The 56451-nt window shown below is 62.5% G+C and carries 54 protein-coding genes and 4 pseudogenes (2 of these 58 running past the window's edge); 18 read left to right on the top strand and 40 right to left on the bottom strand.

Annotated features, from left to right (window positions below):
- From GR138_RS30355 to GR138_RS25855, 6 genes and pseudogenes are all read right to left on the bottom strand, one after another.
- Positions 1-35 carry the 5' end (the start) of a hypothetical protein gene (locus GR138_RS30355; RefSeq protein WP_202402868.1) on the bottom strand. The gene continues 115 nt to the left of window position 1, outside the view, so only the first 35 of its 150 coding nucleotides appear in the window; the start codon lies at positions 33-35; its stop codon lies off the left edge, out of view.
- 344 nt (positions 36-379) lie between these two features.
- The gene (locus tag GR138_RS25875) at positions 380-703 is read right to left on the bottom strand and encodes a DUF736 domain-containing protein (RefSeq protein ID WP_160862152.1); all 324 of its coding nucleotides are present in this window, start codon (positions 701-703) and stop codon (positions 380-382) included.
- A gap of 543 nt (positions 704-1246) precedes the next feature.
- A complete protein-coding gene (locus GR138_RS25870; RefSeq protein ID WP_160862151.1) occupies positions 1247-1756 on the bottom strand; it encodes a GNAT family N-acetyltransferase in 510 nt (169 codons plus the stop codon).
- A complete protein-coding gene (locus GR138_RS25865; RefSeq protein ID WP_160862150.1) occupies positions 1757-2041 on the bottom strand; it encodes a type II toxin-antitoxin system TacA family antitoxin in 285 nt (94 codons plus the stop codon).
- A 375-nt stretch (positions 2042-2416) separates the two neighbouring features.
- Positions 2417-2751, bottom strand: a pseudogene (locus tag GR138_RS30675) (hypothetical protein).
- Positions 2752-2813: 62 nt separating this feature from the next.
- Positions 2814-3074, bottom strand: a complete 261-nt coding sequence (locus tag GR138_RS25855) for a type II toxin-antitoxin system prevent-host-death family antitoxin (protein ID WP_160862149.1) — start codon at positions 3072-3074, stop codon at positions 2814-2816.
- A 156-nt stretch (positions 3075-3230) separates the two neighbouring features.
- Here GR138_RS25855 and GR138_RS25850 point away from each other — a divergent pair.
- Positions 3231-3305: pseudogene (locus GR138_RS25850) on the top strand (VOC family protein); the annotation flags it as partial.
- A gap of 37 nt (positions 3306-3342) precedes the next feature.
- On the opposite strand, the gene GR138_RS25845 reads toward GR138_RS25850, so the two are convergent.
- From GR138_RS25845 to GR138_RS25805, 9 genes are all read right to left on the bottom strand, one after another.
- Positions 3343-3738: a PIN domain-containing protein gene (locus tag GR138_RS25845; RefSeq protein ID WP_160862148.1), complete on the bottom strand. Its 396-nt coding sequence runs from the start codon at positions 3736-3738 to the stop codon at positions 3343-3345.
- A complete protein-coding gene (locus GR138_RS25840) occupies positions 3735-4001 on the bottom strand; it encodes a type II toxin-antitoxin system Phd/YefM family antitoxin (protein WP_160862147.1) in 267 nt (88 codons plus the stop codon). The genes GR138_RS25845 and GR138_RS25840 overlap by 4 nt, the downstream gene beginning before the upstream one ends.
- 84 nt (positions 4002-4085) lie before the next feature.
- Entirely contained in the window at positions 4086-5024 is a 939-nt protein-coding gene (locus GR138_RS25835; protein WP_160862146.1) for a DUF2493 domain-containing protein, read from the bottom strand.
- A 327-nt stretch (positions 5025-5351) separates the two neighbouring features.
- Positions 5352-6401: a DUF7146 domain-containing protein gene (locus GR138_RS25830; protein WP_160862145.1), complete on the bottom strand. Its 1050-nt coding sequence runs from the start codon at positions 6399-6401 to the stop codon at positions 5352-5354.
- A gap of 12 nt (positions 6402-6413) precedes the next feature.
- A complete protein-coding gene (locus GR138_RS25825) occupies positions 6414-10850 on the bottom strand; it encodes a bifunctional class I SAM-dependent methyltransferase/DEAD/DEAH box helicase (protein WP_160862144.1) in 4437 nt (1478 codons plus the stop codon).
- 117 nt (positions 10851-10967) lie between these two features.
- Positions 10968-11279 (bottom strand): hypothetical protein, encoded by a 312-nt coding sequence (locus GR138_RS25820; RefSeq protein WP_160862143.1) that lies wholly within the window; start codon positions 11277-11279, stop codon positions 10968-10970.
- A 97-nt stretch (positions 11280-11376) separates the two neighbouring features.
- Entirely contained in the window at positions 11377-11628 is a 252-nt protein-coding gene (locus tag GR138_RS25815) for a hypothetical protein (RefSeq protein WP_160862142.1), read from the bottom strand.
- 148 nt (positions 11629-11776) lie between these two features.
- The gene (locus GR138_RS25810) at positions 11777-12079 is read right to left on the bottom strand and encodes a DUF6117 family protein (RefSeq protein ID WP_160862141.1); all 303 of its coding nucleotides are present in this window, start codon (positions 12077-12079) and stop codon (positions 11777-11779) included.
- Between the two features lie 65 nt (positions 12080-12144).
- Positions 12145-12345 (bottom strand): hypothetical protein, encoded by a 201-nt coding sequence (locus GR138_RS25805; protein WP_160862140.1) that lies wholly within the window; start codon positions 12343-12345, stop codon positions 12145-12147.
- A 289-nt stretch (positions 12346-12634) separates the two neighbouring features.
- Here GR138_RS25805 and GR138_RS25800 point away from each other — a divergent pair, with 289 nt between their 5' ends.
- Entirely contained in the window at positions 12635-13825 is a 1191-nt protein-coding gene (locus tag GR138_RS25800; RefSeq protein WP_160862139.1) for a DUF1173 family protein, read from the top strand.
- An 89-nt stretch (positions 13826-13914) separates the two neighbouring features.
- A complete protein-coding gene (locus tag GR138_RS25795) occupies positions 13915-14124 on the top strand; it encodes a hypothetical protein (RefSeq protein WP_160862138.1) in 210 nt (69 codons plus the stop codon).
- 6 nt (positions 14125-14130) lie between these two features.
- Here the strand turns inward: GR138_RS25795 and GR138_RS25790 are convergent, their stop codons facing one another.
- The 6 genes from GR138_RS25790 to GR138_RS25765 all read right to left on the bottom strand — a co-directional run bounded on the left by GR138_RS25790 (position 14131) and on the right by GR138_RS25765 (position 20950).
- Positions 14131-15108, bottom strand: a complete 978-nt coding sequence (locus GR138_RS25790; protein ID WP_160862137.1) for a hypothetical protein — start codon at positions 15106-15108, stop codon at positions 14131-14133.
- 73 nt (positions 15109-15181) lie between these two features.
- A complete protein-coding gene (locus GR138_RS25785; protein ID WP_160862136.1) occupies positions 15182-16372 on the bottom strand; it encodes a DUF932 domain-containing protein in 1191 nt (396 codons plus the stop codon).
- A 100-nt stretch (positions 16373-16472) separates the two neighbouring features.
- A complete protein-coding gene (locus GR138_RS25780) occupies positions 16473-16895 on the bottom strand; it encodes an antirestriction protein (RefSeq protein ID WP_160862135.1) in 423 nt (140 codons plus the stop codon).
- A gap of 80 nt (positions 16896-16975) precedes the next feature.
- Positions 16976-19123: a ParB N-terminal domain-containing protein gene (locus GR138_RS25775; protein ID WP_160862134.1), complete on the bottom strand. Its 2148-nt coding sequence runs from the start codon at positions 19121-19123 to the stop codon at positions 16976-16978.
- Positions 19124-19223: 100 nt separating this feature from the next.
- Positions 19224-19802, bottom strand: a complete 579-nt coding sequence (locus tag GR138_RS25770) for a hypothetical protein (protein ID WP_160862133.1) — start codon at positions 19800-19802, stop codon at positions 19224-19226.
- Entirely contained in the window at positions 19799-20950 is a 1152-nt protein-coding gene (locus GR138_RS25765) for a phosphoadenosine phosphosulfate reductase domain-containing protein (protein WP_160862132.1), read from the bottom strand. The genes GR138_RS25770 and GR138_RS25765 overlap by 4 nt, the downstream gene beginning before the upstream one ends.
- A 310-nt stretch (positions 20951-21260) precedes the next feature.
- On the opposite strand from GR138_RS25765, the gene GR138_RS25760 reads away from it, so the two are divergent.
- Both GR138_RS25760 and GR138_RS25755 read left to right on the top strand, forming a co-directional pair.
- Positions 21261-21500 carry a type II toxin-antitoxin system VapB family antitoxin gene (locus GR138_RS25760; protein ID WP_160862131.1) on the top strand — a complete coding sequence of 80 codons (240 nt, stop codon included), beginning with the start codon at positions 21261-21263 and terminating at the stop codon, positions 21498-21500.
- On the top strand, positions 21500-21943 hold the full coding sequence (locus tag GR138_RS25755) for a type II toxin-antitoxin system VapC family toxin (protein WP_160862130.1): 444 nt from the start codon (positions 21500-21502) through the stop codon (positions 21941-21943). The genes GR138_RS25760 and GR138_RS25755 overlap by 1 nt, the downstream gene beginning before the upstream one ends.
- Before the next feature lie 55 nt (positions 21944-21998).
- Here the strand turns inward: GR138_RS25755 and GR138_RS25750 are convergent, their stop codons facing one another.
- From GR138_RS25750 to GR138_RS25740, 3 genes are read right to left on the bottom strand one after another with little or no spacing between them, the layout of a single operon-like run.
- A complete protein-coding gene (locus GR138_RS25750) occupies positions 21999-25259 on the bottom strand; it encodes an error-prone DNA polymerase (protein WP_160862129.1) in 3261 nt (1086 codons plus the stop codon).
- Positions 25256-26770, bottom strand: coding sequence for a Y-family DNA polymerase (locus GR138_RS25745; RefSeq protein ID WP_202402853.1), 1515 nt, complete (start codon positions 26768-26770; stop codon positions 25256-25258). Before GR138_RS25745 ends, GR138_RS25750 begins: the two co-directional genes overlap by 4 nt.
- Positions 26688-27446: an ImuA family protein gene (locus GR138_RS25740; protein ID WP_160862128.1), complete on the bottom strand. Its 759-nt coding sequence runs from the start codon at positions 27444-27446 to the stop codon at positions 26688-26690. The genes GR138_RS25745 and GR138_RS25740 overlap by 83 nt, the downstream gene beginning before the upstream one ends.
- A gap of 206 nt (positions 27447-27652) precedes the next feature.
- Between GR138_RS25740 and GR138_RS25735 the strand changes: the two genes are divergently transcribed.
- From GR138_RS25735 to GR138_RS25720, 5 genes and pseudogenes are all read left to right on the top strand, one after another.
- Positions 27653-29722: an ATP-dependent helicase gene (locus tag GR138_RS25735; RefSeq protein WP_160862127.1), complete on the top strand. Its 2070-nt coding sequence runs from the start codon at positions 27653-27655 to the stop codon at positions 29720-29722.
- Positions 29723-29725: 3 nt separating this feature from the next.
- On the top strand, positions 29726-30850 hold the full coding sequence (gene dinB / locus GR138_RS25730; RefSeq protein ID WP_246200713.1) for a DNA polymerase IV: 1125 nt from the start codon (positions 29726-29728) through the stop codon (positions 30848-30850).
- 90 nt (positions 30851-30940) lie between these two features.
- Positions 30941-31243, top strand: a pseudogene (locus tag GR138_RS30670) (SOS response-associated peptidase family protein); the annotation flags it as partial.
- On the top strand, positions 31244-32380 hold the full coding sequence (locus tag GR138_RS25725; protein ID WP_246200730.1) for a tyrosine-type recombinase/integrase: 1137 nt from the start codon (positions 31244-31246) through the stop codon (positions 32378-32380).
- Positions 32364-34307 (top strand): tyrosine-type recombinase/integrase, encoded by a 1944-nt coding sequence (locus GR138_RS25720; RefSeq protein ID WP_160862125.1) that lies wholly within the window; start codon positions 32364-32366, stop codon positions 34305-34307. Before GR138_RS25725 ends, GR138_RS25720 begins: the two co-directional genes overlap by 17 nt.
- A gap of 119 nt (positions 34308-34426) precedes the next feature.
- Here GR138_RS25720 and GR138_RS25715 read toward each other — a convergent pair whose 3' ends face one another.
- The 9 genes from GR138_RS25715 to cuyA are packed head-to-tail and all read right to left on the bottom strand — an operon-like array spanning position 34427 to position 43363.
- Positions 34427-35464 carry a YeiH family protein gene (locus tag GR138_RS25715; protein WP_160862124.1) on the bottom strand — a complete coding sequence of 346 codons (1038 nt, stop codon included), beginning with the start codon at positions 35462-35464 and terminating at the stop codon, positions 34427-34429.
- A 16-nt stretch (positions 35465-35480) separates the two neighbouring features.
- On the bottom strand, positions 35481-36281 hold the full coding sequence (locus GR138_RS25710; RefSeq protein ID WP_160862123.1) for an alpha/beta fold hydrolase: 801 nt from the start codon (positions 36279-36281) through the stop codon (positions 35481-35483).
- A gap of 35 nt (positions 36282-36316) precedes the next feature.
- On the bottom strand, positions 36317-37627 hold the full coding sequence (gene hisD / locus GR138_RS25705; protein ID WP_160862122.1) for a histidinol dehydrogenase: 1311 nt from the start codon (positions 37625-37627) through the stop codon (positions 36317-36319).
- A 14-nt stretch (positions 37628-37641) separates the two neighbouring features.
- Positions 37642-38469 carry an ABC transporter permease subunit gene (locus GR138_RS25700; RefSeq protein ID WP_202402863.1) on the bottom strand — a complete coding sequence of 276 codons (828 nt, stop codon included), beginning with the start codon at positions 38467-38469 and terminating at the stop codon, positions 37642-37644.
- Positions 38470-38507: 38 nt separating this feature from the next.
- Positions 38508-39299, bottom strand: a complete 792-nt coding sequence (locus GR138_RS25695) for a taurine ABC transporter ATP-binding protein (protein ID WP_160862120.1) — start codon at positions 39297-39299, stop codon at positions 38508-38510.
- A 60-nt stretch (positions 39300-39359) separates the two neighbouring features.
- Positions 39360-40352 carry a taurine ABC transporter substrate-binding protein gene (tauA, locus tag GR138_RS25690; protein WP_160862119.1) on the bottom strand — a complete coding sequence of 331 codons (993 nt, stop codon included), beginning with the start codon at positions 40350-40352 and terminating at the stop codon, positions 39360-39362.
- Between the two features lie 55 nt (positions 40353-40407).
- On the bottom strand, positions 40408-41133 hold the full coding sequence (gene cuyB, locus GR138_RS25685; protein WP_160862118.1) for a cysteate racemase: 726 nt from the start codon (positions 41131-41133) through the stop codon (positions 40408-40410).
- Positions 41130-42338, bottom strand: coding sequence for a DegT/DnrJ/EryC1/StrS family aminotransferase (locus GR138_RS25680; RefSeq protein ID WP_160862117.1), 1209 nt, complete (start codon positions 42336-42338; stop codon positions 41130-41132). The genes cuyB and GR138_RS25680 overlap by 4 nt, the downstream gene beginning before the upstream one ends.
- Positions 42339-42343: 5 nt before the next feature.
- A complete protein-coding gene (cuyA, locus tag GR138_RS25675; RefSeq protein ID WP_160862116.1) occupies positions 42344-43363 on the bottom strand; it encodes a D-cysteate sulfo-lyase in 1020 nt (339 codons plus the stop codon).
- 109 nt (positions 43364-43472) lie between these two features.
- Here cuyA and GR138_RS25670 point away from each other — a divergent pair, with 109 nt between their 5' ends.
- On the top strand, positions 43473-44375 hold the full coding sequence (locus GR138_RS25670; RefSeq protein WP_160862115.1) for a LysR family transcriptional regulator: 903 nt from the start codon (positions 43473-43475) through the stop codon (positions 44373-44375).
- Positions 44376-44533: 158 nt separating this feature from the next.
- Positions 44534-44860: pseudogene (locus GR138_RS25665) on the top strand (SOS response-associated peptidase family protein); the annotation flags it as partial.
- A 206-nt stretch (positions 44861-45066) separates the two neighbouring features.
- On the opposite strand, the gene GR138_RS25660 reads toward GR138_RS25665, so the two are convergent.
- The 3 genes from GR138_RS25660 to GR138_RS30350 form a co-directional block, all read right to left on the bottom strand.
- Entirely contained in the window at positions 45067-45399 is a 333-nt protein-coding gene (locus GR138_RS25660; protein WP_160862114.1) for a hypothetical protein, read from the bottom strand.
- 343 nt (positions 45400-45742) lie between these two features.
- On the bottom strand, positions 45743-46411 hold the full coding sequence (locus GR138_RS25655) for a transcriptional regulator (RefSeq protein WP_160862113.1): 669 nt from the start codon (positions 46409-46411) through the stop codon (positions 45743-45745).
- A gap of 423 nt (positions 46412-46834) precedes the next feature.
- Positions 46835-47086 (bottom strand): hypothetical protein, encoded by a 252-nt coding sequence (locus GR138_RS30350; protein WP_202402851.1) that lies wholly within the window; start codon positions 47084-47086, stop codon positions 46835-46837.
- A gap of 148 nt (positions 47087-47234) precedes the next feature.
- Here GR138_RS30350 and GR138_RS25650 point away from each other — a divergent pair, with 148 nt between their 5' ends.
- Positions 47235-47672, top strand: coding sequence for a DUF1810 domain-containing protein (locus GR138_RS25650; protein ID WP_202402850.1), 438 nt, complete (start codon positions 47235-47237; stop codon positions 47670-47672).
- Between the two features lie 18 nt (positions 47673-47690).
- A complete protein-coding gene (gene xth, locus GR138_RS25645) occupies positions 47691-48473 on the top strand; it encodes an exodeoxyribonuclease III (RefSeq protein ID WP_160862112.1) in 783 nt (260 codons plus the stop codon).
- A gap of 2 nt (positions 48474-48475) precedes the next feature.
- Here the strand turns inward: xth and GR138_RS25640 are convergent, their stop codons facing one another.
- Positions 48476-49357, bottom strand: coding sequence for a hypothetical protein (locus GR138_RS25640; protein ID WP_160862111.1), 882 nt, complete (start codon positions 49355-49357; stop codon positions 48476-48478).
- 199 nt (positions 49358-49556) lie between these two features.
- Here GR138_RS25640 and ku (GR138_RS25635) point away from each other — a divergent pair, with 199 nt between their 5' ends.
- The 3 genes from ku (GR138_RS25635) to ligD (GR138_RS25625) are packed head-to-tail and all read left to right on the top strand — an operon-like array spanning position 49557 to position 52394.
- On the top strand, positions 49557-50462 hold the full coding sequence (gene ku, locus GR138_RS25635; RefSeq protein ID WP_160862110.1) for a non-homologous end joining protein Ku: 906 nt from the start codon (positions 49557-49559) through the stop codon (positions 50460-50462).
- Positions 50463-50473: 11 nt separating this feature from the next.
- On the top strand, positions 50474-51283 hold the full coding sequence (gene ku / locus GR138_RS25630; RefSeq protein ID WP_160862109.1) for a non-homologous end joining protein Ku: 810 nt from the start codon (positions 50474-50476) through the stop codon (positions 51281-51283).
- Positions 51284-51338: 55 nt separating this feature from the next.
- Positions 51339-52394, top strand: a complete 1056-nt coding sequence (gene ligD / locus GR138_RS25625) for a non-homologous end-joining DNA ligase (protein WP_160862108.1) — start codon at positions 51339-51341, stop codon at positions 52392-52394.
- Here the strand turns inward: ligD (GR138_RS25625) and GR138_RS25620 are convergent, their stop codons facing one another.
- From GR138_RS25620 to GR138_RS25610, 3 genes are read right to left on the bottom strand one after another with little or no spacing between them, the layout of a single operon-like run.
- On the bottom strand, positions 52395-52778 hold the full coding sequence (locus GR138_RS25620; protein WP_160862107.1) for a DUF4112 domain-containing protein: 384 nt from the start codon (positions 52776-52778) through the stop codon (positions 52395-52397).
- Positions 52779-52815: 37 nt separating this feature from the next.
- Positions 52816-55452, bottom strand: coding sequence for a DNA ligase D (gene ligD / locus GR138_RS25615; protein ID WP_160862106.1), 2637 nt, complete (start codon positions 55450-55452; stop codon positions 52816-52818).
- Between the two features lie 7 nt (positions 55453-55459).
- Positions 55460-55828: a hypothetical protein gene (locus GR138_RS25610; RefSeq protein WP_160862105.1), complete on the bottom strand. Its 369-nt coding sequence runs from the start codon at positions 55826-55828 to the stop codon at positions 55460-55462.
- Between the two features lie 310 nt (positions 55829-56138).
- Here GR138_RS25610 and GR138_RS25605 point away from each other — a divergent pair, with 310 nt between their 5' ends.
- Positions 56139-56451 carry the 5' portion of a hypothetical protein gene (locus GR138_RS25605; RefSeq protein ID WP_160862104.1) on the top strand. The gene runs 14 nt beyond the window's last position, so only the first 313 of its 327 coding nucleotides appear in the window; it begins with the start codon at positions 56139-56141; its stop codon lies beyond the right edge, outside the window.

Below are 56451 nucleotides of genomic sequence, written 5' to 3'. Positions count from 1 at the left end.
GCACGCAGTTGTTCGATGTGGTTTTCGAGGGTCATCGTCGTCATCTCCTTGATGATGTGAAAGATGACGCCCGGGGTCGTGAGGGTCGGGCCGGGTCAAGGATCGCCGCAGGCGACCGGCGGAGCCGGCGAGCGGAGGAACCGATTTTCTGACGGCGCCCTTCAGGGCGGCGGCTGAAAATTGGAGGTGCCGCGAAGTGCTTGAGGCGGCGCGGGCGTTACGGCATGATTGGGTGTCTGAGCAGACAGACCTTCCTCTCGTGGGGCACCCGTCAGGTGGGATGCGGGTGCGACGCCCGTTTTCGTGTCTTTATCGCTAAAGCCGCTGTACCTGGCTCGACGATGCCGGCCCCGATTGCTCGGGGCCGCTCGCTCATCGTTCAGTTCGGGTTGTTCCAGAGGATGACCTTCTTCGTCGGGTCACCGCCCGGAGCCTGGGCAAGGTTTCCGAAGATCACGCCGATCTCGGGGGCTTCCAGTTTGACGGAGAGATATTCCTCGCCAGTCTGGCGGGCAGTGCGGGCCCACGCGGCGCCGATCTCGAAACCGGTCTTGCGGTGGATGACGCGGAAGTCGGGGGCTTCTTCGCTCGACTTCTGGGCATTCGGGACGATGGCGATCGGGGCATTGACCCGGATGGTGGCGAAGACGCCTTCGAGGATGCCGTCGTTCTTCTGGGTCAGGGTTGCGATCGTGGTGGCCATGGTGCTGTCTCCTTCGGTTGTTCGGGACCATTCCCGATGGCGCACGAAGAGACGGCCGACCTGCTGCGGTCAGCTCGGTAGAAAATTTTGCAAAATTCGATTTTCCGCCAGGAGGGAAGACCGAAATCGAATTTTGAAAAAATTTCCGCCGAGTCTTACCCCTTCAGGGGTTGGCCGCAAAAGCAGGCGGCCGTCTATACGAGCGACATAGAACGGGAATGGTTCAGCACAACCGAAGGGCGTCAAACCACCCTGGCCGCCCGGTTTCCAACACTGCGGAATGTCACCGCTCCTCGTCGTCACCTATATCGCCCGGCGGGACAATACCGACTGGCAGCGTCCGGGCCGCAGCGAGTGACAAGCCGGCATTCGCAAGCTATGCGTAGCAGAAGCTTCAGTCGGCAGCGTCCGCTCCGCCCAGCTAGCCGGCGTCCGAATTGTTCGCACACTGCATCCCGCCATCAGGCACGCAGCCCTTCGTACCGACAGCCTTGCGGTCGGCGCACCCAGCTGCAACGATAACGACGGAAACCTGACGGGGGCCTAGTGCGCGGTGTCTGCCAACCAGAGACGCACATCCTGCATGGAGCGCATGAGTACAGACGGATTATCCCTCGAGGCCAGGAAGCCCCAACCCTGCCAGTACCGTTCTGCTTCCGCGTCAATCGCGCGGACGACGACGGCACGGCCGCCGACGATTTCAGCGCCGGCGATGCAGCGGTGGAGTGCATCCTTGACCAACCCGCTGCCGATCCCCTGCCCGGCATATCGGTGGTCGACGGCGAGCTGTCCTATGAGAAGGCACGGAATAGGATCTGGCGGTCGCCCGGTGCGAATGGCACGTGGTGCGCTGTTCGGCTGGATGACGGTCGGTGCCAGGCCATAATAGCCGACCACGCTCCCCTCGTCGTGCACGACGAGAACACGGGTGAAGCCGCGCGCCTGATTGGCCGCGGCAAAACCCGTCAGCCAGGCATTGAGCGCCGGCTTGCCGCAATCGAATGCGTCAACGCGGTGCGTGTCATTGAGGAGTTCGATGCCAGAAAGCGCCAATCAGCGCTCCCAGGGCGCGGACCGGCGCAGGCGTTCGGCCGCCTTCGGCGGCGGAAGGGCGGTCGGAGCGGAGATGGCCTGCATGAAGGCGTCGTAGGCATCGGGGGAGATGCGGATGACGGTCTCATTCAGAATCGCAGCCTGCGCCTCGTGAAGCGCTGCACGGCGCATGAACTCCGTGCGCGACAGGCCAACAAGCTCCGCTCCGCGGTCGATGATGCTCAGATCATCGTCGCGGAACCGCATTGAGACGGGCGTCTCCCGCTTGGGGGTGATTGTGGCCATGGCGCGCTCCTGTGCTGCGTTCTTATATACAGATTTGTAACGCAGACCGCAATACGCCTCGCATGCCCGATAAAGACGCTTATCGCCCGTTGTCGTATTCCACATTGCAGACCTTGCGCGGACTGCTGCAATTGACGTGCGCAATGTGCAACGCTGGCCTGCGCACAACGGTACTTCTACAAGGCGGAAGCGATTGGCATATTGAGCCCATGAGGTTCGCACCTCCTCCCGCGAACCTCACAGCGCCGGCGATCCACTCCTCCTCCCAGTCGCCGGTCACAGTTTGAAAAGCCTGCCGCACCTCCTCCCGCGGCAGGCTTTTCTGATTCCGGCTTTCTGTCGAAGCTGGCAGGCGCCGCCATCGGGACGTTGAAATCAGTCCAGCCTGCAAACGCGGCGACCGGACTGACGCGCACCTGCAAAGGCCGTCGCGATCCTCATCCTGAAGGTCTTGCTGAACAGGCCGATCGTGTTGCCGTCGGGCTCAATGTACCAGGATCGCTCTGCGATATTGCAATTGTACTCTTCGACGACAATCCAGCATCGCTTGAGACCGGCACGCCGGCACTCGATTGCGGAAACCTCCAGGCAATCCGATCGGCCTGCGGCGGCTGTGTCGTAATGGCGAGAAGCGCCAGATGGGGCAGGCCGTCAGTGGCACCACGCACGGCGACAACGACGCAAGTCGGGCGGGTCTTTCGGCCTTCGATTTCATCGCGCTCGTTCGGCCAAGCCCAGAGCTATCGTTAGGTGATGCCCTGATCGGGGATAGTCACGGTTCATCATCATAGCCTTCGCCGCGCGCCACCCGGTCGATTGCCGAGCCGAGCAATACTTCGTGCTCGTCGGGCATCTGCGATGCACGATTTGCTTGGCGCAGATCGGCGCCGGTGCGCATGCGCTCGTAATGTTCGTAGCTCATGAGAACGAAGCGTGGATTTCTATGCTTCGTCAGCACCACGGGTTCGCGGGCGGCGGCGTCCGTGACGTCACCGACCTGTTTGTTGAGATCGCCTGTCGTAAAGTGCCGCATGATCTCGCTCCCTCATCAATCTCCATAACATCCAGATTTTCCAGATTTGCAAGAAAACGGCGTTTACGCGCCGTCTCCTTTCAGTTCCCAGACGATGGTGAGACCGAAGTGGCGGGCCTTGTCGCGCAGGTTTTCGGTGATGCCGGAGCCCGGGAAGATGAGGACGTCTATCGGCTCTGCTATATCCGCGGATCTGGAGGGCTTCTCATCGGGCTCGCCCAAGAGCTAGGATGGTCGCTGAGATCCCCCGCGGCAGCCAAGGAACTGGTCAAGTCGCAGGGTCCGAGCAGGTGAAGAATGGAACACCGTAGAGGGGCACGTTCTGATCTTCAGAAACGAAATGCGCATCCTCGGAGAGCGCCTGCGCCATGAGGAGGTGATCGAACGGATCGCGATGGTGAACCGGCAGTCCGGCCAGCGCGACCAAATGGGCATCGGTGATGTCGACCCGTTGAAACCCTTGATCCGGGAGGATGGCAAGAATCTCCTCGATGTCCGCGTCGAGCTTGCCGATGCGCAGCTTCACGGTGATTTCCCATAGGGATAGCGCGCTGACAAGAACGTCGTTCGCGGGATCGCCGATCAAGCCGCGTGCACGGCTCCCCAGCTTGTCGTCGTCATTCAACCACCACAGCAATGCATGGGTATCGAGGAGAAGCCTCACGCTCCGTCTTCCATCGCCTTCAGGACGTCAGCAGGCAGACCGTCAAAATCATCGGCAAGCTTGATTTTGCCGCGCAAGGCGCCCGGCTTGCGGATTGCAACATCGGAGGACGGCGGTCCGATCTCCGCGACGACTTTGTGATGGGACGTGAGAACAAAGCGCTGCCCTTCCTCGACCTGCCGCAGAAAGGATGTCAGGTTGCCGCGAAACTCCCGCACGCCGACACGGCGGGGGGAGGATGTGTTGTGTCGAGGTTCAGCCATTGCGCCGCTCCATTTCCTAGGAAATGTGTACACAATTCCTAGGAAATGCAAGGCTGGAGACAAATCCTGCGATAGAAAAGGCGCTCACGCGCCGTCTCCTTTCAGCTCCCAGACGGTGATGCCGAAGCGGCGGGCCTTGTCGCGAAGGTTTTCGGTAATGCCGGAACCTGGGAAGATGATGACGCCGGCCGGCATCGCGGAAAGCATCTCGTCGTTGCGGCGGAACGGGGCGGCCTTCGCGTGCTTGCCCCAATTCGGCCTGAAGGCGATCTGCGTCACGCCGCGGGCTTCGGCCCAGCATGCCGCGATGCGTTCAGCGCCCTTCGGCGAGCCGCCATGCAGCAGCACCATGTCGGGGTGTTTGGCGAGGGCCTTGTCGAGTGCGGCCCAGATCCGGTCGTGATCGTTATAGTCCAACCCGCCGCCGAAGGCGATCTTGGTGCCGGCCGGGATCAGAACCTCGGTCTCGGCGCGGCGGCGGGCAGAGAGGAAGTCTCTGGAGTCGATCATCGCCGCGGTCATGTTGGCGTGATTGACCTTGGAGCCGGTGCGCGGCCGCCATGTCGAGCCGGTTTGCGCCTCGAAGAGGTCGGATGCATAGTCGCGCATGAATTCGAAGGCGTTGCGGCGTTCGAGGAGCGAGATGCCCTCCATGATATGGCGTTCGAGCTCGACGCTTCTGACCTCCGAGCCGTCCTGCTCCTTCTGCCCGTTCCTCTGGGCGTCCTCGTTGCGCTGCAGCTCGCGCTGGATGCGCTCGCCGGCGCGGTGGAAGAGATTGACGGTCGACCAGAGCATGTCTTCGAGATCGGGTTCCAGGCGCGTGTCGCCGAACATCTCGAACATGGCGTCGAACATCGCGGTCAGCGCGGACTGGACGACCGGCTCCTCGGGGAGCGGACGCGGGTCGGCCTCGTCCTGGAACGGACGATAGCCGTAGACCTGCATCTCGTAGATGACGCGATCGGTCGGGCACGATGCGTGGGGCTCGGTGGCGGCGTCGATGGGAAGCTGGACGTTCATGATGGTCTCCGTCGGTTGCGGCCGCGCCTCTCGCGGCCTGACGGCGATCTCTTCGCATCCGGCGGGCTGGCCGGAACCGCGGCGCTCGCGCCGCGGCCCAGCGCAGCACCGGGCCGCCGGGGACAGGTTTTTTGCTCCGCCAGGAGCGCCGGCTCCGCCGGCGCGGGGAAAAAACTTGGGCCTCCGGCGGTTGGAGGCCCGAACGCCGGATGGTAAGGGTCGCCTCTCGGTAGGCCCGCGGGCGCGCGCTCATCCGTGCGGCGACCGGCATGCCCGGCCCTTCCCTTCGTCGCTCCCTCCCCGCCGCATCTCCCCATCACGGCCTCATCACGACGGCAGGAAGACGGTTGCGTCTTCCGGGGCGAGCTGTGCCCGGAGACTGGCGATGAGCCGGCTCGGGTCCAGCCGCAGATCGTCGTTGAAGTCGCCGAGTTCCGGGGCGAGCACTAGCGGCAGGATTCCGCGGGCCTGCGCCCGACGGCTCAGTCGCTCGATGCCGTTCCGGCCGGCGGCATCCGCGTCCGCGGCGATGTAGAGGCGCACGCAATCGGACGGCAGCTCGAAGGCGGCGAGGTGATTGGCCGTCAGCGCCGACACCATCGGCATTCCGGGCATGACGTGCGACAGCGACAGAATGCTTTCGAGGCCTTCGCCGGCGGCCATGACCGATACGGGGCGGTGGACAGGAAAGGCGAAGCGGACCGCATTGCCGAGCAGACCGCCAAGCGCGCGGCGCGGATCCTCGACCTGTGCCTTGCCGCCACCATCGGGATCGAGCCAGGTGCGATGCACGCCGGTGATCGTGCCGCCGGGATCGGTCACGGCTGCAATCAGCGCGGGGAAGCTCGTCGTCCGGCCCGTCACGAGATCGCGATAGTAGCAGGACGGATGATAGCGAAGCGCCGGATGCAGGGATGCGCGCAGGATGCCGCGCTGGCGCAGATAGCTGTCCGCCAAAGTCCCCGCCAGCGGCTGCGACATACGAAACAGGCGCTGCGCGCGCTCGTCTGCCGGTCTTTCGACCGGCGGATCGGTTCGGGCCGCGCCCCTGCGGGCCATTTCCCGCTTAAGGTGGGCCGGGCCGGGTTGCGGAAGGCTGAGGAACCGCCGCGCCTCGTCCGCAACGTCGCGGAAATCGACAAGACCGCAGGTCTCCCGCACGAGATCGAGCAGGTCGCCATATTCAGCCGTCGCGGCATCGGCCCAACGGCCGGCGCGCGGACCGGAGAGATGAACGTAGAGCGACTTGCCCTTGCTGTTGGCGGTGTCGCCGACGATCCAGTAATTGCCGGCCCTGCGGCCGGCGGAAAGGTAATGCCGGCAGACCGTCTCGGCATCGCGCGCGAGACGGACTGCCAACTCTGAGGCCGAGAGCATGGCGGTCCTCCTTCAGTGCCGGCTGACGACATCGAGCAACCGATGGCGCTGCATCAGGCGTGAAAGGATCGCAGCGCCTTCATCGGTCACCGGAATGAAGAAACGCAGCTTCCATGCGATCATCTCCGAAAATAGCCCAATGGAGCGCAACCAGTCACGCATGCCGTCCGTGAAGCCGGTCAATTCGACGCGGTTGTCGTTCATGACCCGGACGCGGCGCACCGTCATCTCGCCCGCGAGGCTGATGATGGAGGAGCCATCGACCACCGATCGCCACGGCTGCTCCGGGTCGAGCACTTCGCTCCGATCGATCCCGAAATTGTTGCACAGCCGGGATAGACCAGCCGGCGCGATCACGCGGCCGACGATGCGCTCGCCATCGTCGGTTTGCAGGCGATAGACCCTGCAATAGTCGTGCGGCAGCAGTTTCCAGATCGGCAGCAGCAGGCCCGAGACGACATGCAAGGTTGAGGTCGAAAACTCCGGCACATTGGCAACCTCGGCATTCCAGGCCGCGGCGAAGACCTGTTCGTCCGCCTCCTCCCAGTTCGTCTCCTCAAGCTGGCGGATCTCGAAGCGCAGTTCGTCCATCGGACGGATCAGCGCCACGCGCGGCTGCAGAGAGCCATCTTCGAGCATGATGGAGCGCGTCGGGGTCATGACCGCGGCGCGTTCCGACTTTCCGTTGATCATCAGCTTCGCGCGCGGATCCCGCGCCACCAGACGAAGGGCATCCTCAAGGAGCATCGGCCGATTGCGGTCCATGCGCTCAATGGTCAGAAGGTGCGACAGCGCGCCGGTGACGGGATGGGTGTAGACCAGCTTGCGATCCTTCAGCGTCATGCGATCGGCGGTCAGCGTCTCCAGGCCCTTGTCGTAGACGCCGGCGGCGATCGCACCTTCGATGCGGGCCGCCAGCAGTTCCTCGAAGGACTCGAAGAGGACGTTTTGCATGGTGATGGTCAGCGCCAGCATGCGATTGAGGAAGGTGTGGATCGGCGGCAGTTCGTCCTTCAGCCCACCTTCCTCGTCGCAGAGGTGGAGGCCCGTAATCGATTCGAAGGTCTCCAGCGAGCATCCGGCGACCGCGCCGCCATGAACGCGCTTGTAGAATTGCCGCAGCGCATCGCGGGCGTATTGGGATTCGAGGTTGTCCTCGCTGCGGAACATGCCCTGCCCGCCGGTCTGGCGCTGGCCTCGGGTGATCGCGCCGAGCGTGTCGAGCCGCCGGGCGATCGTCGACAGGAAGCGCCGCTCGGCCTTGACGTCGGTCGCGACCATCCGGAAACGCGGCGGCTGGGCCTGGTTTGTGCGATGGCTGCGGCCGAGGCCCTGGATCGCGACATCGGCGCGCCAGCCGGCTTCGAGCAGATTGTGCAGGCGCTGGCGCTGGTTCTTTGCACCGAGGTCCGCGTGGTATGATCGCCCGGTTCCACCGGCTTCCGAAAAGATCAGGATTGGCTTCTGGTCATCCATAAACGCGCGCGTCTCGTCGAGATTTGCGCTGCCCGGCCGGCTCTCGACGGCGAAGCGTGCAAAGGCGCCGTCACCATCCCGGCGAACGATACGACGGGAGCGCCCGGTGATCTCGGCAACCTTGTCCGTGCCGAAGTGCTGGACGATCTGGTCGAGCGCGGTCGGGATCGCCGGCAGGCTACCGAGTTTTTCCAGCAATTCGTCACGACGGGCAGCGGCCTCACGGCAAAGGACGGCATTACCGTCAGCGTCATAGACCGGCCGGGAGAGGAGTGTGCCTTCGCTGTCCGTGTATTCCTCGAAGAGCTGGGTCGGGAAGGAGTTCATGAGGTACTCCGCGACGATCTCGCGCGGGGTGACGTCCACCTGAATGTCGTTCCATTCCTCTGTCGGGATTTCGGCGAGCCGCCGTTCGGTTATCGATTGTCCCGTCGAGATGAGCTGGACAATCGGGGCATGGCCGTCCGCCACGTCCTGGTTGATCGTGCCGATCAGCGTGGGCGTCTTCATGCTCGTTAAAAGATGATTGAAAAAACGCTGCTTCGTGCTCTCGAAGGCGGAACGCGCCGCGGCTTTGGCGTTTTTGTTGAGCGTTCCAGTCGCCGAGGTGATGCTGCAGGCTTCCAACGCCTGATCGAGGCGATTGTGGATCACCTGATAAGCCCCGGCATAGGAATCGTAGATGCGGACCTGCTCCTCGGTCAGCGCATGTTCGAGGATCTCGTATTCGACGCCCTCGAACGACAACGAGCGAGAGGCATAAAGCCCCATCGCCTTGAGGTCGCGGGCGAGCACCTCCATGGTGGCAACGCCACCATCCTCGACGGCGGCAATGAACTCGCTGCGCGTGGCGAAGGGAAAATCGGCGCTGCCCCACAGACCGAGCCGTTCCGCATAGGCGAGCGACTCGACCTCGGATGCACCGGTCGCCGAGACATAGACGACGCGTGCATCGGGCAAGGCGCGCTGAAGGCGAAGGCCGGCGCGGCCCTGCTGTGAGGCCGCCTTGTCGCCACGGTCGGATTTGCCACCCGCGGCATTGGCCATGACATGGCCTTCGTCGAAGATGATGACGCCGTCGAAATCGCCACCGAGCCAATCGACAATCTGCTGGACCCGCGAGCGCTTGCCCTCGCGCTCATCCGTGCGGAGCGTGGCGAAGGTGCAGAAGAGGACTCCGTCCTCAAGCGTGATTGGCTTGCCCTGCCGGAAGCGAGACAAGGGCGTGACCAGCAACTTCTCCTGACCGAGCGCGCTCCAGTCGCGCTGGGCATCTTCAATCAGCGTCTCAGACTTGGAGATCCAGAGATGCCGCCGGCGGCCCTGCAGCCAATTGTCGAGAATGATGCCGGCGGCCTGCCGACCCTTCCCGGCTCCCGTGCCGTCGCCCAGAAACCATCCTCGACGGTATCGCACCGCGCCTTCGGTTTCCGGGGGCGCGGCTGTGAGATTGTCAAAGGAGGCATCAACTTTCCAAAAGCCTGCGAGATGGCCGGAATGGGCTTCGCCGGCATAGATCACGCTTTCGAGCTGGGCGTCCGAAAGGTCGCCGGTGGTGATCACGTTCTTGGGGAGGTGCGGCCGATAGCTGGGCTTGGGCGGGGCAACCGACGCCATGGCGACGGACTCGACCAGCTTGTCAGGATGCGGCCTGGCGTCCGGAATGCGGATCGCCCGGAGCTCATAGGGTTCGTAGATGCCGTCGGCGGCATCCAGTCGCGCCGACGGCGGCGCATCGCGCAACTCATAGGCGAGTTCGACGATCTCGTCATGGGTAGGCGCAGGCGGAAGGGATACCCGGTTCGATGCACGGTGAGAGAGGGCCGGGCTCGTCCGCATTCCCGCGACCGCGGCAGGGCGCAGCGTTTCGGCGGCCTTGCGCGCGGCCATTTTCGCGGCGCAGGCGCGCAGAATGCTGTTGGAGAGCGCGCCGATGGAGTTCGCTGCCGTCGACGGAGAGCGCGGCGGCAGGCCCGAGATCCAGGACAGCAATGTGGTGAGGTTGGGTGCGACACCCTGACTTACGACCAGCTTCGTCGGATCGGCAGCCGCAATCTTGTCGATCACCGTCAGCCGCGTTTCCATCGTCGTGCCATGACGGGCAAAGACGCTGCCGGCAATCGCAGCGCTGAACGCGACCGTGCCGCGCTCCTGCAAACGCACGAAGGCGTCATGCCATTTCGGATTATCGGGAGAAAGGCTGGAACCGGTGATGGCGACCAGGCGGCCGCCGGGCGCGAGGCGGGCGAAAGCCGAGGTGAGATGCCGCCACGCTGCATCGGCCATGCGGCCCTCGACATGCACACCGGCCGAGAACGGCGGGTTCATCAGCACGACGGTGGGACGAGCGACGCGATCGAGATAGTCGTCGAGATGGGCGGCGTCGTGGTGCGTGACCGACGTTTCGGGAAACAGATGCTCGAGGAGGGAGTGCCGGACCGGCGCATATTCGTTGAGAACGAGGCGCGCGCGGGCGAGTTCCCCGAAGATCGCCATGAGGCCGGTCCCGGCGGACGGTTCGAGCAGGATGTCGTCCGCCATGATGGAGACGGCCCGCGCCGCGACATAGGCGAGTTCGACGGGTGTGGAAAACTGCTGGAGCCTCTGGGTTTCCTCGGACCGGCGCGTGTGCGCCGGGTTGAGCGCCGCCAGCCTGGCCAGGATGGAAAGGGCCGCCTCAGGCGTATTCGTCCGAGCGGAAATGGCCGAGCCGAATTTTCTAAGGAAGAGCACCTGGGCGACTTCGGTCGCCTCATAGGCATCCTTCCACGACCAAAACCCCTCGGCGTCCGACCCGCCGAATTCTGTGGTGAGGACGGCGCGCAGGTGGGCCGATGTGATGGATTGGCCGGCTTCGAGAAGCGGCAGGAGCACACCCCCGGCGGCAAAGAGGTTGCCTGCGCGGCTGCGTTCTTCGGGCAAGCGGGGCTTGCTGGCAAACGGGTTCGCGGCGAAGGAGGAAGGAGCGTTCATGGGAAACCTCATCGAGAGCGGGAAAGAGCCAGCCGCCGGGCGCTCTCCAAGCCCGCCAGGCCACCCCTTCCCGGCCCCTCTCTCCCTCTGGGCGGCGCACGCGGCGGCGCCCGGCCTTCAGCCGGGCGCGAGCTTGAGGTTTCCGAATGCCGCAACGCCTCCGACCGAGACTTCGTGCAGGACAGCCTTGCCGCCTGCAGCAATCCACGCGGCAGCTTCGCCGGCGGACAGTTGCTGGACATGGACGAAATGGCGCTCCGCGCAGAGACGCTGGCGGTCGAAGGCGTCACGATCCTCGAAAGCATAGAGCGTGTCGCCCGGTCCCTCCCAATAGACGATGGCGAAACAGACGGGCGCGACCACTTCGGACCGGAAGTTCAGGAAGACCGGCGTGGCGATAGGCGGGCAGGCAAGGACAGACAGGCTCATGTTGCTCTCCGGAAACGTGAAAAGGCCCGGTGCTCTTGAGAGCATCGGCCCTGGATGGGAAAAAACCGCAGGATGGGCGGGCATTCGCCCGCGATAGTCAGGGCCGGGCGGCCTCCATCGGCTCGACGAAGACCTCGTCGCTGTTGGCTTCAAGCAGCTTCAGAATTCGGCCGTGGACGGCGACACACTCGTTGATCCAGTTGCGATCGCGCTTCGTGTGCCGGCCGAAGCAGTCGGCCGGCACATAGACGATCGTGAAATGCGGATACTCGCGGCCGTCAGCGGCGGGATGGACAACCGGCCCTTCGACTGCGGTGACGATGCCGCCCGAGCCGTATGAGGTCCGCACCGCCATCCCTGGACGCATGAGCGCCGGGACGTCGGGAGCACCTGGCGGCGTCAGCCGATAGCGGCCGGGATCGTGCCCGCCGAGGTCGGCCGAGTCGAGGGACTGGGCGAGATGCCGTGGGGCAACCGGTCGCGATTTACGTGAGCTTTCAATGTCCGCCTCCTTTGTTGTCGACAGCCGTCGAGGTCTCGACCGAACTCGCGTCGCTCCCTCTGAGAAATCCATCGGCATTGGCGGGGTCCGGAGGAAGGTAGGCGTCGTACGGATTGCCGTCCGCGAGGTGACCGAACGGCGTGACCGGATAGTCGCCATCGGTGCGTCCGACCGCGCAGAGAACGAAACGGGTTTCTTCGGTGCGGGCATCTAGGCACTCCATGAGCGCGAGATTGCCGTCCTGGGCGGCGCGAAGCAGCGTCCGAAAGTTGGTTCGGGCATATTCAGGTATCGCCATGGTTTCCTCCTGAAGCGAAAAGCCCGGCTGCCGCCGGGCGATGGGATGGAAAGGATTGGGGTGGTTCAAAACCGGAAGGCGTTGGCGAGGTCGCGCTGGTCGGCGCGGTACTCAGCTAGCATCGAGCGATAGAAGCGCTTGCGCGCGGCGCGGAAGGCGGGGTCATGCAGCATCTGACGGTCGAATTGGAAGGCAGCGGCGCGGACGACGTGGCGCCAGCCGGCGTCGGCCCGGATGCGCAGGCGTCGATAGAGAAGGTCGTTCATGGGGGTTTCCTCGGAGCGCGGGGGAGAAGCCCGATCCGATATGCGCTCTCTCCAACATCAGCCGGGCCGATCGGCCCGCAGCCCCCTCTTCCCCGCAGCCGCTTGCACTTCCTCCCCGCCTCGGCATTTCCGATTGACTTCGTGCCCGACGGGATGGAGGCCGATTGCGACGATCCTCACCGGCAGGTCTATATTCGGATTGGGCTGGACTTACGCCTTTACTCACTATTTTTCGGTAGTAAAAACCGGCATCACGATGTAGCCTCGACCGGAGCAAAGGAGAGCGACGGTGCGGAAATTCATCATCGGCGAACAGACATTCGATGAATCCTCGCCAGAGTTTCGGGCGCTTCTTCCGCACGCCTACGAACAGCGGATGCGGCCTCAGTGCATGTGCAAGGACCCGGCGGTCGCCATGTATATCGCGCGGCTGGACGATCAATTCGTGGTCAAACGGATGCCCCTATCAGGGCGCGAGCACGATCCGGCCTGCCCTTCCTACGAGCCGCCCTACGAACTCTCCGGCCTCGGCCCCTTGATCGGAAGCGCCATCCAGATCAATGCCAGCGGCAAGGCCGAGTTGAAGCTGGACTTCTCGCTGACGAAACGCGGACCGAGGGCGGCGCCCTCCGCACCAACGGAAGCATCCGAGCCAGGTATCCGCAGCGAGCCGCGCAAACTGTCGCTAAAGGCGATGCTTCATTATCTCTGGGAAGCCGGCGAATTGACCGAGTGGCGGTCGGTCTGGGCGGGCCGGCGCGGCTGGGGCCGGGTCCGCTCCAGCCTTCTCAATGCCGCCTCGCAGATGTCGGCGAGGGGCGGCCCCTTGAGCGACATGCTCTATGTGCCGGAGGTGTTTCAGACAGAGGACAAGGATGGCATTGCCGCCCGGCGGGTGGCGGCGCTGAAGGGTGTGCTGGCCACGGGAGCGGGACCGCGCAAGTTGATGATGATCGTCGCCGAGGTGAAGGAATTTTCCCCGGCGCGCGAAGGCCAGAAGATCGTCGTGCGGCATACGCCCTTCCCGCTGATGGTCGAGGATGGCGCATGGCGACGGCTCGCGACCCGCTATGAGACCGAACTCGAACTGTGGCGATCGAGCGAAGCCTTTCACCTGATCGTCATCGCCACCTTCGGGATTTCGACCGCTGGCATCACATCGGTGGAAGAGGTCGCGTTGATGGTGGTCAACGAGCACTGGCTGCCCTTCGAGGACATTCATGAATTGCGGCTTCTGGAGAAGCTCGGGCATCTGAAGCGGAAGATCGTCAAGGGACTGCGTTTCAACCTGCCGCGCGGCGCGCCGATCGTTTCAGTGACCCTTCCGGAACAGAAGCCGGCCCCCGTTGCGATGTTCATTGTCCCATCCACGGCCGACGACGAATACGACCGCGCCGTCGCCGACATGATCGCAACGCGACCGGAGATCGCCCCTTGGGTCTGGCGCGTGGCGGACGGCGAAATCCCGCCGCTTCCGTAATCCGGGATATGGCGTCATGGGCCATTGACAGGTTCAGACGAACAACAACACCTGCTGCACACTATCCATCGCCTGTTCAGCGGAGCATCATGAAGTCTCAGAAGAAGCCGTACGTCGTCGAGTTCAAGAACCGGCGTCGCCTCTCCCGGAAAGAAACCTCGATCTGGGGACGTATCGACCTGAAAGGCGCTGGCGGCGAGATCGCGGCAGAGCAGACTGTCACGGAAGCCGCCGTCGATATCGACATCCGCCTTCCTGAGACCTCGCCGGTGGAGGGCGCCGCCGAGATCGGCGTCTGACCAGGGTCACCGACCGGTGTTCGAAGCAGCTAGAGCAGCGGCCGCAACATCCTGTCGCCGAAGCATGACCGCCGCCATGACGCTTTCGAGGAAGTCCTCCGGTTCGCCCTCGCGATATGGTCCGTCCTCCGACCACACGAGCGTTCCCAAGACTGCCGGGACGAAGTCGAAATCGAAGGTAAATCCACCATCCTCAATAACACCGGAGAGGGCGGCGTAGGCATCCTGCACGAGAGGCACGATCTCCAGGACGCATAAGCGCATGAACTGCCAACCGGTTTCGTCCCACAGCCTCGACATCTGGGCAATGCCGTCGGGAACGGCGCGTCCGTCCTCGTGCAGGCCTCGGAAATACAGCATGGCTTCCCAGATGCAGAGTGCCGCCTCCGTCTCGCCGACGGTGAGCAAACGGTGCCCGTCAGGCACTGACGACCGAAGCGACGCAGCAGGCAATGGGCCTGGGAGTGACAGGCCGCGATCCTGCAATCGGAAACGGGCCAGGATATCCTCGCTGGTGGCGTGATGAATCGCCTTCGCGGTGATCAGCGATACGCTGGCGCCGTAGGTCTCGAGACGCTGCGACGGATGGTTCATCCAGTGGATCACGGTGACCTCCGACAGGGTCGGCGACCGCGAGACGATATCCTGGACGATGAACGGCCACGGAAATGCGCCGAGATCGATATCGACGGTCGCATCCATATCGATTGCATCCGACGGCGCCGGCATAAGTGCAAGGACGCGGCTTGCGATGAACGTGTTGAGTGCGCTTTCCGCCAGCGGCACTGATGCTCGGAACGCTTCGAGCAACAGCTTGCGCTTCACGCTGATGGGATTGTTCGGACCCGTATTGGTGAAAAGGACAAGGCCGGCGTCGGTCGCGCTGCATTCCAGCACATGCGCGAGGATCAGCTCTTCCAGCGGCGTGATGTCGGCGAGCGGGATTGGCGGATTGATGTAGAGTTGGGTTTCGAGCTTGGTCATGGGATTGCCCTTTGGTGATACGAAAAACCCGGCGCCAGGGCTGGGTTGGTTGGCGAATGTCAGATGGGGGGTCTCACGCTGCGCTTTCGAGCAGTCTACGCGCCTTGCCTTCGAGTTCGAGCCTGGTGTCCTGATGGGCTTTCCCGCGCGCCAATGCGGTGATCCCCTGCACGAAATCGAAGATGGACTCCGGCGGCCGCCCCTCTTCCGAAAGCACCGTCTCGATAATCTTGCCCGTCTCAGCCTTCGAGAAGCCGCGCTTGCGCAGGAAATCGGAACGGTCCTCCTCATTGCAAGCGACGACCCGCTCCCGCGCGGCACGGATTCCCGCGATGAACGGCGCGGACGAGGAATTCGCAAAATTCTCCAGCGCCGGAGCCGCCTCGTGCGCGAACCGCTGGGCCGCGAATTTCGAGTGCCGGATGGTGATCTCCTGGAAATCTTCCGTGCCCCACAGATTGCGGTTGGCACACACGGCCCGTAGATAGAAGCTTGCGATGCCGAGGGTCTTCGAGCCGACCTCGGAGTTCCAGGCGTAGAACCCACGGAAATAGAGGTCGGGCTCACCGTTCGGCAGGCGGCCAGCCTCGATCGGATGGGCATCGTCGACGAGGAACAGGAACACGTCCCTGTCGCTGGCATAGAGCGTCGTCGTATCCTTGGTGATATCGACGAACGGGTTGTGCGTCATGGTCGACCAGTCGAGCACACCCGGTACCTTCCACATCGTGTCGCCCACGCCATCGCCGGCGATGCTCATCACCGCGGCGACGAGATCCCTATCCCAGATGCGGCCGTATTCGGGACCGGTCACCGCCCGAAGCTCGACACGCCCGTCCTCCATCTCCAGCGTTTTGACCATCTCGGCGCTGTGGTTGAGAAGGCCGTGCTGGAGATTGATCGCGGCGAGCGGGGCCGGCAACTGGCGCATATAACTCGCCGGCGCGCCCACGAGGCTGCAGAGTTGTCCGTAGCTCCAGTGGGTCGGCGCCAACGGCACGCGGCTGCCAGGGACGATGAGGGACAGGCGCTCGGCATTCTCGCGGGTCGCCTCGACACGGATATCGGCGCTTTCGACGGTGCGAACGCGGGCGCGCTCGGCCCGATCGCTGACCGCACGGTGGAGATCGGACAGCGAGAGGTAGCGCTCGTCATCGGGACGCGAGAACCATTCCGACGACGCGCGGCCGATGCGCTCGCCGCGGGAGATGTCGACCTTGAAGCCGGCGGATACAGGGGATGGACTGGGGATCATGGTGTTCATGTTGATTGCTCCTGAAACGAAAAGGCCCGGCCGGCGCTCTCGCGCCAACCGGGCCGGTGGGTGGTCGGTGAAAGGCGATCAGACGGAACGGTGAAGCCGCTCAGTCGATCGCCTGGAAAATCTCGGAGGCTTCGGGATGGCCAGCCGCATAGGCATAGAGACGGCTGTATCCGTCGCAGAGCCGTTCGGACTGATACTGGAAGGAGAGGTGCGAGAAGGCAAACATCGTGGCGATGATGCCGGCGGCTTCGGCGGAGACATCGCCCTGGAACCCCGTGACCTCGCCGGTGATCCGGAAACGGGTTTTCGATCTCGGGGCAAGGAACAGAGGCTGCCCGCCCTGTTCGTAAAAGTCCCAGAACCCGCCGCCGTAGTCAAGAGGGCTGAGCTTCTCCATAAAGCCGTAGACGGCGTTTTCGGCAACGATGAGCAGCGAGCGGCCGAAAAGGCTCGGCAGGAATTCCAGGCGTCCCTCCTCGCAAACGATCGTGGCGGGTTGCCGCGTGGTTTCCGATTTCGACATTGTCGTGTCTCCCACTTGCAAATAAGAAAAGGCCCGGCGCGATGGCCGGGCCCTGGATGGATTTATGCTCGCTTGGATGCCTATTCCGCAGCTTCGAGATGGCCGTCTTCGTCCTCTTCGGACTCGGCGCTTGATACCGCGGCTTCGAGGCCCTCCGTCAGAAAGGCCGGAAGATCGACATCGGCGCGTCCCGTGGTTTCGTCCTCGATAACTCCCACTTCACCCAAGTCGGAAGGCTCGACGTCAGCATGTGCTTCATCGGCCGGATAGCGCAGCACTTCCGGGAGCCAGCCGCTGCCTTCGAGCAGGCGGGCGGCCTCGCGGGCCATATCCGGTTTCTTGAGGTGGTCGATCAGCTGGGCCGATTGCTCGCCCTTGGCTTCGCGGACGGCCTGCAGAATATGCGCCTTGGTGACGCGGCCGAGATAGCTGTCGACTGTGGGCGTCCAGCCGGCCTCCACCATGCCAAACCCGATCGACTGGGCAAGCTGGCGCGCGTGGTCGTTTTCCTTGGCACGGCGGTTCCATTGCTGGATCGTCGCGTTCAGCGCCAACGAGGCGCAATGGGCAAAGAGCGCCATGCGGCTGTCCTGGTCCAATGCGATCAGGTATCCCCAGACCTCACCCGCATCGCCTGGAAGATCGTGACCCCAGTTCTCCTGGCGCTGTTCGATCTCCTTTGCCCAGACGGTTTCGGCAAGACCGTGCGCCTGATTGGAAACGCTGTGCTGGACCGAAATTTCCAGGCACGAAGCGGCACCGTAGTGGTAGAAGGTCTTCAGCACGAGAAAGTGCAGGACGGCGATGAACGCCATCGTCGGGTCGTTGGCGAGTGCGTTCCTGAGTGCAAGGGTCCGGGCCGCCGTCAGGTCCTCGATGAGACGGTCCGAGAGCGGGCGAACCTTGCCGTCGTCTTCGTCCGGTTCTTCAACACCGACCGGCTTGCCGTCGACCGATACGCCGCCGGCAGATGCGACGGTCGTTCCGTCGCCCAAACCGTCTTGATCGATATTGGCGCCCTCCGGTTCCGCCACCTCGACGACAGGTTCGTCTTCGGGCCTGACATAGCCGCGTTCGATCTTCAGTTCGCCATTGGCGGCCAGCGAGATGAAGACGCCACCACGGGCGACGTCATCCGGATCGAAGAGGTAAGGCCGGTCGTTCAAGGCATCCAACGCGTTGCCGAGCTCTTCGAGCCGCGCTTCGGTTTCCTCGGAATAGTCGGCAGCGGCGGCATAGTCGGCGTCGAGCTTATCGTATTCCACCTTCGCGGCATCATGGCGCGCGAGTTCGTCCTCGCTCCATTCGGCCTGTTTGCCATAGAAGCGGCGGAGGCCGGAGGTATGGCCGTAATGAAAGTCGATGGCGGCATCGACCCATTTCCAGCCTTCCTCCGCCTTCAGCGCCTCGGCATCGGCGGTCAGCTTCTCCAGCACCAGCTGCTCGAGCAACGCCGGGTCCTGGAGCCACCCTCCATTGTCCTGCTCGAAGAGATCACGCATGATCGCGCCGCCGGCAGCCTCGTAGGCCTCGAAACCAACGTATACTGCACGGCGATCTGATGCCCGGACCGCCGTTTCGGTCAGTAGCCGACGGATATAGTAGGGCTCCGGGTTCTGCGCCCGTGACACCGTCTCCCATACCTGCTCCTGACGGGCATGGTCCTTGGTGATGGAGAATGCCATCACCTGGGCAAGCCTCATCTCGTCGTCACCATAGAGTTCGAGCAGGCGCGGCGAGACCGAGGCGAGCCGCAGGCGCTGCTTCACCGTCGCAACCGAGATGTGGAAGCGGGCAGCGATCTCCTCTTCATCGAGCCCCTCCTCGCGGAGCGCCATCATCGCGCGGAACTCGTCGAGCGGATGCAGGTCGATGCGCTTGACGTTTTCGGCGAGCGAGTCTTCGGCTTCGAGGGTCTCGCCATCGCTGACGATGCAGGGCACGCCGGTCGTCTTGGAGAGCTGCTTGCGATCGACCAGCAGCTTCAGGGCACGATAGCGGCGGCCGCCGGCGGGAATGCGGTAGATGCCGGTTTCCTTGCCCTCGGCGTCGAGTTCCGCGCGCACGTTGATGCTCGTCAGCAGACCGCGGCGAGCGATGTCGTCGGCGAGTTCTTCAATAGAGACGCCGGCCTTGGTCTTGCGCACGTTCTGCTGGCTGAGGACGAGCTTGTTGAAGGGGATATCGCGCCCGACGTTGAGCGCGATTTTCTGAATGGCCTGTGCCATGTCATTTCTCCGCGGCGGACCGGCCGGAGCCTCTCTCCAGCCACCTCAATCCGCCACGAACGCCCCTTCCCCCCTCTTCCTCTTTCCCGGACCGCCGCCCTCACCGCCTGCCGCCAGCGCTCGCGTCGCCGTCGGCGTTGCGCGAGTAACTGTTCAGCCAGATCGCCATCTGCTGCCGCATGATGCCGATCGGCGCGCAGATTTCCGTTATCGCCGCGCTCCCCGTCACAAAGCCATCCTCCTGGAACAGGTCGACGAAGTGCCGCATGACATCGAGATAGAGGGCGCCTCCGACCAGACAGACGTCGATAAACGGCTTGTGCCCGTGCTCTGTCATCGAGGCAATGTGCATGCCCGGATGCTCGCCCGATGCCATCGCGCGCCGCTGTGTTCTCGGCGCTGGCCATCGCGTGCCGAGGCCGCCAGCCTTCACCGCGGCCGCAATCTCCGGCGTCATCCGCCGGTCATAGTTTTTGATGGTGGTCGTGGATTCACGAAAGCCGTACTCGGCTGACACAAAAGCAACCCGAGCCTTCCGCTCGTCGGGATCGACACGACGCAGAGTGCGCCAGAGCGGCCCATCGTATCGGTCGCGCGCCGGCATGTATTGCGGGCCGCCGCGCTTGGTCATCGAGCAGGACAGGATCAGCAGGCGGCGGGAGGGCGATGTGTCACTCATGCGGTCCTCCTCCGGCTGGCGTGAAGGTTGAGCAGTTCAGCGTATCGAGCATGGATCGATGCCCGATCATGGTAGCGAGTACGAAATCCCAGCATCGCGCTGACCTCCGAGCGCACCTCCGCGAGAAGGTCCGCCTCGCCGTCGGATAGCATCCGGACCGGCCAGCCTTTCACATAGAGCATCGGCTTCGTCAGCCGGCGTTCCGCCTCACGACGGCGGTCCGCCCTTTCCTTGGCCATGGCGAGAAGATCACGGCTTCTCGGCTGAAGCAGATGAGGAGCGATATCGCCTAACCATCGGCTGCTCTGAAACGCAAACGTGCTGCGGCATTCGAGGCCGACCATCTGCCGATAGAGATCGTGTGCTTCCGGCTGCGCCGCCGCGGCCACCAGATCGGGAAGGCTCGACATGATGCAGAAGCGGCACGAGACACGCGTGAGGCCAAACCGGCGATAGGCGGGATGGGGTTCGATGCCCCAGAAGTCGAGCGATGAAAAGACCTCTTCCTCGGACCATTCAAGAATTGGCCGCCAGGTCCATATTCGCTCGCCCGGCTTGTGATCGAAGATTTCGGCGGGGGCGCGCTGTGGGCTTTCCTCGCGCCGAACGCCGGTTACGCTGATGATCGGCAGTTTAGAAAACCTGCGTTTGAGTTCCGCATGGATTTTCGAGGTCTTCATTTCGGATGTGCAGAATCTCATCGCCGGCGTGCTCCAGCATGGCACGAGCGTCACGGTGCTGAGGTCTTCGTGTCGCGCGACGTTGGATCGCCAGCGGCTTTCCCAGCGGTCCACTAGCCCACCTTGCTTGCGGCGGACGACAACGAGCTCGGCGCCGAGGCGATCGGATAGGTGCTCGCAAGTCGGCAGCGAACCCGCCCATTCCACCGAACCAAGGTCGGCATGGATCAACAGGCGCGGTCCAGAATGTCCGATGCGGTCGAGATACTCGAAGGTCGCCATGGCTGCGGCCTGGCTATCCTTGCCGCCCGAAACCCCGATGGCGACGGCCGCGCCTTGCTCAAGGAGATTTACAATCGGTGGCAAGATGGAAATCGACGGAAAAGCCCGGGCAATCGATATCGCCGGCTGCGTCTTATGGGTGGCAAATCGCTGGTGCGCGGGATCCACAATCGGATTGTGAAGCATGGTGCGGCTCCATGGCGAGCAGCCGGAGCCTCTCTCCAGCCTCTCAACCCGCCCGCCGCCGTTCCGCCCCTCTCTCCCTCTCCCTTCGCCGACGCGCCTTCCCCATTCCCGGCCGCCCGCGCCATCAGCACGGTTCGGAAAGTAGCACGTTATGCAGGGATGGATGACGAAATTCAGGTCAAATTCAACGGGATGTCATAAGGTTCTGCGTTGAAGCGGTACGCGCCGCTTCGGGGCGTCGCAATCACTATCCGGACTGGAAAGGATATGGAAAATAGGATATTATAATATCCTTGAAAGGATATGCCTCATGCCGCTCTATATCAAAGACCCCGAGGTCGACCGGCTCACGGAAGAGCTTATCAGCATCACCAAAACCAGCAAGGTCGATGCGGTCAAAGAGGCGCTGAAGCACGAGATCGCGAAACGCCGAGCCGCCTTGCCCCTCCGTGAGCGGCTTGCAAAGTCTCTCGCCATGGCGCGCGAAGCTGGGCCCTTTGCGCCCGGCGATCACAAGCGGGAAACCGATGAGATGTGGGGCGAAGACTGATGCTCTTTGTCGATGCTTCGGTCATTGTTGCTATTCTCACTGGGGAAGAGGATGCCCCCGCCCTGATCAATCGGCTTGAGCACGACGGCGGCCCCTACTACATCTCGGCCGTCGTGCGCATGGAGGCAACTTTGTCACTGACGCGCCGGCTTGCTGAAGTCTCTGGCCGTGACAAGCCAGCAACGTCCGAAATGATGGAAAATGCACGTCGTCTCGTCGAGCAGTTCATAGTCGACCTTGACTGCAAGGAAGCGATGATTTCCGGGGACGTTGGCGCCAAAGCACTCGATGCAGCGCAGCAGTTCGGCAAGATCATGAATCATCCGGCTAAGCTAAACATGGGCGACTGCTTCACCTACGCCTGCGCTCGGGCTTATCGAACCCGCATAGCCTACAAGGGTGACGACTTCACCTACACCGATCTCGGCTGGCACAGTCACTAGAGCACCGGCACTGCTGCGGCGGGGTGCAATCTCTACGTCTGGTTCATGACATGGGCTAGTGAAAATTCCGGCTTTTCACCTTCAGCCGGTCGATCAACAAATCCGGGATGAAGATATCGCGCGCCGGCGCGGGTGCCGCGCGCCGCTCCCGTGGGTCCGGGGCGCCGTTCCCATGTGCAAATTCGTCGCCGCGCCCATGAGGCAGCGGGAAAGCCTCGCCGCGCTCGCCTAGCTGGCCGAGGTCCTCTGCGAGGTCGAACAGCCGCTGGGCAACCAGATGCACGACGTCTCCCTCCCGCTGGATCTTGCCATTGATCGCGACCATCGAGGCCGACAGCAAAAGCCGCCGCTGCCGCTCGAACACCTTTGGCCATATGACGGCGTTGACGATGCCCACTTCGTCTTCCAGCGTCATAAACATGACGCCCTTGGCCGAGCCCGGCCGCTGCCGGACGAGGACAAGTCCACCCGTCATCAGCCAGCGTCCGTCCGCCGCCGCATTGGCCTCGGCGCAGGTGACGAGGCGCTTCCGGCGAAGGTCCTCGCGCAGAAAGGCGACTGGATGCTGGCGGAGGGTAAGGCCGACATGGGAGTAGTCCTCGACAACTTCATGCCCCGACCGCATGGACGGCAGGGCAACCTCCGGTTCCTGCGCTTCGGCATTCCGCCGCGCCTCCCGCTCGGCCGCCGCCGTCCAAAGCGCAAGCGGCTCGTCGCGGAGCGCCTTGATCGCCCAGAGGGCGTCGCGTCGCTGGAGCTGCAGCGACGCGAGGAAGGCGTCCGCCTCGGCAAGCTGGACAAGCGCTGCCGTCGGCGCGCCGGAGCGGCGCCACAAATCATCGACGGACACGAAGGGCTCATCGGCGCGGGCGGCCACGATCCGGGCCGCGTCCGCGGTCGCCAGGCCCTTGACCATGCGCATACCGAGGCGGACAGCTTTTAGGTTGCCGTCGCCGGCGTCCTCAAGCGCGCAGTCCCAGCGGCTTTGATTGATGCAGACCGGCCGAACCTCGACCCCATGTTCGCGGGCATCGCGCACGATCTGCGCCGGCGCATAAAAACCCATGGGCTGAGAGTTCAGCAAGGCCGCACAAAAAACATCGGGATGATGGCATTTCATCCAGGCCGAGGCATAGGCAATCAGCGCGAAGCTGGCGGCATGACTTTCCGGAAAGCCGTAGGACCCGAACCCTTCCAGCTGGCTGAAAGTGAGCTCGGCAAATTCCGCCGAGTATCCGTTCTTGACCATGCCAGCGACCAGCTTGTCCTTGAATTTGCTGACCCCGCCGGAGAACTTGAAAGTCGCCATGGACTTCCGCAACTGGTCCGCCTCGCCTCCGCTAAAGCCGGCGCAGACCATTGCCACCTTCATCGCCGACTCTTGAAACAACGGAATGCCCAGCGTTTTTGAGAGCACCGCCTCCAGTTCCGGCGTCGGATACTCGACGGGCTCCTTCCCCTCGCGCCGGCGTAGATAGGGATGCACCATGTCGCCCTGAATCGGCCCCGGCCGGACAATGGCGACCTGGATCACGAGATCGTAAAAGGTGCGCGGCTTCAGGCGCGGCAGCATCGACATCTGCGCCCGGCTTTCTATCTGGAAGGTGCCAAGCGTATCAGCCTTGCGGATCATCGCATAGGTGCGCGGATCTTCGGAAGGAATGGACGCGAGATCCCACACCTCGCCCTTGTGCTCTGCCATCAAGGCGAAGGCCTTGGCCATGCAGGTCAGCATGCCCAACGCCAACACGTCCACCTTCATGAACTTGAGCGCCTCGATGTCGTCCTTGTCCCATTCGATCACCTGGCGATCGTCCATGCGCGCCGGCTCGATCGGCACGAGATCGTCGAGCCGGTCATGGGTCAGGACGAAGCCACCGGGATGCTGACCGAGATGGCGCGGTGCGCCCATCAGCTGCTGCGCCAGTTCCAGCGTCAGCTTCAGCCGATAGTCGGCAGCGTTGAGGTTGTTTTCCCGGATCTGGCGTTCGGACACGCCTTCCGACCAGCCCCACACGCCGGACGATAGCTGTCCGATCATGTCCTCGGGCAGACCGAGGGCCTTGCCGACGTCACGCAGTGCGCCTTTCGCCCTATATCGCGTGACCGTCGAACAGAGCGCGGCCTTGCTGCGGCCGTAGGTCTCGTAGATCCACTGGATGACCTCCTCCCTCCTCTCGTGCTCAAAATCCACGTCGATATCCGGCGGTTCGTCCCGCTCCTGGCTGATGAAGCGTTCGAACAGCAGGTCGTTGGTATCAGGATCGATGGAGGTGACGCCAAGGCAATAGCAGACGGCCGAGTTGGCGGCGGAGCCCCTGCCCTGGCAAAGAATTCCTTTCGAGCGCGCAAAACGGACAATGGAATAGACGGTGAGAAAGTAGGGCGCATAATTCATCACCCGGATCAGTTCGAGTTCATCCTGCAGGGACTTTCGAACTTTATCGGGCACGCCCTCTGGATAACGAACAGCCGCACCCTGCCAGGTGAACTTGACGAGCGACTGCTGCGGATCGAACCCCGGCACGATGGCCTCTTCGGGATACTGGTATTGCAGCTCACCGAGATCGAACTTGCAGCGCTCGACGATCTCGCAGCCGCGCGCCAGCGCTTCCGGATAGTCGGCAAAGAGCCGGTGCATTTCTTCCGGCGCTTTGAGAAAGCGATCGGCATGACGCTCCCGGTCGAAGCCGACATCATCAATGGTGGTGCGGGTGCGGATGCAAGTCACCACATCCTGCAGCTGCCGGCGGCTTGGCTCATGAAACAGCACATCATTGGTGACGACGGTGCGAACCTTGAAGCGCGCGGCCATAGCGGCGATACCGTGCAGGCGCAAACGGTCGAGCGGCCGGCGACGCAGGCAGAGGCTGACATAGGCCCTATCGCCGAAGAGCCCAGCCATCTTACGCAACTGCACGCCGCAGGCCTCATCGGCTTCGTCGGGCACCAGCACCCCAATCAATCCAGCAGCGTGCTCAGCGACATCTGCAAAATCGATCAGGCAATTGCCCTTGCCGCCGCGGCTTTTTCCGATGGACAGCAGCCGCGTCAGCCGCGAGTAGGCGGGCCGGTCCATCGGATAGACCAGGATCGACATGCCATCAGTGAGGTCGAGGCGGCAACCGACGACGAGTCGAACACCGGTGGTCTTGGCCGCGTCCCACGCTCGCACGATGCCGGCGAGGCTGTTGCGGTCGACGACGCCGAGCGCGTCGATGCCGAGCGCGGCGGCCGTGGCGAACAACTCGGCGGCGCTAGACGCTCCTCGCAAGAAGCTGAAGTGGGTGGTTACCTGGAGTTCGGCGTATCTCATCCGAACACCCCATGAATAAACCACAGGTGCGAACCGGTCTCAGGATCGATACCGTCGCCAGCGCGGTAGACCCAGTAACGCTCGCCAAGCTCGTCCTCGACCACGAAATAGTCCCTGACAGCCTGGAACTCGCGGGACCGGCGCCACCACTCGCCATAAATCCGCTCCGGGCCATCGGCGCGCACGACTTTTCGGCGCTTTCCGCGCCACGTAAACACCGCCGGCGGCTGGTCCGGCAGGAGCGCAATAACCACGATGCGCTCCGGGTTTGCGAAGAGCCGCGTCGGCCGCGGCCATTTCACGGCCCAGGTCTGCCCGATATCCGGTGCTGTTGCGGCAATACGCCTGATCGATCGCTCCGGCACGTCGGAAGCAAATGGCGCGACCCGAAAAAGCCGATGGCCGCGGTTGCCGAGAATGTCGACCAGTGGCGTGATGTCGGCGACCTCTTCCTCGATCAGCGAGGAAGCAACCTGACGTTCCTCCAGCGGCTCGGCAAAGACGGCGACCAGCACCAGCTTCTCGATGCCGAAGCCGGGATCAATCGTCTCGATGCGGTCGCAGAGCAGCTTCGACAGGCGCGTGGGGTCGCGGACAGGTTTGGCAAGACCGGCACGCAGATGCTGCCTGGTGTTGTCGACGCGATGGACGAAGAGGTCACAGCGCCGCGCGCCAAGACCGTCTTCGGCAAGGCGAGCGGAGAGCTGGCCGACCAGCCGACGCACATATTTGGCGATGGTCTCCGGCGCGCCGATCGGCTCGGCAAAATTCTTCGTGACGTCGATCAGCTCCGGCGTACGGATCGGCTCGATCGGCTCGGCGATCCGGCCGAACATCTGGTCGAGCCGGCGCGCCGGCTCCGGGCCGAAGCGTAGCGTCAACGGCGCGCGCGGCATGGCCGAGAGCTGGCCGACCGTATCGATGCCGAGAACACGCAAGCCCTGGACGGTCTCCGTCGGCAGCCGCAGCGCAACGATCGGCAGGTCGATGACCGCCTTCGTCACATTGTCCACTGGCACGACCGTCGATTCTACGGCCAGCAGCCGGGCGAGCGCGTGCGCCGCTCCCCATGTGTCGGCCACGGCGGCGCGCGCCGTCAGCCCGCGGCCGCGTAGCATATTGACGAGGCCGGACACGAGCAGCGCTTCGCCGCCGTGCAGGTGATCGGCGCCTTCCGTATCAATGACGAGACCGTCGGCGCCATCGACGGCGACGACGGGGCTATATTGCCGGAGCGCCCAGAGCGCCAACCGTTCGAGTGCTGCCGCATCCTCGGCCGGAGCTGCGTTGACCATGAGGAGATCGGCGACCATGGCCTGCGCCTTGCTGGCGGCCATGCCGATGCGCAGGCCGAGCTTCAATGCAACGGGATCAGCGGCGGAGATCCATCGCTTCGAACCGCGGCGCGCAATGACGACCAGTGGCTTGTCAGCCCGCAAGGCTTCGCCAGCGTGCCGTCTGATCCGCTCCGTCGCGAGCTGTGGGAAGTAGATCGATACGACCCTGGGCATCGGGCGCTCCAATTTCAAATTCGGCGCATTCGCCGGCTTTCACGCGCATAAGTTCTGCGAGCCAGCGCGCCCTCCCGACGCCGGCAACAGGTAGTCTTTCCGACGGCAGGGTGCTGATGCGCCATCGCGTCGTAGAGGCCGTCGGCTGCCCATAGTCCGAGGCCTCGTTTTGCCTTCGCCACCGCCGGAGCACGATGCCCATGGCCCCCGTCTTCTCGGCAGCGAGTTGCAGGCGACGCGATGCTGTCATCGGGAGACGAACAAGCTCGCCAACCACGGCAGTAAGCCCGCCGAAGGACAGCCCCTCTTCCATGGCGGACAGCGCCTCCTCTTCGCGGTCGCTTTCGCAAAAGACGACGCGATCCGGATGGAGCCCCGCTTGGGCAACGGCGGGAAAAAACAGGTCCGGGCGCGTCATGCACCAGAGCACCTTGCCCCGCGACCTGGCAGCGATGCCTGCCACGAAGAGCGCCGCCGCGGCCCCGTCGACCGTCCCTCCACCGCCACCAGCGACTTCATGCAGCGCACCGAAAGCGAGCCCTCCGCCCGGCAATGCCCGGTCGATCTCGGCAACACCGAAAGGCAAGACCTGCCGCGCGCGCTGCGGGCTGCCTTCCAGCTGGCCGATACGCTCGCGAAGCTCCGCCAGGACGGGGTTGAGGGCATGATTGGCCACGGCAGAATTGTTGCTCCTTCGGGGTTTGCAGCGGTTTTCCAAGCTGATATGTTCATTATTTGTTCCGATTGCTCAACTGAGTCAATCGGGCCTCCGGTCCGGAAAATGTTCCTTGGCTAAGTCGTTGAAACGAATCCGTTAGCCGCATCAAGGAGATATCCGGTCGTCGGGGGTCAGGAAAATTTTCTTATGGTGTCTGGGGACAAATGGCGGCGGCGCATCTCGAAAAACTGAACGACCGGCAGCGCGAGGCGGTCGAACACGGCATTGGCCTGGCCGAGGGACAGATCGGCGGACCGCTGCTGATCATTGCTGGCGCTGGAAGCGGCAAGACCAACACGTTGGCACATCGCGTCGCCCACCTGATCGTCAACGGCGCCGATCCGCGCCGCATCCTGCTGATGACCTTTTCCCGCCGGGCTGCATCGGAAATGGCAAAGCGCGTGCAGCGCATATGCCGGCAGGTGCTCGGCGACAACGCCGCTATCATGACGGACGCGCTGGCCTGGGCCGGGACGTTTCATGGGATCGGCGCGCGGCTCTTGCGCATGTATGCCGAGCAAATCGGCCTCAATGTCGACTTCACGATCCATGACCGGGAAGACAGCGCGGACCTGATGAACCTCGTCCGGCACGATTTGGGCTTTTCCGCAAAGCAGACCCGGTTTCCGACAAAGGGGACGTGCGTCGCGATCTACTCCCGCGTGGTCAATTCGGAGGTCTCGATCAAGGAGGTTCTGAAATTGTCCTATCCATGGGTGCTGGAATGGGAGGAGGAGTTGAAGCAGCTCTTCGCCGCCTACACGGAAGCGAAGCAGGCGCAGAATGTGATGGACTACGATGACCTCCTACTCTACTGGGCGCAGATGGTCTCCGAGCCTGAACTGGCCGAGGACGTCGGCAACCGCTTCGACCACATCCTCGTCGACGAATACCAGGACACCAATCGTCTGCAGGCGTCGATCTTGATGTCTCTGGCGCCCGGCGGCCGCGGCCTAACCGTTGTCGGCGACGATGCGCAATCAATCTATTCCTTCCGCGCGGCGACCATCCGTAACATCCTGGATTTCCCGCAGGAATTCTCACCGAAGCCCGCCGACGTCATCACGCTCGACCGCAATTATCGCTCGACGCAGCCGATCCTGGCAGCGGCCAATGCCGTCATCGAATTGGCACGCGAACGCTATACGAAAAACCTCTGGACCGACCGCGCGTCGGAGCAGCGCCCGATGCTGGTGACGGTCAAGGACGAGGTCGACCAGGCCGCCTATATCGTCGAGCAGGTGCTCGCCAACCGGGAAGTGGGCGTGTCCCTGAAACAGCAGGCCGTGCTGTTCAGAACGTCAAGCCATAGTAGCGCTTTGGAAATTGAACTCACGCGTCGAAACATCCCGTTCGTCAAATTTGGTGGGCTCAAGTTCCTGGACGCCGCGCACGTCAAGGATTTGCTGGCGATCATGCGGTTTGCGCAAAACCCGCGTGACCGGGTTGCCGGCTTCAGGGTGCTGAAACTGCTGCCCGGTATCGGGCCACAGACGGCCGGCAGGATTCTCGACACGATCGCGGCTGATCCCGAGCCGCTGCAATCGCTGGCGGAAATCCCGCCGCCGGCGAAGACGGGCGACGACTGGCCGGCCTTCGTGACGCTGGTCACCGCCCTGCGAAAAGCCGAGGCAGGATGGCCCGCGGAGATTGGCACGGTGCGGGCGTGGTATGAGCCGCATCTTGACCGCATTCACGAGGATGCCGACACTCGAAAGGACGATCTTGTGCAGCTCGAACAGATCGCGAGCGGCTATGCGAGCCGCGAACGGTTCCTGACCGAACTGACCTTGGACCCGCCGGACGCGACCAGCGACAAGGCCGGCGTACCATTGCTGGATGAGGATTATCTGATCCTCTCGACCATCCATTCAGCCAAGGGACAGGAATGGCGCGCCGTATTCATGCTCAACGTCGTCGACGGCTGCATGCCGTCCGATCTCGGCGCCGGCACCACCGCCGAACTCGAAGAGGAGCGCCGGCTGCTTTATGTTGGCATGACCCGGGCGCGCGACAATCTCACCCTTGTCACCCCGCAGCGGTTCTTCACGCACGGCCAGAACGCCCAAGGCGATCGCCATGTCTATGCGTCACGGACGCGCTTCATCCCCGCAACGCTCCTGCAGTATTTCGAGACGGCAACCTGGCCGAAGGTCTCGGCCGCCGCCAGCGAGCGCAGCGCAAATCAGATCCGCGTCGACGTTCGAGAGCGCATGCGGTCGATGTGGAAATAGTCGATGCAGCACGTCACGGCGATCGACATGATGGAGCAGAAACCGGATCCGGAGGAGCGGGTCCGGCGCATCATCCATGTGGACATGGATGCCTTTTATGCCTCCGTCGAACAGCGTGACAATCCGGAACTGCGCGGCAAGCCGGTTGCCGTTGGTTTTCCTGGCCCGCGCGGTGTTCTCACGACAGCGAGCTACGAGGCCCGCGTCTTCGGTGTGCGTTCGGCGATGCCGTCGGTCACTGCCGCCCGCCAGTGTCCCGGTCTCATCTTTGTCAAGCCGCGTTTCGATGCCTACCGTGCCGTCTCCGCCCAGATCCATGCGATTTTTGAGGAATATACCGACCTGATCGAGCCGCTTTCCCTTGATGAAGCCTATCTCGACGTCACCGACAACAAACAGCGTATTCCGATCGCGACCGAGGTCGCCACCCTGATCCGCGCCCGCATCAAAGACGTCACCGGACTCAACGCCTCGGCCGGGATTTCCTATTGCAAGTTTCTCGCCAAGATGGCGAGCGACCTGAACAAGCCGAACGGTCAGGCGGTTATCACGCCAAAGAACGGCCCGGCTTTCGTTGAGGGGCTCGCCGTCAAGAAATTTCATGGCATCGGGCCTGCCACCTCCGAGAAGATGAAACAGCTCGGCATCCTGACGGGCGCGGATCTCAAGGCGAAATCGCTGGCCTATCTGCAGGAACATTTCGGCAAGTCGGGCGCCTGGTACTACAACATCTCCCGTGGCATCGATGATCGGCCGGTCCGGCCGGATCGGGTGCGCAAGTCCGTCGGCGCCGAAGATACCTTCATGACGGATATCTTTGATCTTGATGCAGCACGTTCAGAAATCTCCCCGCTCGTCGACAAGGTCTGGCGGCATTGTGAGGCCAAGGATCTGCATGGCCGGTCCGTAATCCTCAAGGTGAAGTATGCGGATTTCCAGATCATCACGCGGAGCAGAACTGCAGCCGCTCCGTTCGGATCAACCGGCGAGATCGTCGCGACGGTCCACGCTCTCCTCGATCCCCTGTTCCCGACGGCGAAGGGGATCCGCCTTCTCGGCATCACCATGTCGTCTTTCGGCGACGAAACCGCGAGCGGACCTACCGATCAACTCCAATTCGAGCTCTAGCCCACGTCGCCTTGCCGGCCGCATCGAAATCGGCAGCCGCCGCGCTAGATTACTCGCAAGCCGCGATACCACCGAGCCGCTGGAGGGACCATGTGCAACGATTACAGGCTGATGGTCGAACTGGCCTCGATCATCGAGGAGTTTGAGCATCTCAAGATCAAAATCCGCTTTCCTGAGGGCAGGCCGAACATCGAGGCGCGCGAGGATATCAGGATCACCGACACGGCGCCCATCGTTCGCTCGATCGAAGGCGAGCGCGGCGCTGGTGAGCTTGTCCAGCGGCGATGGAGTTGGCCGGGACCGAGCAAGAAGCCGGTCTACAATTTCCGGTCGGAAGGCCGCGAGTTCGCGTCCAACTGGGCTTTGATCCTCAGTGACGGATTCTACGAATTTATGTGGACACTTTGGAGGGCTCTGACGGGAGGTAACGATGCCATCGTTCGGCGACGGGAGCACAACCAATATGAGTTAGTCGATGAGACCGGCGTCGCCGATCCACTTGTGACCAGCTTTGCGACCGGCCTCATTGGTCGAGGCTGCTCGCCGCATACCGTGGCGGCTTACCTTTACGACCTTCGGCTTTTCTATCGCTTCCTTGCGGAGACCGGCCTTACGCTCTCCAGCTTCCGTGTCGCGCATAGCGTAGAACTCCTGGCTTGGCTCGGCGCGGTCCCGTGTCCGCGTGCCCGGATCACCTCCTTTCCTTCAGCAGTGCGCACGACATTATCGCCAACCAGCATCAACCGGGCGATGGCGGCAATATCGAGCTTTTTTGACCACCTCGCGCTGGCCGACCTTGCTGGCGTCGACCGCAATCCTCTTGCAACGACGCAGGAACTGGCGCGCGGCGGTATCGCGCGCAGGCGCGCCCGCGGCGCACGACGCCTGAAGCGCGTCGAGCGCATACCGCGGCCAATGACACGCGAACAGGTGGATAGATTGCTAGACGTGATTGACCGGCCGCGGGATAGAGCGATGATCCTCATCATGCTTCAGGGCGGCCTCAGGCCCGGCGAAGTGCTGAACCTGCATCTCGACGATATCGAATATGGTCGGCGGCGTGTCACGGTCCGACATCGTATCGACCATCCGAAGGGTGTTCGCACAAAAAGCCGAACCGAGCGCGTTGTCGACGTTCACGAGCCGGAAGCGCTCGCAGCTATAAGCCGCTATGTCCTTGAGGAACGTCCCCGGAACGCGCCCACACGCCATCTCTTTCTGGTCTGTGGCAAGGGCAAACACGCCTATGAAGCGCTCAGCTATGCGGCGCTCGTCAAGATGTTCAAACGACGCTGTGCGACCGCGGGCCTGACGGAGCCCTGGATCACACCACATGCGCTCCGCCATACGCATGCAACCTGGCTGTGGGAGGGCGGCATGCGCGAACTCGCCCTGCAAAAGCGGCTGGGCCATGTGTCGTTCGAGTCCACGAGAACCTACACGCGCGTCAGCGACGCAGTGATGCTGGAAGAGTATCGCCGCGCCCTCTCCAGGAGATGTGAGGAGCAAGCCGATGCTGAGCAGGAATGAAGAAGCGCCAGGGCGAGGCCACGCGCTTGACGCTTATCGCGCATTTCTTGGAGGCGAGCAGCGAGGGCTGTATCAGCGGATGTGCCACGCGCACCGTTTCGCGCGGCTCTACCCCGACCTCGACCAGTGGACCGCTGCGCCTCTCGAAGAGCGCATCGGCTCAAGCGCAGTCCACCGAGGCGCCGGCTGGGCGCGTGTCAAGGGCCGCCAGTACATCTACTTTCTCGTGTCGATCGGCCGGATCGAGTTGGACTGGGCCTGGATTCTAGCGGTCGGCTATCATTTCCTGAAAGGCATCCTATCGGCTCGTGCCGTGGCCCTGGAAAGGCGGCTGTCGGACCGACTGGAGCAACTCGGCTTCAGTTCTCCGGGACGCAGTATTCCCCGGCCTTTCCGATACTTCTATCTGCGCTATGGCGAGGCGTTCCTCACCCCCAACCGACAGCATTTCGATGAATTCGCCGCTGCTTCGGCAGAGTTGTTAAGCCGACCTGATCTGGCTGAATTCGTCGACGTCGAGCACCTTCAACGCCGTTACAACGTTCTGCACGCTAATTGCCACTTGATGCATCTCGCTCTCTACCATGAAGGCCTGATGCCGACACCTCCACAGCGCACGCGCATCGAGCCGACGAAGCACCGGGTAAAACCTGCGATGGCGGCGCTTCTGAAGCGATACCGGGAAACCCGAGAAGCAACCGGGGCAAGGCCCACCACGGCTGTCAGGTATGAGGCGTACGGACGTCATCTTGCTGACTGGCTGTGGGACAATCACCCCAAGGTGAGTTCGTTTGCGGAGCTGACGCGAGAGCAGATCTTGCAGTATGCTAAGAGTTTGGTCGATCAAGGGGCGTCGGTCGATTCAAGGATCTCGCGGCTCTCGGGCCTTTCCGTCATGTTCCACGACGCAACCGCATGGGAATGGCCGGGCGCTCCGCTGCGGCCCCTCCTCGGCGCGCGTGACCTGCCAAGGCGGGTCAACCGGATGCCCCGGTTCATCCCGAGCAAGGATCTCGAGCTTCTCATGGAGGCCGTTCGCAACCTGCCCGACATCTACCAGCGCGTAGCACTGATCGTCGCGCGCTGGAGCGGAGCGCGTCGCTCGGAGATTACCCGTCTCGAACTGGATTGCCTCGATGCCTACCAAGATGGAACGCCAAGGTTGCGCATTCCCGCTGGCAAGACAGGAAAAGAGCGGTTGATTCCCCTTCATCCCGAAGCGGCGGCCGCTATCCGGGAGCTGCAAGCGCTTGATCCGCCTGGACGTGGATTCGCCGATGAGAGAACCGGAGTCGTCGTCAAGCGCCTGTTTTCGATGAAGGGACGATGTCTCTCCTCTGACTTCCTATTCGAAGATTCACTGAGTGCGGCCTGCCAAGCAGCCGGCCTCGTCGACAACGAGGGCAGACCAAAATACTCGGCACATCGATTTCGCCACACCATCGGTACGGAACTGATCGAAGGTGGCGCACGGGTCCACACAGTTATGAAGATGCTCGGGCACACCAGCACCGGCATGACTCTGGTCTATGCCCATCTTAGTGATGCCAGCGTACGCCAAGACTATATGAAGGTACTCGGCCCGGGAGCGGTTGTCGCCGGCTCGCTTGCGGAAGCGCTCAGGACACGGGCCATGCCAGAGGACTCGCTCGCCTGGCTGAAGTCAAATTTCTTCCGAACGGAACTGGAACTCGGTCATTGCCTTCGCCTTCTCGAGGAGGGGCCATGCGAATGCGATATGTATCTTACCTGCGCAAAGTTCGTAACAACGCCGGAATATGCACCGAGATTGCGGGAGCGGCGACTGCGCGAGATCGCCCTTGCGGATGACGCCCAAGCCAAGGGGTTTCAGCGGGAGTCCGAGCGCCATGAATGCACGCGCCGTCGCGTCGAACAGTTGCTCACCGAGCTCGGTGAGCAGTGGTGATATCGGCTAACTGCCCAATACGCCGGCAGAGGGAAATAGACTCAAGCGCGAGGCACCTCGTGCAGCAAATAGACCGAATTGCAAGAAAGTCGGTTCAAGAATGCGGCAGAGTGGTTTCATCAGGCGTGCCCCAGATAGTGAATGCCTACGAGGATGAAAACGGCGATGAAGGCGGTCTCAGCAACGATGAGTGCGACGGCATCACCGCCGACGTCCAGCACTCGGCGCAGCGAGGTGCGCATGCCGACGGCAACAATGCCGGCGAGCAGTGCCCAGCGCGACGTCTCCATGCCGGCCGTCGCGACCAATTCGGGCACGAAGCCGAAAGAATTGAGCGCCGCAAAGATCAGGAACGCGACGACGAAGCCCGGGATGAGAGGCGGACGCTTTCCCGCTTCGCCGTCTGGCTGCGGCACGTTGCGCAACGAGAGCGAATAGAGGAGTACAACGGGCGCTAGCATGGTAACGCGGATCAGCTTGACGAGCGTTGCAGTCTCGCCCGCTTCCGGTGAGACGGAAAAGCCGGCGCCGACAACCTGCGCCACGTCATGGATGGTGCCGCCGAAGAAGATGCCTGTCGCCCGAGCATCGAGGCCCATCGTCTGGGCGACGATCGGATAGGCGATCATTGCGAGCGTCGACAGAACTGTGACGGAGAGCACGGTGAAAATCAGGTTGCGCTCGGAAAATTCGTTCTTCGGCAGGACGGCAGCAATTGCCATGGCAGCGGAGGCGCCGCAGATGGCGACGGAGCCGCTGGTAATCAGCGCCAGCCGCCAGCCGCGGCCGAGTAGCTTGGCGGCCACAAGGCCGAAGCCGATGGTAGAGGCGATCGCCATCACCAGCAGCAAAATGGTGCCGGCGCCGAGCCCAATCAGCAGATCGACGCTGATGCGCATGCCGAGCAAGGCGACGCCGATACGAAGCACTTTCTTGGCGCAGAAATCGATGCCGGCGGCGCAGCGCCCCTCTTCCGAGAGGAAATGGAATGCGATGCCGAGCAAGAGCGCCATCAGCATAGCCGGCGCGCCATAGTGGTCGGAGAGGAATTGTGCCGCGACGGCCACGGCTGCGGTCACGGCGAAGCCCGGCCAATAGGTCACGAACCCGGGGGGCACACTTCGGATGCGTTCATGGATGGAGGTAGCGAATGTCATGGCTGCGGTCCGACCCCTACAAGTCCGGCTTATCTGACATGTCACAAATCCTCTCGCTTGCACTTGATGCGAGGAATTCAGCGACAATTGCGTTGAAAAGGTGCGGCTTTTCCATATGCACGATGTGCGCCGCTCCAGGCACGACCGCCAGATCGGCTCCAGGGATGGAGCGCCAGAGTAGTTCCGGCTGCGACCACTCGTACGAGCGATCCCGGCTGCCCCAGAGCACAAGCGTTCTGGCGCGGAAATCCGTCAACGCAGCGCGCCCGTCCCAGCGCTCCCAGGCGGTCAGGCTGGCCAGCGCGGTTTCCATCCTCGCCCTGCTGCTCATTAATCGACAATGCTTGTAGCCCTTTGCGTCCTTCCCATCGAGAAACCAGGTCGCCGCGATCCGCGCGCCGGTTTCCGCGACACCGTCGCGCAGGAAGCGTTCACGCGATTGCGCGATCGTTTCGAACCTGCCGGGAAGCACGCCCTGCGGACCTGTGCCGTAGAGAATGAGCCTATCGACGCGCTCGGGCGCCATTCGCGTCATTTCCTGCACAATCATTCCGCCCATGGAGTGTCCGAGGAGGTCGAAGCTCGCGATCTCAAGACGGTCGAGCAGATCCAGCACTGAGAGCGCATGATCTTCGATCGTCTCCGGTGCGATCATGGCGGCGTTGTCGCCAAATCCCGCAAGATCAGGGCAGATGACGTCATGCGAGGCAGCGAAGGCACGTAGCTGCCCTCGCCACATGTCGCTACCGCCAAGGAAGCCATGCACCAGGACAAGGGGCGGCCCTTTACCGCTTCGTTTAAAGGACAGTGTCCGCATCTCTGTCTCCGAATGCCGTTGCATCGACAGTTCGATCAGGATTCGTCGGTTGCAGGCTTCAATTCGAACACTTCGTCGGGAAAGAACCTCGCGAGCCGGATATCCGCCGTCCTGGCATGACCCTCCATCCCCTCGAGACGCGAGATCCGGGCAGTGGCCTCGGCCAAAGGCCGCGCGGCCGCGCGGGTGGCGCGCTGCCAGGTCACAGTCTTGAGGAACTTGTGCACCGACAGCCCGCCCGTATAGCGCGCCGCCCTTGAGGTCGGCAGGACATGGTTCGGACCAGACGTCTTGTCACCGAATGCGACCGTCGTTTCTTCACCGAGGAACAGTGAGCCATAGGCGCGCAGGCGCTGCAGCCACCAGTCGAGATCGCTCGCCTGAACATGCAGGTGCTCGGGCGCATAGTCGTCGGCGACCGCAGCCATCTCCTCGGCGTCATCGCAGAGAATGACCTCGGCAAAATCGGCCCATGCGGCCCGTGCGCTGTCGCGATTTGGGGCCGGAAGCCCCTCGATCAGGTCGGGCACGCGCGCCATCACGCGTTTTGCAAGATTCTCGTCGGAGGTAACGAGCCAAACGGGAGAGTTCCAGCCGTGCTCTGCCTGACCGACCAGATCGGACGCAACGAACTCAGCGTCGGCGGTCACATCAGCGATCACCATGCTGTCGGTGGGACCGGCGACCATGTCGATGCCGACCTGGCCGAAGAGGATCCGTTTTGCCTCGGCAACATACTGGTTCCCCGGTCCAACGAGGATGTCGGCCTTCTTGACCCCGAACAGGCCGTTCGCAATGGCCGCAACGCCCTGCACACCGCCCATGTTCAGGATGACGTCGGCGCCACACAAATCCATCGTGTAGAGAATGGCCGGCGGAATGCCGACGCCGGGGCGCGGCGGCGAACATGCCGCGATATGCGACACGCCGGCGACCTTTGCCGTTGTGATCGTCATGATCGCGCTTGCCACATGACTGTAACGCCCGCCGGGAACGTAGCAACCGGCGGCAGAAACAGGAATTTGCTTCTGCCCCAGCGTGAGACCGGGCAGGATCTCGACCGCGATATCGGTCGCGGTGGCGCGCTGGGCCTCTGCGAAACGGCGCACATTATCGTGCGCGAAGCGGATATCGGCCTTAAGCTGCTCCGGCACCAGGGCGGCGGCAGCTTTTCGCGCTTCGTGCGAGACGACGATATCACCGTCCCATCGATCCAGCTCGCGGGCGTAGCGGCGGGCGGCTTCTTCGCCTCCCGTCTCGATAGCCGCCAGCATCTGTGTGACGGCGGCGTGGACATCGGCCTGGTCGGTTTCAGCAGTACGCGCGGCTTTTTTCAGGTATTTCATAGCTTTACTTCCCGTTACATTCTGCCCTTCCAGGGCACGAGGCGTCTTTCGAGGAACCGCATGAGAAGGTCGAACGCGAAAGCGATGATGGCGATGATGAAGATGCCGAGGATGACGACAGGCGTTTGCAGAAACTGGCTTGCCGAGAGCACCATGTAACCGAGGCCCTGGGTGGCCGCGACCATTTCAGCAGCGACCAGTGTGGTCCAACCGAAGCCGATACCGATGCGCATGGCCGTCAAAATCTCAGGCAATGCCGACGGCATGATCACGTGCCGCATCACCTGCCAGCGCGTTGCCCCGAAGGAATAGGCTGCGTGAATCTGCTCGATCGCGGCTGAACGCACGCCCGAGCGCGCACCGAGAACGACCGGCGCGAACACCGATAGGAAGATCAGCAGTATTTTCGACATTTCGCCGATGCCGAACCAGATGATCATGAGCGGCAGATAGGCCAGAGGCGGGATGGGGCGGTAGAATTCGATCGGCGGATCGAAAATGCCGCGAATGACAGGGCTCATTCCCATTGCGAGGCCGAGCGGCAGGCCGATGACGCAGGCCAGGAGGAACGCACCGAACACGCGCGCGGTAGAGATCAGAACGTGCTCGATGAACGGCGTGCCGGTAAATCCGTTGTTCCATATCTCCACGAATTTCATGACGATGGAAGCCGGGGAAGGCACGAACAACGGCCTGACCCACCCCATCGCCGTGACCAGCCACCAGACGAAGAAAAAGAAGGCGATCGACAGCGCGGACAGCCAAAGTGTATTTCCCTGACCGGGAACGCCATAAATCTCGCCCGGTCGTGTGGGCCGGGCGCGCGACAAGCGGGCTACCAGACCTGGCGCCCGGAGTGGACGGGTTTTGGTCCGTTCAGTCATTTGGCCACCGCCTCCTCGTCTGCAAAGATGATCTTCAGAACTTGTTCGCGCAGGCCGATGAATTCGGGCGAGGCCTTGACTGCCCGAGCCGCTGTTCCTGCAAGGAACTGGCGCGAAAAAGGAAGGTCGAATGTGTGGGTGATCCGCCCCGGCCGCGGCGACATCACGATGAGCTTCGTGCCCATGAACAGCGCCTCCTCGACGCTGTGGGTGATGAAGAACACGGATTTCTGGGTGTCGTTCCAGATATTCAGGATCAGTTCCTGCGCCTTCTCGCGCGTCAGCGCGTCAAGCGCGCCCAACGGTTCATCCATCAGCAGGATTTTGGGATCGCAGGTCAGCGCGCGCGCGATGCCGACGCGCTGCTGCATACCGCCCGACAATTTGTAAACCGGCGACTTCTGGAACCCATCCAGTCCCAGAAGGCCGATAAATTTGTTGGCCGTCTCGTGGCGCGCCGCCGTGCTGACACCCTGGATCTGAAGCCCGAAGGCCACGTTGTCCAGGACATTGAGCCAAGGCAGCAGCGCGTGCTTCTGGAACACGACCGCGCGTTCAGCGCCCGGACCTGAGACCGGGACCCCGTCGAGCATCAGCCTTCCGGACGTCGGCGCCAGAAACCCCGCTATGAGATTGAGTAGAGTGGACTTGCCGCAGCCCGAAGCGCCGAGCGCGACGACAAATTCGTTGTTGCCGATCTCCAGCTCGATCTTGCTCAGTGCAGAGACCGGCGGCCGCCCATCGGACGAGGGGTAGACGACGGAGACGTCGTCGATGTTCAAATGCATTGGCTCTTCCCCGACCAGTGCGATGTCCCGCCCACCAAAAGGTCGGGCGGGACTGTCGAACTACTTCTGTGCCTCTTCCGCGACCGCAATGGTGACGAATTTCGAATAGTCGTCCGCCACGGTGTCGATCCGGCCGACCGATTTCAGGAAGTCGGCGGTGGCCTTGAGCGACTTCGGCGCGCTGCCCAGCCATGTGTCGCTCACCTGGTCCTTCAGCGGAATGAAATTGTAGCCCTTGAGGATCTCGGGAATTTGCTCGGCGGTGGCGCCGGTCACGCTGGCGATCGCCTTTACCTGCTCGTTGTCGGGCGTCCAGGCGGCGGGGTCCTTCAGATAGGCCATGTTGGCAGCATCCATCGCCTTGGCGAAGGCGACGATCTCCTTCTCGTGGGAGGCGAGAAACGCGGAATCCACCGTCCAGGCATTGAAGGTCGGATAGCCCCACTCTGCCGTATCCTTGGCCGAAACGATGCGCTTGCCGGTTTTCAGGATTTCGGTCTGGGCAGGCGGCCAGATGAAGGCGGCGTCGATCGCTTCCTGCGTCCAGGCGGCCGCGATCTGATCGGGCTTCATCGTCATCACCGTGACGTCCGTCGGCTGCAATCCCGCATGGGCGATCGCGCCCATCAAGGAGAAGTGCGCAGTCGAACCGACCGGAACAGCGACACGCTTCCCCTTGATGTCGGCCAAGGTTTCGATGCCGGAGCCGTTTCGTGCGATGAGGCTCTCGGAGTCGCCGATCGCATAGGACAGCATGAACATCTTCAGGTCGACGCCCTGGGTGGCCGCGATGGCGAGCGGGGACGAGCCGAGTTCGGCGACTTTCACGTCCCCCGAAGCCATGGCTGCGATGACGTCGGTCCCTGAATCGAAGACGCGCCAGTCGATCGTCCAGCCGGTAGCCTTCTCGAACTCCTTCTGCGCGCGGGCCGCGTTCATCGGGGTCGGATCGCTGAACGTGGCGATCGTCAAGGTTTCCGCTTGAGCGACGGCGACGCACAAGCCCAGAGCAGTGGTCGTCGTCAGAACGATTTTTGCAAGTTTCCCAGTCATGTACTTATCCTCTGTTGGTTTCTGTCTTCAGTTGCGAGTGCTTCTACCGGCACTGTTATGAGAGATGGCGCGGCGCCGAGATCGGTGTTGCGCCCGAAAACCGTACGATTTCCTCGACAAGGCAGTCGAGTGTGTCAAAGACGGTCGCGGCGCCTGCTGCCGCATCGGCGATGAGAGAAAATTCGGTGCAGGCGATCATTTGGACGCCCGCGCCCCGCGAGGCCAGGTCAGCAGAGACAGCGCGAAGAATCTCGCGCGCCGCCAGACAGGGCCCCTCGGCCTTGATAAGACGGATCGCCGAGAGCATGTGTCCCGCCGCCTCGGAATCCGGGTAAATCGGCGTCAATCCGCGTTTGGTCAACGGTCCGTCGAACAGGCCGACTTTCTGTACCGCCGGCGAGGCGAGAATGCCGACACTTCCTCCTGCGCCAGTGAGCTGTGCCGCCCGGTCAGCGGAAAGCTCGATCATGTCAAGGAAGGGCACATCGACGGCAGCACGGATCGCGGGCGCATAGTGGTGGGCCGTGTTGCACGGCATTGCGACCGCCTCGGCGCCACCGGCAGCAAGGCGTCGGGCCATGTCGGCCAGGATCGGCGCGGGATCGGAGCCTGTCCCTTCGATGAGATGCTTGATACGCGAAGGCACCTGCGGGTTCTGATCGACGATCAGCGGAACGTGATCTGCATCGTCGTCGGCGTGAACCGCGGCGAGGACTTTCTGCATGATGAGGATCGTGGCCTCCGGGCCCATCCCACCGAGAATCCCGACCCGACGCCTCATGCCCTGTCCTCCGGATACACAACTGCCACAGCATCGAGTATGTGGTCGGCAATCAGCGCGCAGTCGTCGAGGCTGAAGGTCAACGGAAGACGCATGTCGAACAGGCCCGCCAGAATTTCGTCGGTGCGCGGCAGTTTCTGCTGGCCGATATAGCGCCAGCTATGATGGTCGGACGTGAAACCGACAGGCAGGTTCGCGCCAAACCACTTCACTTCGACACCGACATCCGCCAGATACGCCATCAGTTTGCGGGCGGCTTCAGACGAGATACCGGGAAGCAGGAACTGGATGGAGGATCCGACGTAGTGCTCTGCGGCCGGTCGATGCGGGACGCGGATCGCCGGGCTGGCGGCCAACTTCTCGGCAACCAGATCGTGGCGGGCGTTCCACGCGTCGATATCCGCTTCGATCGCGCGCAATTGGGGCCGCAGGACAGCGGCCCTCAGGTTGTCCATGCGCGCCGACATGTTGGGCGTATCGAGCCGGATATCCGAATAGGTGGCGGCATCCGGCCCGGCGCCGTGGCGCTCGTATAGCATATACGAGCCCGACAGGATCGTGGCGCGGGCTATGAACTCGGCATCATCCGACGTCAAAAGTCCGCCTTCGCCGGAATTCAGATGCTTGTAGGTCTGGGTGCTGAAGCAGCCGGCATGCCCGAACGATCCCGAGCGGCGCCCGTTCCACGTCGCGCCCATCGTATGGGCGCAGTCCTCGATTACGGTGAGATGAAGCTTAGCCCCAAGTGCCGTCAACGCCTCCATGTCGCAAAGGTGTCCGCGCATGTGCGACAGCAGAAAGTAACGCGCGCCGCTAAGCTTCGCTTTGGCTTCCAGGTCGGCAAGGTCGATCACCAGATCCTCGGTGATCTCGACCAGCACCGGCTTGGCACCGACGCCCGAGATCGCACCGGGCACGGGGGCGAGTGTGAACGCATTTGTCAGCACCGCATCGCCGGCTTTGACGCCGGCCGCGCGTAGGGCGATCTGCATCGCCTGCCCGCCCGATGCCACGGCAAGGCAAAAGCGCGCACCCTGCCAGCTGGCGTATTCCCGCTCCAGCGCCATGGCTTCGCTCTCTTCGCCGACGCCGGTATTGTAGCGATGCAGCCGACCCGACCGCATGACGGCGACAGCAGCGGCGATCCCTTCCTCCGGGATCGGGAGTTGCTGCGTGAAACTACCAGTGAACCGCGGCCTGGCCATGGCTGTTACACCGAGAGCGTGGTCTGATCGTGTGCAAAAATGGCGTCGTAACCGAACAGCGCGGCCGAGCCACCGGTATGCAGAAAGACGATCCGTTCGCCCTTCTTGAACTTGCCCTTGCGGCAATAGTCGATCAGGCCCGCAGCACCCTTGCCCGAATAGACGGGGTCGAGAAGAATACCTTCGAGCTGGGCAAACATGCGGATCGCTTCGAGCGTATCCTCGCGCGGGATGCCGTAGCCGGCCCCGACATAGTTGCTGTCGGCGACGACATCGGCCCGTTCCACCACGCCGGGGCAACCGAGCTTTTCGCCTGTCAGGAGCGCCAGCTTGTAAACGTTCTCTTCCTGCTTGTCCTTCGGCGCGCGCACACCGATGCCGATGAGCGGAATATTCGCGTTGATCGCCTTCAGTCCCGTGACGAGGCCGGCCTGCGTGCCTGCGCTGCCCGTGGCCGTGACGATGTGGTCGATCACAAGGCCCCTGTCGTTGGCCTGCGACACCAATTCGAAGGCGCAGTTGACATAGCCGAGCGCGCCCGTCGCGTTCGATCCGCCACCCGGGATCACGTAGACCTTACGTCCCTCGGCCCGCAGCTTTTCGGCGACTTTGTCCATTTCCGCCTGCATATCGAGCCCACCCGCACGCTTCGAGGTGGTTGCACCGTGCAGATGGTCGAGCAGGACGTTACCGTTGCCGTTGTAGTTGGCGTCGTTGGACCCGGTACGATCCTCGAGCAGGATATGGCAACCCATGCCGAGCTTGGCGGCGAATGCGGCCGTCTGACGCGCATGATTGGACTGCGTCGCCCCTTGCGTCATGACGGTATCGGCGCCCATGGCCTGGGCTTCAGCCATCAGGAATTCGAGCTTGCGGGTCTTGTTGCCGCCCGTCGACAGGCCCGTGCAGTCGTCGCGCTTGATCCAGATTTCCGGACCGCCAAGCTCCCGGCTCAGCCGATCCAGCTTTTCGAGGGGCGTTGGCAGGTGAGCCAGGAAGACGCGTGGGAACCGGGCGAGATGCATGGGAAAGACCTCCAGAACTTGAATATTCGGACAGTCGCATGCAAAAATATCGCATGCAAATTCGAAATTCTCCACATATAATGCAGTATTTGCATATTAGGAGGTTTTCGTGCGCCTGGAATGGCTGGAGGATTTGCTCGCTGTCGCAGAAACGGGGTCGTTCCATGAAGCCGCGGAACGTCGGTTTCTGACGCAGTCGGCCTTTTCACGCAGAATTCAGAACATCGAGGACCATATCGGCATCGAATTGTTCGATCGGACGCGTAAACCGGTGCAGTTGCGGCCAACCATGGCTGACAAGCATGATCAAATCCAACGATTGGCAATGGAGCTTCGCCAGCTCGTTGTCGATCTGAGGCTCGATGCCCGCGTTGCCTCCAACCGCGTTGTCCTTGCCAGCCAGCATTCGCTTACCACGACGCTGACGCCGTATCTGGTCAAACGGATACGGCAACAAAACGAAGCGATCCATGCGCGCCTCCGGTCCGCCAATCTGGACGAATGCTTCGGGCTGCTTCTGTCACGCCAGGCCGATATCGCCATCGTCTATCGCGTACCGGGTGAGGAGCATCCGGTCAGCGCCGGATATGTCGAATCCGCGTTGATCGGTGTCGACCAACTGCTTCCGGTGTTCGATGCAGATGCAATTGCCTGGCTACAGGAGCAGGCGGTGCAAGGCGAGGTTCCCTACATTGCCTATCCCGGCGACGTCTTCTTCGGAAGAGTGATGGGGCGGCTGATCATGCCTCGCCTCGGTGGATCGATCAGGACGATCCCCATAGCCGAAACCGCGTTGACGCTCGCCGCGTTGGAAATGGCAACGGCCGGCATTGGCGTCGCCTGGGTGCCGGAATCGTTGGCCAGACCGCGCATAAATGAGGGCGTCATCGCAGATGTTTCCGAGATGTTGCACGCCACGCCACTTGATATCATGGCGGTCAGATTGTCGGGAAGCTCGGGACCGGTCACCAATGCTGTTTGGTCCGAAATCACCGCGGCGGCGGTGAAGTAGCTGTCTTCGGCCGTGCCGTGGCCAGCCTGGCGCTGATTTTTTCTCAGCTCGGGCTTGCGGCTGCTGACCTGAGAGAGCGCCACAAGGATAGTCGACCCCAGCCCGCTCCGCAATTTGGATTTGCTACACGGGCTGGGGTCGACTATCCTTGAAATATCAGTAGGGGCCGAGTTTTCAGTGTCCACATAACTGAATTCACGGATCCGACAGAGAAGGGTAAGAAGCGCAAGGACAACTGGCTGTTTCGCAAAATCGGGGAGCCGATCTTTGCCATCGCCAGCATTTGGCGTGAAACCGACGATGTTGGCGAGGCCTTCACCATGCTGACGATGGAACCGGGGCTGGATATCGCGCCCTATCACGACAGGCAGATTGTCATACTCGAACGCGAAGCCTGGGCTGATTGGCTCGACCCCTCGGTTTCGGCAAAGTCGCTGATCAGAGCGCTACCGGAAGGGGCACTATCAGTGGAGCAGGTCGGGTGATGCGTTTCACCCTCCCAACCGCCACATCCTCAAAGCGGGCCGCCTCGCAAGAGTAGGTTCAAAGATGCACGAGGGAATGTGCGCGGCTGAGTTTGGCGACGGCGTCGCGATGATCGGCGACCAGCTCCCGTGTGATGAAATTCTCGCCAGGGCCAACGCGTTCGTCGATCCATAAAATCATGTGATGACCCGGACCGACAGAAACATCACTTCGGCTCAAAGCGCTTGAGCATCCGCCTCAGTTGATCATTCTGAATCCGAAGCTTTCCCGCCAACTGGGACCGTAACTCCTGGATCTCGCTTTCGAGTGTTCGAACAGGATCGGGTTCATTTGCCGCCACCTGCTCCGGAAAAGCGGCGGCCGGCTCAACGTCCTTGGTATGGACCAATACGTCCGCTTTGGACTTCCTTCGGGTCGTCAGCGGGGCCTTACCCCGCCGCTGCTTTCGACGTTGGTCACTAACGATGACCACATCGCGACCGGGAGCCGAGGCGGTGGCTTCATCCGCCGGCACCGCGTCAGGCACTTCTACCGCCATTGGCGGCGTCGGCTCCTGACGATCACCGGCGTCGTCCTTGCCAGTTTGCGGCGCAGCCGATGTCTCCGATGAAAGCGCGGGTTCGCTGCCTCTCGATGTTTCAGAAGCGGAGGAACCGTCTCCAGGCCGTTCAACCTCATGCTGATCCGTCGGCCTTCCCCGAGACAGCAATCCGGTGAGAAGTCTCCAGGGCGACTTTACCATCGCTTTTCACCTCCCATCTTGTCGAATGCTGCGGATACTCACCGGGCGGCGGAGCCGACGATACCTGTTATCAGCGGTCGAGAAACTCGCACGGACTAGGAGGATCGGCCTGACAGTCGACCAATCCCCCACCGTCAGGTCAGTCGAGACCGAGGCGTTTGCGGAGATCGGCATTCTCCGCACGGAGTTTTTCCGCAAGCAGCTTCCGCAGGCGCTGGTTTTCCTGCTCGAGCTGAAGAAGGTCCTCCATCTCGTCGCCAGCGGCTGTGATCGGCGAAACAGCCTGCGGAGCGAGTTCGACTGCCGCCTCGACAGCGGCCTTCGCCTTGCGTCCGCCCAGACGTGCAGATGGCTTGATCTCGGCCGCAGCGTTCTTGCTGCCCCTTTTCGCCCGTGTTTTCTTAACGGCGGGCGCTTCGACCAAAGCGTCGGAAACTACAGCTTCCGGCGCCACCATCTTGGCGCGCGGGCCGCGCTTCTTGGGCTCAGGGGCTTTCGGCAAAGCAGTTTCGGATTCGGTGGACGCCTGTTCGGTTACGCTCGTTTCGTCGGCCATCTGTTCCTCCAGTGCCAAGGTTGATGTTGTCTCTTGCTGCAGATCTGTTGCTAATGCCGGTACGCCCGGAACCTCGTGCACCGTCACATCTGAAACGACGCTCAGCTTGCCTGCCTGAGGTGCTTCCGCCTGACCGTCGTTCTCGGCGAACTGGCGCAAATCGACATTGCCCCAGATGGAGCTGGATTGCGTGGTAGGCTTTTGACGCGCACTCTTGTACTCAACGACAAAGTTCTTTTGTGACTTTTTCAAATGTTCGAGGCTCCGGGTGCACTCACTTGGTCACGCGCAAAAAGACATGTCTCGAACAAAAATGCAATTGCGCCCGCATGCAACCCGGAGCTTGCCTTTGATGCCTGCGCTACTGAGGACGGATGGTTGCGGGGAACGCCAGCTGATCAAGGAGATCTGCCAGCGGCGTTTGGCGACGGGATGCCATTATCGGAGAATAGCATCTGAAGGCAACGACATTCATCTTTCCGTACGAACCCATCGCGCGGACGTAGATGCTCGCCGCCGCCGGCTGGTCCGGAACAGGGCGCTCGCGGCGATCCGCGTGATTGTACTCCTTGGCAACCTCTCCTGAAATGACGCAGGGCGCTCAACCCTCTCGGGGAGCGCCCTTCTGACCCGGACGACTGCGAGCACGCGACGGGTATCGTCGCTGCAGGCAAGTCATCGATGACGGGCAGTGAGCGATAGATGGGGAACGCCATCCGGCAAATCAAAACCGTCTGGATTGCCGGCCGCCTGCAGCGGCGCATCAAGGCAGGTATCGCAAATGCCGCAGCCGTCATCGTCCATCGCCTGATCCGCCCGCCCGCAACAGATGCAGCCCGCCGCAGGTTGCCCAGCGTTGCCACACCGATGCGGCAGCATGATTTCGGCCGCGTCGTCAAAAAGAATATCGATGGGAATTGTCTTCATCGCAGGCGTCTCCAACGATCTCGAGCAAAGATAGGAGCGCTGAAAGTCTTTGCAATGGTCACGCACGGCGACAGGAAAATCCATCTTGTCGCACTGCTCTCGCGCGCTATCTGCCGGACTTACAATGCAGACGGAGCAGGCGATATCGATGGACGATCCTTTCCAGCTTAACCGGTTTGTCGAGGCCCAGGAGCATGTCTTCGCCACCGCTCTTTCCGAGTTACGCACCGGACGCAAGGAAAGCCATTGGATCTGGTTCATCTTCCCGCAGCCGCGCGCCCTCGGCCGCTCACCAAAAGCGGAATTCTACGGGATAGCTTCGCTTGGAGAGGCTCGCGCCTATCTCGCCCATCCAATTCTGGCAGACCGGCTGGCGCAGGTGACGGATGCGGTCCTCTCCCATCGGGATCGATCGGCACATGACATCTTCGGCTCGCCCGACGATCTCAAATTCCGCTCGTCGATGACGCTGTTCGACACGGCCTCTGATCATGAAACGCCGCGGTTTCATACTGCCCTGGCACGCTTTTACAGCGGCGAACCTGATGAGCGCACGCTGGGGCTCCTGCGCGGACAGATCACTTGAGACTGCGGAGGCCTGCGCGTGAAGATCGCCACCTACAACGTCAACGGCATCAACGGCCGGCTTCCCGTCCTTCTGCGATGGCTGGAAGAAGATGCGCCTGACATCGTCTGCTTGCAGGAGCTCAAGTCGCCGGACGAGCGCTTTCCGAAGCCCGAGCTTGAGCGGCTGGGATACCAGGCGGTCTGGCATGGACAGAAAAGCTGGAACGGCGTGGCGATCCTCGCGAGGGACACAACGCCTGTCCTGACGCGCCGCGGCCTGCCGGGCGATCCTGACGATACTCATAGCCGCTATATCGAGGCCGCCGTCGACGGCATCCTGATCGGCTGCCTGTATTTGCCGAACGGCAATCCCGCGCCCGGTCCCAAATTCGACTACAAGCTGCGCTGGTTTGAGCGGCTCCAGACCTATGCGGCGGAGCTGCTATCGCTTGATCTTCCCGTGGCGCTGATCGGGGATTTCAACGTCATGCCGACCGATCTCGACGTCTATGCACCGGAGCGCTGGCGCGACGACGCATTGTTCCGCCCCGAGGTCAGGGCGGCCTATGCGGACCTTCTCGCCCAGGGCTGGACCGACGCCGTCCGTCAGCTGCATCCGAAGGAACGGATCTACACCTTCTGGAAATACTGGCGAAACTCCTTCGAACGTGATGCCGGCCTGCGCATCGATCATTTTCTCCTCAGCCCGACGCTGGCGCCCTGGCTCCGGAAGGCGAACGTCCGGCGTGGTCCACGAGGCTGGGCGCACACCAGCGACCATGCACCCGTCATGATCGAGATAGAGCCACCATCGGATTGAGGTCAGGCGGAAGTGCGTCGGGTCGCCCGACGCTCTCGCGCCCTCGCCGTTCGACGCGCCTCACGCAACTCCTCAAGGGTCGGTAGCCACCAGCCCCGCCGGCGTTCTTGTTCTCCCGGTTCGACCTTCGACGGCCAGGTGTGGACAAGTTCCTCCAGCGAAGGCGTTCGCCATGTGGCCCAGACATGGTCCTCGAGAAGATCAGAAAAGAGTTCGGCGGTCTCTTCGCGCTCGACCAGCTCGCCGGTGATATCGCTGACGACGACGATCCCGTACGATGTCGTCGCAATCGGTCGGTCCAACGGAGGCAGATCGTCGGCGGGAAGCGGGATGCGCCGGCGCTTGCGCTCGGCCGCCCGGCGGCGGGAGGTCCTCTCCTCGTCCGTCCCTTTACGCGCCTCGGCGCGCTTGCGCCTTTCTTCAGGCTCGCACCGCTGCGCTTCCGTCTCGATGACCTGCCAGCGATTAACGAGATCCTCATAGGAGGCGAAAGGCACCCGCCAGACCTTGGTGTCGCCGTCCCAGCGGGCGAAGGGCACTTGGCGGATTTCCTCGACCAGCTTGCGCGAATAGGGCGTCTTGATGCGAAACCCTTCTCTGTCAACGCCAAGATAGGGGCTGAGGATCGGCTCGAACGCGAAGGCATCCCTGCCCTTCGCATCGGCATACGGATCGGCACGCGATTCTTCCCTTGCCATCCAGCGATCGATGCGCCGCCGCGCGGTCTTCCCCGGCACGAGCCACGCCTTCCGCCGGTCGCTCCAGCAGGCGCGTGGAAAGGTTTCGCGAAACCGCTGCACTGTCATCCGGTCGAACGGAAACGAGACGGCGGCGCGCTCGTCGTCCTCCATGGCGTCCTGGCCAATGTCGTCACCGTCGACCATCCCATTGTCTTTCAGTTGCGGTTCTCAAGAAACGCACGCCAACTCGAAAAGATGCAGCGAATCAAAGGCATGATCGAGACTCGCAAAAAGAGAGACGAGGATCGCCTAAGTTATTGATTTCCGATTCTTTTCGACTCGGAACAAATTCGCAAGTGATTCGCTTGACTCGCTTTGGTTGCGTCGAGTCGGGAGTATCGAGATGGCCGGTCATCGTGCCCAGTGGAAGGGTTTCATCAAATTCGGCGAGGTCAGTTGCGGCGTTGGTCTCTACACGGCCGCGAGCACCTCCGAGCGCATCTCGTTTCACACGATCAACAAGCTCACCGGCAATCGCGTCAACCGCGTCTTCATCGACAGCGATACCGGCAAAGAGGTCGAGCGCGAGGACCAGACCAAGGGGTTCGAGATCGAGAACGGCCAGTACATCATGATCGATCCGGAAGAGGTCGCGGCCGCCATACCGGAGAGCAACAAGACGCTGACGATAGAAGCTTTCATTCCCTGCTCCGATGTCGATGACGTCTATTTCGACAAGCCCTACTATCTGGTGCCGACCGACCGCGTCTCATCCGATGCCTTCACCGCATTGCGCGACGCCATGGATAAGTCGATGGTTGCGGCGGTTGCCCGCACCGTCCTGTTCCGGCGCATGCGCACTGTCCTGATCCGCACGCATGGCAAGGGACTGATCGCCACGACCCTGCAATACGATTATGAGGTCCGCTCCTCGGAGAAAGCCTTCGACGAGATACCGAAGCTGCGCATCAAAGGCGAGATGCTGGATCTCGCCAAGCACATCATCGCCACCAAGAAAGGCACCTTCGACCCGGCCGCGTTCGACGATCGCTATGAAGAAGCGGTCGCCGAACTTGTGAAGGCGAAGATCGAGGGTAAGGCTCCGCCGAAGCGCACGGCGGTCAAGGTATCCAAGCCCGACGATCTGCTGGCCGCCTTGCGCGAAAGTGCCAAAATGCTGAAGTCCGATGACGACACGCCGAAGCGTTCCGCTGCCAATGCCAACAAAGGCGCCGGTCGCAAGGCGGCGGCGCGCGCCGCCGCGTCGAAGACGCGCAGCCCCGCGGCAGCAGAGCGCAAGGCCGGTTGAGGAGATAGACCATGGCACCCCGCCCCTACTGGAAAGGCTATCTGAAGCTCTCGCTCGTCACCTGTCCCGTCTCGATGTCACCGGCGACGTCGGAGAGCGACAAGGTTCGGTTTCACACTTTGAACCGGGAGACCGGCAACCGCGTCGTCTCGCAATATGTCGATGCCGTCACCAGGAAGCCCGTCAAGGACGACGATGAGGTGAAGGGCTATGCCCGGGGCGAGAACGACTATGTCCTGCTCACCGACGACGAACTGGATGCGATGGCGCTCGACACGGTGAAGACGATCGACATCGACAAGTTTGTCCCGCGCGACAGCATCGAATGGATTTATCTGGAAAAACCCCACTACCTCGTGCCCGATGATCCCGTTGGCCACGAGGCCTTCGCCGTCATACGCGACGCCATGGCGTCGGACAAGGTATTCGGTGTATCGCGCCTGGTCATCGGCCGGCGCGAGCGGGCCGTCGTGCTCGAGCCGCGCGGCGAAGGCATCGTGCTCTGGAGCCTGCGCTTCGGTGACGAGGTGCGACCGGAGGAGTCCTATTTCGAGGATATAGACAGAAAGTCCGATCCGGACCTCGTTCCCCTCGTCCAGAAATTCATCAAGCAGCACACGAAGCCCTGGTCGCCGGACATGGTCTCCGATCCCGTTCAGGACGCGCTCCTCGACATCATCGCCAAAAAGAAGAAGGCGCTGAAGCCGTCAAAAAAAGGCAAGGCCAAAGGAGAAGACCGGCCGTCGGGCGGCAACGTCATCGATATCATGGATGCGCTGCGAAAAAGCCTCGCTGGCGAAAAAGGCAAGCGCGCATCCTGAATTCTTCACGGAAGGCACTTATGTTGGTCCTCTCTCGCACGCATGATGGGCAGCCATGAAGAAGCGGCAATCCGCTATACCTCTCTACGATGAGTCTCGCGAAACGCTTCAGTCTCGCCCGGTTCGCATACGCGATCCCGAACAGCCGAGCCTGCCGTTCGATCCGATACCCGACCGCGTCGAGCCTTGCCTCGCCCTGCTCCGGCCGGCGCCGCCCGAGGGACCGGAGTGGCTGTTCGAGAATAAATGGGACGGTTATCGCCTGGCGATCCACATCGAGCCGAAACGGGTGCGGATCATCACGCGAGGCGGACATGACTGGACCCAACGGTTTCCGACCATCGCTGAAGCCGCGAAGAAGCTCGGCGTCGGAACTGCCATTCTTGATGGAGAGGCCGTGGTCCTCAACAAGCAAGGACACGCTGATTTCGGGGCGCTGCAGCGTTCGCTCGGCGGCCGCGGGGGCAAGCGCGCTTCCACCGAGGCCGTCTTTTTCGCCTTCGACCTTCTTTATTTCGACGGCCACGATCTTACCAAGACGGAGCTCGACGTCCGGCGGCATCTCCTCTCGGATTTCCTCGATGGCGCCACCGGCGCGGTGCAGCTGTCGGAGGAAGCCCATGGCGACGGCGCCGAGTTGCTGGCCAAGGCCTGCACGATGGGCCTTGAAGGCATCATCGCCAAGCAGCGCGACCGGCCTCACCGCTCCGGCCGCTCCGGTGACTGGATCAAGATCAAGTGCATCCAGAGCGAAAGTTTCATGATCGTCGGCTACGAACAATCTGCGGCGGCGCGCAGCGGTATCGGCAGCTTGCTGCTCGCCGCGCGGCGCGGCGATGCCTGGGTTTCTGTCGGTTCTGTCGGAACCGGCTTCAAGACGGCGGACGCCGAATATCTGCGCAAGACGCTGGACAAGCTCAGGACCAAAACGCCTGCCGTGCCACTGACGGGCAAGAACTACGTGTTCGCGCTGCCGACGCTCATCGCAGAGATCGAATTCCGCGGTTGGACTGACGACGGCAATTTGCGCCACGCCTCCTACAAGGGCCTGCGGGAAGTCCAGGACAATGCCGCTGTATTCGACATGAAAACCTTAACCGTCGGCAAGTGACTATCGTCGCCGGTCAAGGTCGGCATGGTCGAGACCGAAGTGATCCAGCACCAGCTGCAGATTGCGGCGGTTTGACTTGAAATAGACGTCGAAGACGTCGCCCAGCACCGGCACGCTGCCCGCGACCGTATCGAAGCCGACATTGACCAGCATCTTGACGAGCTTGTCGTTCGGCACCCCGAGACGGCGCGCCTCGTTGACGATGACGAGGCTGATAGCCGCCGCAGCGAAATCGCCGATGCCCGGGATCAGGCCGAGAACAGAGTCCGCCCCGAGCGAAATCCGCGTCCCGGGAACGCGAAGCGCGGTGTCCATCAGCCGCGCCAGTCCGCGGATCCGCCGGAGGCGCGCCAGGTGCTCGATGGGGAGATCGTGCTTCTTCATTCTTCCTATGTGGCCCTGACGCTCGTCCGTTCAAAGGTCATGCGGCCGCCTTGTGCTTGCCGAGCCGCTTGATCGCCTGTTCCAGTGGGCGCTGGCCATCGCAGTAATCCTCCCATGCACTCGTTTTCGCCAGCAGCGCCGGCACAGTGCGGATCGTGAACCGCTTCGGATCGAGATCGGATTTGACCTGCGTCCAGGTAAGCGGCATCGATATCGTGGCGCCCGGCCGCGCCCGCGGCGACAGCGGCGCCACCGCAGTCGCCATGCGGTCATTCCGCAGATAGTCGAGGAAGATGCGACCTTCTCGCAGACTCTTGGTCATTTTGATGAGGTAGAGGTCCGGGTTGTCGCGTGCCATCTCCTGGCAGACGTCGTGAGCAAAGCCCTTGGCTTCGGCCCAGGAGAGCGGCTTGCGTGCGTTGACCGCGAGCGGTGTGACGACGTGCAGCCCCTTGCCGCCGGTCGTCTTACAGAAACTGATGAGGCCGAGGTCGTCGAGCCGATCCCGCATTTCGCGCGCGGCCGCAACCACGGCCGAGAACGGCACGTCCGGGCCGGGGTCGAGGTCGAACACAAGGCGGCCGGGTACTTCGGGTTTCCCTGGTTGGCAATTCCACGGATGCAACTCGATGCCGCCGATCTGGGCGATGGCGACGAGGCCCTCGACCCGGTCGACCTGTAGGTACGGCTTCTTGTCGCCGAAGACTTTGACCAGTTCCAGCAGGTTCGAGGTGCCCGGCATGGCGTGGCGCTGGAAGAACTGTTCGCCACCGATGCCATCCGGCGCGCGGATGATCGAACACGGCCGCCCCTTCACATGCTCGATGAGCCAGGCGCCGACCGCTTCGTGATAGTGGGCCAGCTCTTCCTTGGTGACAGGCTTGCCGTCGCCGGCGTCCGGCCACAAGGGCTTGTCGGGATTGGAGATGAGCACGCCCATGACCTCCGCCTTCGCCCCTTTACGGCGCGCGGGCTTCGCCTCCACGGCCGCGGCCGGCTCCGGGATTTCCGTCTTTGCCGGCGAGGCAGGCTTCTCGGCTTCGACCTCCGCGGCGGGCTTGTCTTTGCGCAGGCCCTTGAAGGCCGCTTGGCGGACCAGACCGTCGGCCGTCCAACCGGCAAACTCGATCTCCGCGACCAGTTCGGGTTTCAGCCAGACGACTTCCTTCTCCTTCTTCGGCGCGCCTATCCCCGTGAACGGGGATTTGTCTGCCTGGGCGGCTTTGAGCGTGGGCATCAGCGTCTCGACCTTCTTAGCGCCATAGCCGGTGCCGACGCGGCCGACATAGACGAAATGCTCGCCCCTGTTAACGCCTACCAGCAGGGAGCGAAATTTGCCGTTCGTCTTGGCATACCCGCCGATGACGACTTCGTGCCCCGCGCGGCATTTCGATTTCGCCCAGGTATGGGTCCGGCCGGATTGATAGGGCGCATCCGCCTGTTTAGAAACAATGCCTTCGAGCGAGAGCTTGCAAGCGGAGCGAAGCACCGCGTCGCCGCCGGTCTCAAAATGCTCGACAAAACGGAGATGCGGATCTTCGGTCGCGTCCGTAACGAACTCCTGTAGCCGGGCTTTCCGGTCGACCAGAGGCTTGTCGCGCAGGTCTTCCCCTCCATCGAACAGAAGGTCGAATGCAAAATAGACAAGATTGCCTGTGTTGCGCTCCGACAGCGCTGCCTGCAATGCGGCAAAGTCCGGAACGCCGTTGTCGTCGAGCGCGCAAATCTCGCCGTCGATGATGCAATCCGGAAGTGATGCGGCGGCCTCGGCGATCTCCGGATACTTGGCGGTCCAGTCCAAGCCTTTGCGGGTTTTGAGCGTCACATCGCCATTGGCGACCCGCATCTGAATTCGATAGCCATCGAACTTGATCTCATGCAGCCACTTGTCGCCGGCCGGAGGGCGTTCGAGCGTTTCGCACAGCTGCGGAGGAATGAAGTCCGGCAGATCGGCTGCCGTCGATGTCGCGACGTCCTTGCGCGTCTTCTTTTTGCGCTCGTCAGCCGCAAGGCCGTGCTTGCTGTCCCACACCGCATCCGCCTCGACATCGCCGCTGGCCGTCATGAACGGTTTCGGCTTGCGGCCCTTGCCGCCGGCGATCTGTTCCATCGTCCGGCCGGAGGCGACCGAGGTCATGTTCTCGTCCAGGATGGCTGCGCCGTTCTCATCGACGGCATGCTCGTCATGGTGCTTTATCAGCAGCCAGTTTGTCCGCTTGCCGCCCTCGCGATCATTGCGCATCCGCACCAGAACGAAGCTACCATGCAGGCGCTTGCCATGGAGCACGAACTTAAAGTCACCCTTCTTCAAAGCCTCTTCCGGAGACTTGTTGCCTTCAAGCTCCCAGTAGCCGCGATCCCACAGCATGACCGTACCGCCGCCATATTGGCCTTTCGGGATGGTGCCTTCGAAGTCGCCATAGTCGAGTGGGTGATCCTCGACCTCGACAGCCAGACGCTTGTCATGGGGATCGAGCGACGGTCCCTTGGTCACTGCCCAGGATTTGAAGACGCCGTCGAGCTCGAGGCGAAGATCGTAATGCAGGCGTGTGGCGTCGTGCTTCTGGATGATAAAGCGCAGCCGGTTCGAGGATTTGACGGCCGCCGAGCCGCTCGGCTCCTGCGTCTGCTTGAAGTCCCGCTTCTTCTTGTAGGTCGAAAGCTTGTCGGCCATGACGCGCTTACCAGATCCTGCGGTCAATTTGCGAGGCGATCATCGGCACGGCGGCCGCGCCGGGCGCGCCAAGACGGAGACGCTGCACGAGCCGGCCGAGGAGATAGGTCATCGCGACAGTCTTGGCTATCCGCATCCATGGGTGACGTTCACCCCGCGACGGGGGCGCATCGATACCTTCAGCCTCTTTCCGGATCAACGACAATCGCGCTCGTAGATACTCGACCTCCTTCCGCAAGGCCGCGATGTCTCGCTCGGCGGAGCGGTCGGCCCTCGCCGTGCTCGGATCCTCGGCTGGACTTTCTTCCTCGAGCTCGATGAGATGCTCGCGTAGCTGTAACGGACTGTCGAATCCCTTCGCCCGGAAATTGGTCATCTGAAATCCCTTTGTTGAAGCCGCAATGGAGAACACAGGCGCGGCAAGCTTGTTCCGTCGTGTGCACAGCGTGACCGCTATGAAGAGGGCGACCCGTGACCAGGCGTCGAGGTCGAGTTCCTGCCATTCACCCTCGGACGATCGTGCGAAGGCGGATGGGCGCCTGATCGCCGGCAAAGGATTTGACTTTCGTCATAGGCGCCCCACATCACCTGCGCTCATCCGACTCAAGCAGATGAGCCGGGGAGATTTCGCGGCAGCCCCCGCTGTCGAGGATCTCCCCATCGTCGAAATGCACGCAGGACTTTACATGCCCCTGATCAGAAGGACCGGCGCACCCGCGCCAAAGGAACTCGGATTGTTCTGGCAAATGCTGACATCCGAGGGAGAGACGATCGACGTCTTCGTCTTCGCAAGCACGCTGCAGGCGTTCGACAGCAGCGCGGTTGGCCCGGTCGGCCTCCTTAAACGACACCGCCACTTGCTCGAGGAGATCGCGAGCGCAAAGTTCGATCGCGAAAGCGGCATCGAGCGTGGACCGCTTCAGATCACCTTCGACGACCTGCGCTCGGCAGAGCCGATGGGCGAGGACGGAGACCTGCAGAGCAGCGTTCCCGACTCGA

The sequence above is a fragment of the Shinella kummerowiae genome (assembly GCF_009827055.1).
Lineage (GTDB): Bacteria > Pseudomonadota > Alphaproteobacteria > Rhizobiales > Rhizobiaceae > Shinella > Shinella kummerowiae.
Note: the sequence above shows the minus strand (reverse complement) of the source record. Positions and strands in the feature narration are given on the sequence as shown.

Excerpts from the sequence above, each read along its gene's own strand:
- GR138_RS25720 (WP_160862125.1), top strand. The coding sequence starts at position 32,364 with ATGCTGAGCAGGAATGAAGAAGCGCCAGGGCGAGGCCACGCGCTTGAC.
- GR138_RS25710 (WP_160862123.1), bottom strand. The coding sequence starts at position 36,281 with ATGCGGACACTGTCCTTTAAACGAAGCGGTAAAGGGCCGCCCCTTGTC.
- GR138_RS25620 (WP_160862107.1), bottom strand. The coding sequence starts at position 52,778 with ATGAAGAAGCACGATCTCCCCATCGAGCACCTGGCGCGCCTCCGGCGG.
- GR138_RS25785 (WP_160862136.1), bottom strand. The coding sequence starts at position 16,372 with ATGAACACCATGATCCCCAGTCCATCCCCTGTATCCGCCGGCTTCAAG.
- GR138_RS25640 (WP_160862111.1), bottom strand. The coding sequence starts at position 49,357 with ATGGTCGACGGTGACGACATTGGCCAGGACGCCATGGAGGACGACGAG.
- GR138_RS25680 (WP_160862117.1), bottom strand. The coding sequence starts at position 42,338 with ATGGCCAGGCCGCGGTTCACTGGTAGTTTCACGCAGCAACTCCCGATC.
- GR138_RS25765 (WP_160862132.1), bottom strand. The coding sequence starts at position 20,950 with ATGCTTCACAATCCGATTGTGGATCCCGCGCACCAGCGATTTGCCACC.
- GR138_RS25795 (WP_160862138.1), top strand. The coding sequence starts at position 13,915 with ATGAAGTCTCAGAAGAAGCCGTACGTCGTCGAGTTCAAGAACCGGCGT.
- ku (WP_160862110.1), top strand. The coding sequence starts at position 49,557 with ATGGCCGGTCATCGTGCCCAGTGGAAGGGTTTCATCAAATTCGGCGAG.
- GR138_RS25715 (WP_160862124.1), bottom strand. The coding sequence starts at position 35,464 with ATGACATTCGCTACCTCCATCCATGAACGCATCCGAAGTGTGCCCCCC.
- GR138_RS25750 (WP_160862129.1), bottom strand. The coding sequence starts at position 25,259 with ATGAGATACGCCGAACTCCAGGTAACCACCCACTTCAGCTTCTTGCGA.
- ligD (WP_160862106.1), bottom strand. The coding sequence starts at position 55,452 with ATGGCCGACAAGCTTTCGACCTACAAGAAGAAGCGGGACTTCAAGCAG.
- GR138_RS25770 (WP_160862133.1), bottom strand. The coding sequence starts at position 19,802 with ATGAGTGACACATCGCCCTCCCGCCGCCTGCTGATCCTGTCCTGCTCG.
- ku (WP_160862109.1), top strand. The coding sequence starts at position 50,474 with ATGGCACCCCGCCCCTACTGGAAAGGCTATCTGAAGCTCTCGCTCGTC.
- GR138_RS25855 (WP_160862149.1), bottom strand. The coding sequence starts at position 3,074 with ATGCGGCACTTTACGACAGGCGATCTCAACAAACAGGTCGGTGACGTC.
- GR138_RS25825 (WP_160862144.1), bottom strand. The coding sequence starts at position 10,850 with ATGAACGCTCCTTCCTCCTTCGCCGCGAACCCGTTTGCCAGCAAGCCC.
- GR138_RS25660 (WP_160862114.1), bottom strand. The coding sequence starts at position 45,399 with ATGGCGGTAGAAGTGCCTGACGCGGTGCCGGCGGATGAAGCCACCGCC.
- GR138_RS25780 (WP_160862135.1), bottom strand. The coding sequence starts at position 16,895 with ATGTCGAAATCGGAAACCACGCGGCAACCCGCCACGATCGTTTGCGAG.
- GR138_RS25725 (WP_246200730.1), top strand. The coding sequence starts at position 31,244 with ATGTGGACACTTTGGAGGGCTCTGACGGGAGGTAACGATGCCATCGTT.
- cuyA (WP_160862116.1), bottom strand. The coding sequence starts at position 43,363 with ATGCATCTCGCCCGGTTCCCACGCGTCTTCCTGGCTCACCTGCCAACG.
- GR138_RS25735 (WP_160862127.1), top strand. The coding sequence starts at position 27,653 with ATGGCGGCGGCGCATCTCGAAAAACTGAACGACCGGCAGCGCGAGGCG.
- GR138_RS25810 (WP_160862141.1), bottom strand. The coding sequence starts at position 12,079 with ATGGCGATACCTGAATATGCCCGAACCAACTTTCGGACGCTGCTTCGC.
- GR138_RS25760 (WP_160862131.1), top strand. The coding sequence starts at position 21,261 with ATGCCGCTCTATATCAAAGACCCCGAGGTCGACCGGCTCACGGAAGAG.
- hisD (WP_160862122.1), bottom strand. The coding sequence starts at position 37,627 with ATGAAATACCTGAAAAAAGCCGCGCGTACTGCTGAAACCGACCAGGCC.
- GR138_RS25875 (WP_160862152.1), bottom strand. The coding sequence starts at position 703 with ATGGCCACCACGATCGCAACCCTGACCCAGAAGAACGACGGCATCCTC.
- GR138_RS25835 (WP_160862146.1), bottom strand. The coding sequence starts at position 5,024 with ATGAACGTCCAGCTTCCCATCGACGCCGCCACCGAGCCCCACGCATCG.
- GR138_RS25650 (WP_202402850.1), top strand. The coding sequence starts at position 47,235 with ATGGACGATCCTTTCCAGCTTAACCGGTTTGTCGAGGCCCAGGAGCAT.
- GR138_RS25695 (WP_160862120.1), bottom strand. The coding sequence starts at position 39,299 with ATGCATTTGAACATCGACGACGTCTCCGTCGTCTACCCCTCGTCCGAT.
- GR138_RS25790 (WP_160862137.1), bottom strand. The coding sequence starts at position 15,108 with ATGACCAAGCTCGAAACCCAACTCTACATCAATCCGCCAATCCCGCTC.
- tauA (WP_160862119.1), bottom strand. The coding sequence starts at position 40,352 with ATGACTGGGAAACTTGCAAAAATCGTTCTGACGACGACCACTGCTCTG.
- GR138_RS25775 (WP_160862134.1), bottom strand. The coding sequence starts at position 19,123 with ATGGCACAGGCCATTCAGAAAATCGCGCTCAACGTCGGGCGCGATATC.
- cuyB (WP_160862118.1), bottom strand. The coding sequence starts at position 41,133 with ATGAGGCGTCGGGTCGGGATTCTCGGTGGGATGGGCCCGGAGGCCACG.
- GR138_RS25830 (WP_160862145.1), bottom strand. The coding sequence starts at position 6,401 with ATGCTCTCGGCCTCAGAGTTGGCAGTCCGTCTCGCGCGCGATGCCGAG.
- GR138_RS30350 (WP_202402851.1), bottom strand. The coding sequence starts at position 47,086 with ATGAAGACAATTCCCATCGATATTCTTTTTGACGACGCGGCCGAAATC.
- GR138_RS25805 (WP_160862140.1), bottom strand. The coding sequence starts at position 12,345 with ATGAACGACCTTCTCTATCGACGCCTGCGCATCCGGGCCGACGCCGGC.
- GR138_RS25755 (WP_160862130.1), top strand. The coding sequence starts at position 21,500 with ATGCTCTTTGTCGATGCTTCGGTCATTGTTGCTATTCTCACTGGGGAA.
- GR138_RS25610 (WP_160862105.1), bottom strand. The coding sequence starts at position 55,828 with ATGACCAATTTCCGGGCGAAGGGATTCGACAGTCCGTTACAGCTACGC.
- dinB (WP_246200713.1), top strand. The coding sequence starts at position 29,726 with ATGCAGCACGTCACGGCGATCGACATGATGGAGCAGAAACCGGATCCG.
- GR138_RS25820 (WP_160862143.1), bottom strand. The coding sequence starts at position 11,279 with ATGAGCCTGTCTGTCCTTGCCTGCCCGCCTATCGCCACGCCGGTCTTC.
- GR138_RS25865 (WP_160862150.1), bottom strand. The coding sequence starts at position 2,041 with ATGGCCACAATCACCCCCAAGCGGGAGACGCCCGTCTCAATGCGGTTC.
- ligD (WP_160862108.1), top strand. The coding sequence starts at position 51,339 with ATGAAGAAGCGGCAATCCGCTATACCTCTCTACGATGAGTCTCGCGAA.
- GR138_RS25840 (WP_160862147.1), bottom strand. The coding sequence starts at position 4,001 with ATGGCTGAACCTCGACACAACACATCCTCCCCCCGCCGTGTCGGCGTG.
- GR138_RS25745 (WP_202402853.1), bottom strand. The coding sequence starts at position 26,770 with ATGCCCAGGGTCGTATCGATCTACTTCCCACAGCTCGCGACGGAGCGG.